The organism is Rhodoglobus sp. G.S.4 (genome assembly GCF_056619605.1).
The window spans coordinates 689,949-747,619 of sequence record NZ_CM152748.1 but is presented as its reverse complement, the minus strand read 5'-3'; the positions used below and the strand labels follow the sequence as shown (position 1 = coordinate 747,619).

Here is a 57,671-nt window from a genome sequence, read left to right as displayed (position 1 = left end):
AGCTTAGGCAAGGGAACACCTACTGGCATGAAGATCGTGGATTTGATCCCCAACTCGCGAGCAGCGAATGCGACACCCTGAGCGTGGTTTCCTGCCGAAGCGGCAACCACTCCCCTAGCTTTCTCATCGTCGGTGAGGCCCGCAAGACGGTTATAGGCTCCGCGGATCTTGAACGAGCCGGTGCGCTGGAGGTTCTCGCACTTCAAGAACACTGGTGAGCCGAGAATCTCCGCGAGAAAACGCGACGTCTGCATTGGCGTGATGTCAGCAACTTCTGCGACCCGTTCACGTGCTGTCTCATAGTCAGCAAGAGTGGGGCCGGGCATCCGATTATTTACCATTACCGAGAACATCATCCAGAGTCGGGTGCGGGTTGGTTCGCCATTCGCCGCCAGCAATATATTTGGTCATTACGTTGACCACGGCCACGAGGGGAACCGCAAACAACGCTCCGGGAATTCCGGCAACGAATGAACCAGCGGCTACAGCGAAGACCACCGCAAGGGGGTGGACCTTCACCGCAGTGCCCATGATGAGCGGCTGAAGAATGTGACCCTCAAGCTGCTGCACGAGCAAAACAATTCCGAGCATGATTACTGCCGGGAGCGGACCGAGGAAGACAAGCGCGATGAAGATCGCCAGCGCGCCGGTGATGAGGGCACCAACCACCGGAATGAACGAGCCCAAGAACACCGCAACTGCGATCGGGATAACGAGCGGGAAGCCGCCGTAGAACAGACCGAGGATCCAGGCTCCAGCACCGATACCAACGGCATCCACCGCAGCAACAAAGATTTGCACCTTCACGAAAGTGGTGAGAGTGATCCAACCCGCGCGGCCCGATCCATCAACTGCGGTGCGCGCACGACGCGGGAAGAGACGCACAGTCCACGCCCAAACGCGCTTGCCATCGATCAAAACAAAAATTGTGGCGAAGACGCTGAGCAGCGCACCGGTCAAGACGTGCCCGGCGGTGGAGCCAACGGAAAGAATTCCCGAGACAAGCGCTTCGCTATCGCGTTGAACGATTTCGGTTAGCTGCCCCAAATAGCCGTCGATATCCTGATCGCTCAGTTGGAGCGGAGAGTCACTCAGAAAGCTTCGGAAGTTGTTGAATGCCTCAATGGATTGTTGCTGCAGCGAAGGCAATCCAGCGCGAACTTGGCCGACAACAACAATGACAAGTCCGGAGACGACGGCAAAAAACCCGAGAAGAGTGACGGTAACGGCAAGCCACTTTGGCCAACGATGACGTTCAAGAAATTGAACGAGAGGAACGAGAAGCGCACCGATCAGAATCGCGATCAAGAACGGGATCACGATGTACTTGAGAGTAATGATCAAATAGATCAGCACAGCGATAACGCCAAGCACAACGAGCAAGCGCCAGGAGAACGCTGCGGCAATGGACAGGGCCTCGGGCACCGCTGCCGACTCCGTGGTGTTGGCGCGTGACTGTACCTGACTGGTTGGTTTCGTACGTCGTCCGAATAGCACGTTGCCCATCTTAGTTGTGCTGGAGTGTGCTCTCGCTGCGTGTGACAGGCAGCAGGTGGAGGACTACTTTTTCTCCTTCGGCGGCAAGGCGCTCACCGGCGCACCCTTGAGGCGCACCGTGACTGTTTCGCCGGGCAGCGGATGCCGCTCCACCTCATGCTGGATAGCGACGACCGTGTCGTCGAAGAGTCGCACGCGCGTGCGGCGCAGGGAGCCCAAGAAGCTCGACGAGATGACCGTGCCGGCGATGCCGTCCGCGGAGAGGGCGATGTCCTCCGGGCGAACGAGCGCGATGACGGGGCCATCGGGCATGGGGTCGCCGAGAAGGTTGAGGCTGCAGCCGTGGAGGGTGACTTGGCCGTCGATGAGTTCGGCGGGCATCCGATTGCTGAGGCCAACGAAGTCGGCAACGAAGGCATTGGATGGCGTTGCGTAGAGCTCTTCTGGTGTGCCGATCTGTTCGATACGACCTTCACGCATGACGGCGACTCGATCGGCAACGGCGAGCGCTTCTTCTTGGTCGTGCGTCACAAACACAGTCGTGATGCCGAGTTCGGTTTGTAAGCGACGGATCTCTTCGCGCAACTGCACGCGCACTTTGGCGTCGAGGGCACTCAACGGTTCATCGAGGAGCAGCACGCGCGGACGCGTGACGAGGGCGCGCGCGAGCGCAACGCGTTGCTGCTGGCCGCCGGAGAGCTGATGAGCAAAGCGTTCGCTGTGCTTGGTGAGGCCGACCATGTCCAAGGTTTCGAGGGCACGTTCACGACGACGAGCGGCAGCGACCTTGCGCATCTTGAGACCAAACTCCACGTTCTCGAGCACCGTCATGTGCGGGAACAGCGAGTACGCCTGAAAGACCATCCCGATGTCGCGTTTATTTGTGGGAGTCTCTGCGACATCCACACCATCGATGAGAATGCGACCGCTATCGATGCTCTCAAGCCCCGAGATGCTGCGCAGTGCGGTGGTCTTGCCGCAGCCTGATGGGCCGAGAAGTGCGACGAGTTCTCCGGGCGCAACCTCAAGGTCGATGCTGTTGAGGGCGGTATGCCCAGCGAAGGCCTTGACGACGGCACTGAGCTGAACCGTTGCTCCCGTGGGCTGGGCTGGGCTGGCAGTTGGGGTGGGGCCCGTCAGGCTGAACGTGGCGGTCATGATTTTCTCCTAGAGGGCGTTGCTGAGCCGAGGCGGCCAATGATCAGCAGCAAGACGAAAGCGAGAGCGAGTGCCGCGAGCGCAAAGATGACGGCGACCCACGGGTCAGATTGTGAAACCTGCAGCAGCGCGGTTTGCAGGTTGCGGCGATTGAGCAGGCTCGCGATCGTGAACTCGCCAAGCACAACTGCAATCGAGATGAAGGATGCCGCGAGCACTCCCCGGCGCAGGTTCGGCAACAGAATCTTCCACAGCACGGTCATCCAGCCGGCACCGAGCGTGCTCGCCGCTTCGCTGAGGGTCGTCACGGGGATCGCATCGAGGTTGCCCTGAATGGCGCGATAGGCATACGGCAGCACGGTGATGCCGTAGGCGAAGGCGAGAGTCCAAGTGGAGCCGCCGAGCACGTGCACGACCACCGAGTAGACGGGCGCGAGGCCGACAACGAGCACGATGGCGGGCACCGTGATGGGGATGATGCAGATGAATTCGAGAGTGCGCTTGAGGCGCGGAAACTGCATGTGCACGAGCACCATCGTTGGCAGCAACAGCACGAGCACGATACCGACGGTCACTGCAGCGAGCACGAGCGAGTTCTCGATCGCTTGGTAAAGCCCGCGGTAGGTGCGGGCACTGTCTTCACTGACGAGGCCCGTCCAGTGGCTTGTCGTGTAGTCGCCTGCAAGACCGTTGCGGAAGGTGAACTCGATCATCGCGATTACGGGGATCAAGAAGATGCCGCCGATTATTCCGAGGATGAGGCGGCGCGCAAGAGTGCTGGGCTCGGCCCCAATGCGCACGGCTTGGTTGGCGGGCTTCGCTCGCGGGCTCAGCGGCGCGGCCACGTCGGCGCTCACTTTTGCCACCGCGAGGTGCGAGCCTGCAGCACCGAGTACGCCCACATGACGACGACCATGACAACGATCATCCCGAGCGCAAGAGCACCCGCCATGTTCTCGCGACCCAGCACGGTTTCGCTGACGAGCGCCGCGCGGATCTGGAGGGGAACGATTTGCGAGCCCTGGCTGATGAGCGCGGCGGCAGTAGCGAACGACGAGAAGGCGTTGGCGAAGAGCAGCAGCAGCGAGCCGAGGAACGCGGGGGCGAGCACCGGGGCGGCGATGTGACGCCAGTACGCGAAGCGAGTACCGCCGAGCGTTGCGCTGGCTTCGGCCCATTGCGGGCGCAGCGCGGTAAGGGCGGGCAGGAACGTGATCACCATGAGAGGAACCTGAAAGTAGACGTAGGGAAGGATGAGCCCGGGCACCTGATAGAGCCAGACGCCATCCGCAAAAATGTCGATGCCGAAGGTGTCACGCAGGATGACCGTGATGAGCCCCTGCACACCGATCGTCGCGATGAACGCGAAGGCGAGCATCACCCCGCCGAACTGGGCGAGCACGCTGGCCGCCGATTCGATGATCGTGCGCAGGAGTCCTCCGACCTTGGTTCCGAGCATCGCATAGCAAATGAGGGCACCAACGATGGCACCAATCACAGCGGTGATTCCCGAGAGCCAAAACGAGCTACCAAAGGTGGTGAGGATGGTCGGGGTAAACAGCCCTGTGATGTTGTCGAAGGTCAGCGAACCGTCGTCGGAGAAGAAGCCCGTGACCACCGCGAGGATAGTGGGCAGGGCGAGAAAGATGAGAACGTAGGCCGCAAACGGCGTTAGCCCCGCATAAGCGAGGCGACGACGCCGGTTTGACGGCTTGACCAGGGCCACCCGAGGATGGTGCCGAGCGGTGAGCTCGACACCATCCTGTTCGGGCGCTGGCGCGGTGGCTAGCGACACGATGTATTTAGCGAAAGGTGCGTGAGGGAATCAGCGTTAGCTGATTGCCGCAGCCCACTTTTCAGCAAGGATCGTTGCGTTTTCTTCAGCCTGCTCGGGGGTCGGGGTGACAAGTTCACCCTCGAGGGCGCCGAGAGCGTCGAGTGCTGCGGTGTCAACGGTTCCGGCATCCTGCAGAGCCTGAATCGTGACGGGGTACGCGCCACCGACGATGAAGAGGTTCTGCGCTTCGGGGCTGTAGAGGAATTCTTGCCAGAGGCGAGCAGCAGCCGGGTGCGGGGCATCCTTGCTGACGGCCTGGTTGTAGAAGCTCGTGTAAACAGCGCCGGGAAGAGTCGTAACCTTCCAGCCGTCAACCGTTGCGGCGGCTGCGAGGTTGTTGTAGCTCCAGTCGAAGGCAACCTTGGTCTCGCCGGCAGCAATGGTTGCTCCTGTGACGTTCACCGGGATGAAGTTACCGGCGTCGTTGAGCTTCTCGAAGAACTCGATACCGGGCGTGAAGTCATCGAGGGTTCCACCGCTGTGAACCGTTGCGAGTCCGACAGCAGCGAAAGCTGCTCCCGCCTGCGTGGGGTCGCCATTCAGCGCAACAGCGCCGCGGTAGTCCGGCTTGAGCAGGTCATCGAGGCTCGTGGGCTCGGGAACCGAGTTGGAGTCATAGCCGATCGACATGCTGCCCGTGTAGTCGTTGACCCAAAGGCCAGTAGCTTCCTTGTTGCCCTCAGGAATTTCATCCCAGTTGGCAACCATGTAGGGAGCGAAGTAGTCGAGGCTGTCGAGCGTGACAGCGGTACCGAGGTCGAAGACGTCCGGTGCGGTGTCCTGTCCCTTGAGGTTGTCAGCGGCGGCGATTTCTTCGGCGCTGGAAACATCGGGGTCAGCCGAGTTGACGATGATGTCGTACTTCTCTTCGAAGAGAGCCTTGATCTCCCCATAGTTTGCCCAGTTGTCAGGCAACGCAATGACATTGAGTTCGCCCTCAGCCTGCGCGGCTGCAATAAGAGCGTCCATTCCACCGAAGTCTTCAACGGTGGTAGCGGTCGATGCGTCAACATCGCCAGCAGCTGCCTCAGTGGTGCTGCAGCCACTGAGTGAGATCGCCGAAGCTGCAACGAGTGCAACAGCGGCGAGGGTGCGCTTAGTGAACAAGACTTCCTCCAACGACCGTCACGGCCGCCCGCGCTGTGAGCGGGCAGAGGGTACCGAAACGATCCGGAGTTGACGGTACGCAGCCGTGACTAGTGCTCCCTGTCATCCCGGTAAACGATCGATGAACGACACAAACACAACGAGTCTCGAGTTTCCCTCAGTGCCGCGCCGGCGGATGTCGCCACCGCTCGGTAGAGTCGAGCCGTGGTCGATTCCCTCTCTGCAGCGCAAGCGCGCCGAGTGCTGCTCGCCGCCCAAGGCTTTGGGCGCGGCAGCGCGAGTGCGACTAACCCTGCGGGGACGCGACAGCTCAACCTGCTCTTTGACCGCATCCGGCTGCTGCAACTCGACTCGGTCAACGTGTTCGAGCGCAGCCACTACCAGCCCGTGTTTGCTCGCCTTGGCCACTACGACAAAGCGGCGCTCGATGCCCTGACGTTCCGCAAACCGACACCGCGCAGCCCCGGTCGCTACGTCGAATACTGGGCCCACGAAGCCGCGCTCATCCCGCTCGAGTCCTGGCCACTGTGGCGCTGGAAAATGGATGCGCTGCGCGAACGCGATTCCGACCGCTACGAATGGGTGCGCAACAACCAAACCATGCTGCAGTGGTTGCGCGAAGAACTCGCCACCACCGGTCCCGTCACCGCGCGCGAGATCGAGCACGACGCGAACCGTCGCACCGGACCCTGGTGGGGCTGGTCCGACGTCAAGCAAGGCCTCGAAATGCTGTTCCGCTGGGGCGAAGTCGTCAGCGCCGGCCGCACCCGCTTCGAGCGCACCTACGCCCTAACCGAGCACATTGTTCCCGCCGAACTGCTCGGTCGTGAAGTGACCCGAGCCGACGCGCACCGAGCCCTGATCGCGGAATCCGCACGGGCGCTCGGAGTCGCCACGGCATCCGACCTTGCCGACTACTTTCGTCTCAAAAACATCGACGTGCGCCCGGCCATCGCTGAGCTAACGGATGCCGGCGAACTTGTTCCCGTGACGGTGCGCGGCTGGGATCAACCCGCCTGGTTGCACCGGGATGCTCGCCTCCCCCGTCGCATCGAACACGTCGCCCTGCTCTCGCCCTTCGACCCGGTCGTGTGGGATCGCAAACGCGCCGAGCGCATGTTTGGCTTTCACTACCGCATCGAGATTTACACCCCCGAACCCCAACGCCAGTTCGGCTACTACTCGCTCCCGGTGCTCGTGGATGACGCGCTCGTCGGCCGCATCGATCTCAAGACCGACCGGCAAGCGCGCGTCCTTCGTGTGCAATCCGCGTGGCACGAAGACGGACTCGATGCCTTGCCCGGAGGCACCGGCGCACTTGCGGAACGCATCGTGCCCACCCTGCGCGAGATCGCACACTGGCAGGGCATGGGCGAGATCGCGGTGACCGGCCGCGGCACCCTCTCCCCTGCCATCGAGGCAGAGTTGCAGCGCTAGCTAGAAGCCGCCGCCGATCTTGCCCAGTCGAGCAACGCGCTCAGCGAGCGGAGGGTGCGTACTGAAGAGACGGTCCATGATGCCCGGCTTCGTCGGATCCGAAATCCACATGTGCGCCATCGTGGAGTTCTGCTTCTTCATTGGTCGGCTGTAATCCGACAGCTTCTGCAAAGCGCTCGCCAGAGCATCCGGATGACGCGTTGTGAGTGCACCGGTCGCATCCGCAAGATATTCACGCTGACGCGAAATCGACGCCTGCACCGCCGCTGCAACGAGCGGCGAAATGACGAGCGCTGCCAAACCAACCACAATCATGATCGGGTTCGAGTTGTTGTTATTACCCCGACCACCGAAGAGGGTGAAGCGCAGTGCAATGTCGGAGATGAAACCGACTGCGACAACAAGGCCGAAGACGATCATCGATACGCGGATGTCGTAGTTCTGCACGTGACCCATCTCATGGGCCATCACACCCTCAAGCTCTGAATCGTCAAGCAAATCGAGGATGCCGGTCGTTGCCGCAACAGCAGCGTGTTCCGGGTCGCGCCCGGTAGCAAACGCGTTCGGCGCCGGGTCGTTGACGATATAAACCTTGGGCATCGGCGTGCCCGTCGTGATCGACAAGTTTTCGACGATCCGGTACAACCGTGGATTGTCGGCTTTCTGAATCTCGATCGCGCCACTCATCGCCAACGCCTGCTTTGACGCCGCGAAGTACTGAATCAGCGTGAACGCGCCGGCACCAATGATGGTGCCAATCGTGACCGTCAATGGATCGCCACCCATCAGGAAGCTCAGCGCAAAGCCGAGGAACCCAATAAGGATGACGAACAGGATGATGATCAGAACGGTGTTGCGCTTGTTTTTCGCTATGGCGCGATACATCTAAACTTCCTGGTCACGCAAGGTAGTAAGAAACGAATTAGAACTGAACGCGGGGAGGCTCAGCGATGGAGGCGGCATCCGCGACCTCGAAGAAGTCGCGCTCGTGGAAACCAAGGTTGCGCGCGAACAACGTGTTCGGGAAGATCTTGATCTTGGTGTTGAGTTCGCGCACACCGCCGTTGTAGAAGCGACGGCTGGCCTGAATCTTGTCCTCGGTGTCAACCAGTTCGCCCTGAAGCTGGAGGAAGTTCTGGCTGGCCTGCAGCTGCGGGTACGCTTCAGCAACCGCGAAGATGCTCTTCAGCGCAGACTGCATGTGGTTCTCGGCGGCAGCAGCATCCACCGGGCCCTGAGCGTTCAGAGTCTCAGCGCGAGCCTTTGTTACGGCTTCAAAGACACCCTTTTCGTGAGCCGCGTAACCCTTGACCGCCTCGATGAGGTTCGGTAGCAAGTCAGCACGACGCTTCAACTGCACCGTGATGTCGCTCCACGCCTCGTCAACGCGAACGTTGAGAGTCACCAGCGAGTTATACGTCGACCACAGGTAGATACCAACGATGACGACGAGCAGAACAATGACGCCAAGTACGATCAGGAATTCCATGACTCAACTATAGGGCGCGCTGCTGTGCCTCCACCGAGAAAAATGGCGACAACTGGCCCCCAATCACGGGCGGAACGACTATTTGCTCGGCTTCGTACCAGTGATCCTCGACGTGACAAACTTGCCGAGAAACGGAGAACGCAACAACGCCAAGGAAGCGCGACGTACCCACAGCTGAACGCGGGTGTGCGGCAGGAAGCCACTCGCAGCACGACGCCCGGCGGCCTGCTTCTCGAGAACGACCGGCATCCATTCGTCTTCATATTCAGCAAAGGCGGCACTGAGTTCGACCCCGCTCGTGACTTTCTCCACGAGCAGCACTCCCCCAGCAATCGCCAACGAAGCCCCCTGGCCGGCAAGCAGCGACACTGCTTGGCAGGCATCGCCCGCGAAGACAACACGGCCGCGACTCCACACCGGCAACTCCACCTGGGCGACCTGGTCGTAGTACAAGTGCTCCGCATCGGGGCACTTCTCAATGGCCTCAGCGATGTCATCGCCCATCCCTTGATAGGCATCGCGAATGGCCTGCTGGGGGTCAGCCGGAAGAACAGTATCGGCAACCCGGTGCGCCGCAAAAAGCGCCACTGTGCCATTGCGCAGACCATAGAGGCCGACCATGCGATCCAGCTCATCGCTAGAGACCAAGGCGTCACCCAATTTTTTGTGAAGCCGCGGAGAGTCAAAGGTATAGGCGCACGTGTGCATCCCCAGCTGCCGATCGAACGCCGTCGAATGGCCGAACACATCGTGGCGCACCGCCGAGTGGATGCCATCAGCTGCCACCACAATGTCGCCAGAGATACGAGACCCATCAGCCAGCACAGCCGTGACATAGTCCGTGCGATCTTCAACAGAGACGACGGCGCTACCAAAGCGCGCATCGACACTCTCCGGAAGCGCGTCGAACAGCACCTGCTCAAGATCTTGACGCATCAAACTCAAGAGTTTGCCGCCCTCATTAGCCGCCACAATTCCGTAATCGATCGCTTGGCTTCGACCATTGGGCCGAACAAAACGCGCCTCGCTGATCGGGTAGTGCAGTTCACGTAACCGGTCGATGATGCCGATCTTCTCTGCCGCGTCATAGCCGGGGCCAAAGAAATCAATCATGTAACCCTGAGTGCGACGTTCAGGCGCAGCCTCGAGGAGAGTCACCTCCCAGCCCTTGGTCGCCAACTGTCCAGCGACCGTAAGCCCAGCAATTCCTGCTCCACACACAATGGCTTTGATAATCGCGCCCTCTCATTACTGCCCTAAAACCTGACGCAAATAATCGTTCGCAAACACGCGACCGGGATCGAGCCGGTCACGAATCGTCAGGAACTCATTGAAACCCGGATACACGTCCCGCAACGACTCGGCATGCCGGTTATGAAGCTTTCCCCAGTGTGGCCGACCATCATGCGCCACCATAATCGCCTCAACCTCACGGAAATATTCGGTGGGATCTTCGCGCCAATACCGGTGCACCGCGACATATCCGGTGGCGCGCCCCGACGCGGTCGACAGCAGCAGAGAGTCCGCAGCCGCCGAACGCACCTCGATCGGGAAGGAAACTTTCCACCGTCTGTCGGTGATCAATTTTTGGATGGCGCGAACGGCATCCGAAACAGCATCGATGGGGAGGGCATATTCCATTTCGCGAAAGCGCACGGTGCGATCGGTGACGAAAACACTGCTCGACACGTCGGTGAATTCGCGATTGCCCGAGAGCTTCACCGCGAGACGATTGATGGGCGGGATGATCGCGGGCGCGCGGCGACCCGCGGCACAGATAGCGCGGAAGACGCCATTGGCCATGAACTCGTCATCGAACCAACTCGAGAACTTGGTGAGCGGATGCCGCGGCGCATCCCCGGCGAGGCGCGTGTTGCTCTTGGTGAGTGCCGTATCCGTGTGGGGCCACACGTAGAACTCAAAGTGATCGGTTTCGGCGCTGCGTTGTAGCCACTCCTGCAGGACGGTGTCAGCGGGTTCTGGCCGCTCAATGGCATGCAAGAGAAAGGTGGGAACGCATTCGATCGTGACATCAACGAGGATGCCGAGGGCACCGAGCCCTAGCGCTACCGCCGGGAGAAGTTCGGCGTTCTCTGTCGCGCTGATGCGCAGCACTTCGCCCGCGGCAGTGACGAGGGTGACGCCGCGCACTTGGGTGGCGATGCCGCCGAATCGCGCGCCGGTGCCGTGGGTCCCCGTCGAGATTGCACCCGCAATCGTCTGGCGGTCGATGTCGCCCATATTGGTGAGCGCGAGACCGAGGGGTTCGAGCAGCCCGGGCAGCTGGTACAGGTTGGTGCCGGCCGCGAGAGTGACGTGGGTTCCCTCTACCGCGATCACACCTTCGAGAGCACTGAGATCGAGGTGCACGCCGTCGGTTGCGGCAATGGACGTGAAACTGTGGCCTGCACCCCATGCTTTGACTGTGAGGCCGTGGTTGCGCGCGAAGTTGACTGTTGCAGCGACCTCCTCGACGCAGGCCGGTTGTGCCAGGAACTCGGGGTGCGCGCTCTCTGAGCGCCCCCAATTGCGCCACTCCGTTCCGGGGCCAAGAGCCGGGGGAAGAGCCGGAGTCTGCGCGGTCGCGCTCACAGAAACGCCTTGCCTTCGCCACGATACGTCGGCACAGTCTCGATAATGCGGCCGTCCTCGACCACAGCAAACTCATTCAGATGCTCCGACAGCTCGCCCGCTTTGGTGTGCCGAAACCAGACACGGTCTCCGATGTTGAGCGCTTCAGCGCCGGGGCCAGTGAGTGGTGACTGCACCTCGCCCGCGCCCTCGCGCGGCAAATACTTGAGGCCAACGGGCCAGGTTGGCTGAGGCATCCGATCGGGGCTGGGGTCACCGGAAGCAATCCAACCGCCACCGTGAACTGTGGCTATGTGGGGCGAAAATTTGCGGTCGACGGAGAGCGCAAACGCGGCAGCCGGGGCCGGAGTGAAGTGGCTGTACTGGTCGAAAAGATGCGGGCCGAACAGCCCGCTGCCTGCCGCCAGTTCCGTGACAGCCGGATCGTCGGCGGTGGATTCGAGCGAGCCTGTTCCCCCGCCGTTCACGAACTCAAGCTCAGCAATCTCGCGCACCGAAGCCACAATTTCGCCACGGCGCTCGCGCAGCTCCGTCGCCGAAGAGCGCTGCACAGCATCGAGCACACGACCATAGACCGGCTTGCCCGGCGGACGATTGCCCACCCCCGCAATCTGCGCCTCATAGGCCATCACGCCAACAAGAGTAAAGCAATCACGATCAACGACCGTGCTTGCCAAAGTGCGCGCCTGAGCCGCTGAATGCACCGGCGAGCGGTGCGCACCAACATGCCCGAGCAGAGGCGAATGCCACGACGCATCCACATCAATGCAGACCCGGATCGTTTCGCGGTGTTGGGGCGAGAGCACCGAATCAACAAAGTCGAGGTGCTCGACCGAATCAATCATGATCGTGACACGTTCGGCGAGCGCCGGGCTGGTTCCGAGCGCGGCAATCGCAGCACGGTCCACCGAGGGATAGCCGACCACCACATCATCAATCGAGTCAGCAAGCCAGAGCGCCTCGGCAAGGGTGTACGCGAGAACACCGCGGTAGTCATCGAGGGCGAGTACCGCATCCATTACTTCGCGAACCCGAATTGACTTGCTCGCAACCCGAATGGGAAGACCGGATGCCCGCCTCACGAGATCGGCGGCATTGTGCGAGAGCGCTGCGAGCGAAAGCACCCCATAGGGAGTATCGAGGGCTGCAGTGGCTTCGCTGAGTTGCTGCCAGTACTGCTCGGGAGTGTGCCAGGGGCTTGCAGGGGTGCTGAGCAGCTTCACAAAGTTCCTTCGGGTGCACGGCGATGAGCATCGAAACGCTGGTGAGCCCGGGTGCGGCTTCAGCGCCTTGGTTGCTCAACTTTCTCAGAACGCGGTGTCAAGCACAACGATGGCGACCCATTGCTGAGCCGCACCACGGCGAACCTCTACGCGCCAAGTTGCCCGACCGCGTGGGCAATCACGAGCGCCAACATGATGAACGCGCCCAACGATTGAACGAGCAATAACAGCTTGACGCGTGGAGACAAGGGCACTGCCGCTCCCGGGCTGAACGCCATCGAGCCGATCGCTGACTCATAGAGGTAGTCAGTGAAAGATGGGGTCCAGCCAATTACTGCAGATGATCGACCCTTCACTTCGTCGATGGCATCGTGGTCTTCATCCTGAGCAAACCGGAAGTCGGCCAGAGGAAGTTCGGACCGATCACTGGTGTGACGTGTTACCGGGCCGCCCCGATCCAGTTCCCAGTACACGAGCGCAAACGCAATCATGTTCGTGAGCCACACCTGCGTCGCGGCCAACAGCATCGATGGGCCATCTTTGCTCCCCGTAGTGATGAGAACGACCACAACGAAGACGAGAGCAGCCACGTTAGCGATTGCCAGCACAAGAGCGAGACCGACCGAAAGTGCACGTGACCACGACGTCTGCTTGACGAGACGCACCGGATTGAGTGCAATCACCGGAATCAGCATCACAAGTCCGAGAGCGACAACGAGGATCCGAACCGACAGCGGCATGATCGCGGTGGGGAGAAGCGCATAGCTTGCTAAGACAACGAGCACTCCCGCTGCGGCCGGCCACCGATGTTCGCCGCGTGCGTGCCGCTTGATGAGCTTGTCTTGCTGAGCATCAACATCAGCTTCGTCGTGGGATTTCTTGGGCACAGCTCATTATTGCTCTCGTCTTGACGAATTGCGTGTGGTGACTTTAGGTAAAGGCATGACTTTTGCAAACGTAGGAACTCTTGGTGTGAAACCTGGCCACCGCGACGAGGTTGTGGCGATTCTCACGCGCCGCAGCACCGACCTCGATGGGGCCGGATGCCTCAGCTATGAGGTTGGCGTGAGCGACGAGCATCCCGACACTGTGTTCGTTTCTGAGCTCTGGGAATCGGCCGAGGCCCACCAGCTCTCGCTTCAGCTAGCGAGCGTGCAGGCCGCGATCAAGGAAGCAATGCCGCTGCTCAACGGCCAGCTGGGCGGCAACCGTTTCGAGGTCGTCGGGTCGCCGCTGCGCGACTAGTGCTTGCGATGGGTTTCACGGGTGAAACCGGGAAGCCCGGCGTTCTTGCGCATGATGCGCCAGATTAGCCACGCGAGAAGACCGATTATCGGAAACAGGATGAGGGCGGCAATCCAGAGTGCGGTCATCCACGGAAAAGCGGTGGGATCTCGCACGGTGACCACGATCGCCCAAATCGTAACGATATAGAACGCGATCAACGCGAGTACTAATACGAGCTGTAGACCGTTGAATTCAGCCATGATGTTCCTCCTTGGCGAAACCCTGATGCTGGCTTTGCCCTGAGAGTACTCCCGCCGTGGCGACTATGCCATGCGACGCTCAGGGAAAAGCCACCGCACGAGCAAATAGCCGAGAGCAGCCCCCACGAGTTGGGCCGCGATAAAGCCGGGAGCGGACGTGGGCGCGATTCCCGCAAAAGTGTCGCTGAACATGCGGCCGATGGTGATGGCGGGGTTGGCGAAACTGGTGGAGCTCGTGAAGAAATAGGCACCGCCGATGTACGTTCCAACAGCGATGGGAGCCAAGCTTGCGCGACCGGTGCGCACGAGGGCGAAGATCACGACGATGAGTCCGGCGGTTGCTACGACCTCGCTGAGAAAGTGTCCCGGAGTGAGGCGCACGGTGGTGCTGAACGTGACGGCGGACTGCCCGAACATGAGGTTGGCGAGAATAGCGCCGCCGATGCATCCGACAATTTGGGTGGGAATGTAGAAGGCGGTGTCGCGCCACGAGCGCAGCCCGCTGAGCGAGTCGACGATCGAGACGACCGGGTTGAAGTGGGCGCCGCTGACGGTCATGAAGACGAGGATGAGCACGCCAAGACCGAATGCGGTGGCGAGAGCATTCTCGAGAAGTTGTAGGCCAGTGTCGCCCGGTGACAGCTGTTGGGCGGCAATACCGGAACCGATGACGACGGCGGCAAGGCCGGCGCTGCCCACAAATTCTGCGGTGAGGCGGCGGGCGAGGGCAAGGCTGCGGGGCGCGGTCATTCCGCGATCATACCTAAACATTGATAACTGTCTATGAATCCGTCTCTGACGTTTAGACTGCTGTCTATGTCAGCGACCGGATCCAGTTCGACCGAGCGTGCAATCGCCGAGCGAATCGCTCACAGCATGCGGGCGATCGCCGACCCGACACGAGTGCAGATCTTGCGCCTGCTGATGGATGCTCCGGATGGCCGTCGTGGGGTCACCGATCTCGCCGCCCGTCTCGGACTCACGCAGCCAACCGTGAGCCACCATGTGCGCATCATGGCCAACGATGGCATCCTGCAGAGCGTCCAAGAGGGGCGCCAGGTCTGGTATTCACTCGTACAGTCTCGCCTGAGTGACGTCTTTGATTTTGTGCAACGCTCCCCCGCCGATGCGTCCGCCGCCACCGTTGATTCCCCCGTGCTCGCCCGAATCTCCGACGATCTCGCCCTCCGCTTTGCTGGTGTCTTCTCGCGCGAAACAATCGCCGAATACGTGGCGAGTAGCTATGAACTTTTGCGCCGGGGTTCCCCGCGCGATCGCCATTTGTCGTCGCACACCTCACGATTCGCCGCCGATCGCTTGGGCTCCCTTGCTGATGCGAATGCCGCTGCGGTAACGAATAACGCAGCGGTGACGGATGCCGCAGCATCCGATTCCCCCACCAGCGTGCTGTTCGTGTGCGTGCAGAATGCGGGTCGCTCACAATTGGCGTCCGCGATTTTGCGCGCTCTTGCCGGAGACCGCGTGCGTGTCTTGACTGCCGGCTCGCAGCCCACCGAAACCATTAACCCCAAGATTGTGGCGGCTCTCGACGAGATTGGCGTTTCGATCGATGGCGAGTATCCGAAACCTCTCACTGATGAGGTTGTGCGGGGTGCGGACGTCGTAGTCACGATGGGCTGTGGCGATGCGTGCCCGATTTACTCTGGCCGCCGCTACCTCGATTGGGAGCTTCCCGACCCTGCCGACATGGCGATGGATGGCGTGCGTGCCGTGCGCGATGACATCGATCGTCGGGTGCGTGAACTCTTGCAGTCGCTGCCCCGGTGAACGCTGAGTGAACTAGTTGCTCGCGCCGGGGCCACCCCTCGCGCAATCCATAGACAATCATCTATGCTTTAGAAATGACCACCGAGACTGCCACCGCCGCTTCCGAGATCCGCAAGCCTGTTGTACTTTTTGTCTGCATACATAACGCTGGGCGTTCGCAAATGGCCGCCGGCTACATGACCGCCCTGTCGAACGGCGCCGTCGAGGTGCGCTCGGGCGGTTCTGAGCCCGGCAACGAGATCAACCCGACCGCAATCTTGGCGATGGCAGAAGAAGGCATCGACATCTCGCAGGCGGTTCCCCAACTCATGACAACAGACCAGGTTCAAGCCTCGGATGTTGTCATCACGATGGGCTGCGGTGACGTCTGCCCGATCTTCCCCGGCAAGCGCTACGAGGACTGGGAGCTCGTCGACCCTCGCGGCAAGGGCCTCGATGAAGTGCGCCCGATTCGCGATGACATCAAGGCGCGCATCCAGAAGCTTCTCGCGGAGATTCTGCCCGCCTAAGTGAATCCAGATCTAACGCATGAAGGCGGCCGCAATGCGACCGCCTTCATGCGTTAAGCGTTCACTTACCTGCCGATTGCACGGCCAGCGAACGCGATTAAACACTGTGCCCCGACAGGGACTCGAACCCTGACTGTGATGATTTTAAGTCATCTGCCTCTGCCAATTGGGCTATCGGGGCACGCCCCACGCAGTGCGTGGGGCTCAGCAAATACTACTTGGGGCGTGAGGCGAATTCTTCGAATGCGCGGCGCGGTTCTACGCGTGCCTCGATCGAAATGGTGTCGCGACCCCAGAAGAAGTTCGTGATCCAGTTGCTGAAGACACGAGCCTTACGCTCGAACATCGGCATCGCCATGCCGTGGTATCCGCGGTGCATGAACCACGCCGGGAAGCCCTTGACCGCGATTTTGCCGGACTGGAAGACACCGTGGTAGAGGCCGAGACCGGCAACTGCACCCTGGTTCTTGTGGAAGTAGTCCTTGGTGCCTTCGCCACGAAGCGAGGCGACGATGTTCTTGGCCATGAGCTTGGCCTGGCGAACAGCGTGCTGAGCGTTCGGAACGCAGAAGCCGCCAACGCCACCACCGGTGAGGTCAGGAACAGCACACACATCGCCAGCACCCCAAGCACCCTCGACAACGCCGTCGTCGTTGATAACACGGAGGTCGGCCTGCACGCGGATGCGTCCACGCTCTTCAATGGGGAGATCAGTGCTGCGCACAACCGGGTTGGCCATCACGCCAGCAGTCCACACGATGGTGTCTGACTCGAAGCTTTCGCCCGTCGACAACTCAACGACGCCGCCGACAGCAGACTTCAGCTGGGTGTCGAGGTGAATCTTGGCTCCACGCTCGTCAAGGTTCTTGATAACCCACTTGCTGGTCTCCAACGAAACCTCGGGCATGATGCGGCCCATGGCTTCGATGAGGTGGAAGTGAGTGTCTTCGAAGTTGAGGCTCGGGTAGAGCGGCAGCAGCGATGACGCCAGGCTCCGCATTTCGCCGAAGGCTTCAATACCGGCGAAGCCGCCACCGACAACAACGAACGTCAGCAGACGGTCGCGCTCAGGACCAGCTGGCAGGTTCGATGCCTTGTCGAAGTTGGTGAGAAGACGGTCACGAACAGCAACAGCCTCTTCAATCGTCTTCATGCCAATTGCTTCGTCAGCAACACCCGGAATCGGGAACGTGCGCGACACAGCACCGGCGGTGACGACGACGAGGTCGTAATCCATCTCCCACGAGTCACCAACCTCTGGCTGAATCGTTGCCGTCTTTGTGGCGTGGTTGATTCCGGAGACCTTCGCCGTGACGACCTTGGTGGTCTTCAGGTGGCGACGGTGAGGAACAACCGCGTGGCGAGGCTCGATGGAGCCTGCAGCAACCTCAGGCAAGAAAGGCTGGTAGGTCATGTAAGGAAGAGGGTCAACCATGGTGACCTCTGCTTCACCGCGACGCAGCCACTTTTCGAGCTTACGAGCAGTGTAAAAACCGGCGTAGCCGCCGCCGACAATCAAGATTTTTGGCACGAGTCAGAGTCTCCTAAAAGGGGCAAGTTCGCCACCAAACCTACTCTGTCTCGCGCGTACTCCTAAACCGACGCCAGAACGCAAGGCCCCAGACAGCGAAAATTGTCAGAAAAATGCCATAAACAGCAAGTGGTACCCCCACATTGCGAAGCATGCTCACTGTTGGGAGCAGTGTTCCGAGCGGGCTAACCGGGCCAGCGGCATCCGGAACACCATCAGTTTCGGGCGCTGGGGCGGGGGTAGAACTCGAGCTCGGAAGCGGCACAGGGATCGACTCTGCACGACGATAAATAGTGATCCACTCGGCCAGGCTGCCCATGGGATTCGCATTGACCAACGGCACGGAAGCCTTCACAGCAGCTTCAGCATCTATCAGCCCGAAACCGTAGATCGCATCGGTGCCAGGCGCACCAGTGTCATGCGCGGTCTTCACAATGCGATTGATGACGTTGGCAGCATCAAGTTCAGGATGCGCGGCTCGCACAAGCGCCACGATGCCCGCCACGATCGGAGTTGCCCCACTGGTTCCGTTCCACAGCACGTGCGAACCGCCAGGAGCAACACCCACGAGATCTTCACTTGGCGCCGCAACACCAATGGTGATGCCCTGAGTGGAAGCGTTGAAGCTCGCCACACCGTTCACGTCGACACCGGCGACCGTCAGAACACCCGGCATCGTGGCCGGGGCGCCAACCGACGTTGTTCCACTGCCACGGTTTCCCGCCGCCGCCACAACGACAACATTGTTATCCATGGCGTAGAGGAATGCGCTGTCCCAGCTCAGAGGCCAATCCAAGGTTTCGCGAGTGAGCGACAGGTTGATGACATCCGCGCCCTGATCAACGGCGTAACGCACGGCTTGAGCAATCTGGTCATCCGAACTGATCGGTCCACCAGTGAAGCCTATCGAGATCGCCAAAATATTGGCTTCGGGTGCAGCGCCAAGCACACCGGAATCGGTGCCTGTGCCACGACCGGCAGCCAGCGACGCCACGAGAGTGCCATGGGCGGGGTTCTCGTCACCGACCGGAGTCTGCCCATTGGGCGATCCCTTGCCAGAAAAATCTGTTCCGCCGGTAACCGCACCGACAAGCTCTTGCACACTGCCATCGACGCCGGTGTCGATCACGGCGATAGTTACCCCGGCACCCTTGGTGACTTGCCACGCAGCCTCGATGCCGTACTCCTGCAGCCAGTACTCCTGATCACGAACCGCATCCGCGTAGGCAGGCGTAGCAACCAGCAGCGAGGCCACACTCGCCATCAGAACTGCGCCAGCCGCCCACCGCTTCATGGGCCGCTCTCCCCCGCCGCGTTCGCTGAAGCAACATTGGCAGAGTCGGCGTCGGCCTCGGCGACTGAATAGTCGGGGCACTGGCATACCGTCGGGGTCCACGACGCACGCTCAAGGGCGATGTCGCCAATGGGGTTCACTCCGGGGCCGGCGGCGAGCGAATGCCCGACCAAGGCGTGCAAGCACTTGACTCGAGTGGGCATGCCGCCAGCAGAAACACCGGCAAGCTCTGCAACGACCTCGATGCCATCGCGATCAGCAATGTAGGCGTCATGCGCTGCTTGATATTGCTCAGCGATTTCGCCCTCAAGCATTGCTGCAAGTTCTGGCATGTGCCCTTCGGCTTCCAGCGTCGACACGGATGCCGTCGCCGCCGGGTGGCACAGGTAATAGATGGTGGGAAACGGCGTTCCATCGCTCAAGCGCGGCTTGGTCGAAACCACGGTTGGCGCGCCACACACGCAGCGGGCGGCAATGCCGATCACGTCACGGGCGGGGCGACCTAGTTGGAGCGACACAATGCGCACATCTTCATCGCTGACGGTGTCAAACGGTGGGGTGGTCATTGCGTTGGTCCTTCAATCACGGGGGCGGTCAGCTTGTCTGGCGCATCTTCAGTGAGACCAGCAGTGTAGATGGATGACACGAGAGTCGTCACCCAATCAATTTTGGTGGTCTGGATGCTCGTGCTCACGGGCACGCCGTCGTTGGTGGTTACATCGGCGGCGTCGCCGGTAACCAGGTAGCTCACTTCGCCGGGATAGACGTAGTACAGCCGGTCACGGGCTTGCGACTCGATGTAGGCGCGATCGTTCCATCTGGCGGCATTCTCGGTGAGGTCGTCAACAGATTCTTGGGCCTCATCCACTTCTGTCTGCAACTGCGCGATGGTTTGCTGTTGTTCGATCAGGATGCGCAGGTTGGGCGCAAGAACGATCACGGCGAGTATGAGCAAACCGAGCATGAGCACGGTGAAGCCCGAGAAGCGGATCGTGCGCAACCAGTGTTCTGGCGCGCTCTCCTCGGGCAGCGTCACCGCTACCTTTTTTGCTCGTACTCGCCTAGCCATGCGTTCGATGCTAGACGACGCTGACGGGCGCTAGCCGACGAACCGCGGGAACGCGGAACGGCCGGCGTAAACTGCGGCATCGCCGAGCTCTTCTTCGATGCGCAGAAGCTGGTTGTACTTAGCTACGCGCTCGGATCGAGCCGGTGCACCAGTCTTGATCTGACCGGTGTTGAGCGCGACAGCGAGGTCAGCAATGGTGGTGTCTTCTGTCTCACCGGAACGGTGCGACATGACGGCCGTGTAGCCGCTGCGCTGTGCGAGAGAAACAGCGTCGAGGGTTTCGGTGAGCGAACCGATCTGGTTCACCTTCACGAGGATCGAATTCGCCGTTGCGAGCTCGATTCCCTTAGCGAGACGCTTGGGGTTGGTGACGAACAGGTCGTCTCCGACGATCTGAGTCTTGGCACCGATCTCGGTGGTGAGCTGAGCCCAGCCCTCCCAGTCATCTTCGTCAAGCGGGTCTTCGATCGATACGAGCGGGTACGCAGCAACGAGTTCCGCGTAGTACGCGCTCATGTCGCCTGCCGACTTCGAGGTTCCTTCAAAGGTGTAAACACCATCTTTGTAGAACTCGGTGGCGGCAACGTCAAGACCAACAGCAATGTCCTTGCCAGGCGTGAAGCCGGCCTTCTCGATGGCTTCCATGAGCAGGTCAAGAGCCGCGCGGTTGCTGGAGAGGTCGGGGGCGAAGCCACCCTCGTCTCCGAGGCCGGTGCTGAGGCCCTTGCTCTTGAGCAAGCCCTTGAGCACGTGGTAGGTCTCTACGCCCCAACGGAGGCCCTCGCTGAAGGTGTCTGCACCGTGCGGGAGGATCATGAACTCTTGAATGTCGACGTTGCTGTCGGCGTGCGATCCACCGTTAATGACGTTCATCATCGGCACGGGAAGCACGTGGGCGTTTGGTCCGCCGAGGTAGCGGAAGAGGGGAAGGTCTGCAGAATCCGCAGCAGCCTTGGCAACAGCAAGCGAGACACCGAGGATCGCGTTGGCGCCCAGGTTCTTCTTGTTCTCGGTGCCATCAACGGCAATGAGCTCAGCATCAACGAGACGCTGGTCGGAGGCGTCGAGGCCTTCAATGGCGGGGCCGAGGTCGTCGATTACGGCGTCAACAGCTTTCTGCACACCCTTGCCGAGGTAACGGTCTTTGTCACCGTCGCGAAGCTCGTAAGCCTCAAACGCACCGGTGGATGCTCCCGAAGGAACTGCGGCGCGAGAAACCACACCGTCGTCGAGCAAAACTTCGACCTCAACGGTCGGGTTGCCCCGAGAGTCAAGAATTTCACGGGCGCCAACTGCTTCGATCAAGGCCACAGGGGATCTCCTTCAAGAAAGATTGTTTGGACTAGTAGTGGTGGATGTCCGGGGGAAAGCCTACTCCGAGCCAGCGATCGATGCCGACTCAGCAGGTAACTCTGAGTCTCGCGGTGCTGGAGCGCGAAACTGTCCTGTCGCCAACAAAACGATGACAAGGACCAGAGGAACGAGCCATCCAGTCCAACCCAAAATTGTTGCCTCGAGCGGGCTAAATACCTCGCCAGCCATGACAAACACCAACGAGAACCCTGCCGCCGCGTTAAAGGCGCCATGCGCGAGAGCTGCTGGCCACACAGACTCTGAGCGGATGCGCAGCCACGAGAACACCGCACCGATCACGATTGTCATGCCAACCATCGCGCTGAGCGCGAGCCACCCAGGCGCGTCGCCGTAGTTGTAGCCGAGCAGGATGAGGGGTGCGTGCCATAAGCCCCAAATAACACCCGAAATCAGAATCGCGGGCACAGCGCCCAATGTCAGCAGTTTGGGCAATAACCAGCCGCGCCATCCCAGCTCCTCGCCGAGCGCCGGAATCACGTTGATTACCGAACCAATGAGCACATTGATGAACTGTGCTGCGACAAGGAGAGCAATCGGCACGGGAAGCGGATCTTGCCCGAGAGCCTCGAGTTGGGCATCCACTGTCTCTTGGAAGCCCGAGAAGTTGACGAAGTCTGCCGGGTAGACGCCGAAGACCACACCGACGAGCAGCGCTGCGAGGATCAGCGCCGGAGGAACAACCAGTGCCACTGCCAAATACTTCAGAAAGCGCCCGACCGGTCGAACCGAGCCCAACCCGAGCGCACGGCGTCGCGAGCGACCGTCGGGGTGTTTTTCGACGAAGAAAACAACGACAAGAGCAGCGATAGCTGGCGTGAACATTATCGCCAACGCAAAGACAATAAAGATTGGACTCTCGAGGCCATCGCCGAACCACAGTGGCAGAGCAATAATCCACGACAGCCCGAAACTCAGCCCTAAGAAAATGGCAATCGGAGCGATCTTGCGCATCACAGCTTCCCCTCGACGTCGAAGTGCCGTTGCCTGCTAGCTACTGCGCGACGAGCGGCTTGAATTCAAGGCTAGCAACCGTTCCAGAATCCGCGCGGACGGCAGCGAAACTGGTGAAGCCGGCTTCGCGCAACTGTTCAAGCAATTGCGGCAGTTTTCGAGGGCGGACCTCGAGTCGCACGCGCTTACCCTCACGAATCAATTCGGCCTGCAAACGAACGAGCGTAGCCGGATCAACATCGGTGTCATAGACGAGAGCAATCTGGTCATCGCTAGCCGCATCATCCAACTCAACAAGATCGACAAGGCGCTCGAAACCGAGCGAGAAACCGACAGCGGGCACGTCGCTGCCCAAGAAACGACCGATCATTCCGTCGTAGCGACCTCCGCCCCCCAGCGAGTATCCGAGTGACGGGTGAGCCACCTCGAAGATCGCTCCCGTGTAATAGCCCATTCCTCGAACCAACCACGGATCGAACTCAATGAGCGCGCCAGAATCACCACGGCCAGCCTCTACCGCGTGGCCGATTGTTGCGAGCTCGGCGATCACTGTTTCATTCACGCCGGCGGGAAGTGCCGCCCGGATGGCGTCCGCCGTGAACTCAGGCTTCGATTCCGACTGCGGGCGCTGCAAGAATTCGGCGAGCGCGGCGACAGGGGCGTCAGGGAACGCACGCTCACGCAACTCGGCGACCACTCCATCCGGCCCTAACTTGTCGAGCTTGTCGACAGTGATGAGCACAGCTTCGTGCTCCTTGGCCGGAAATCCGAGCACGCTGAGCGCACTCGTGAGAAGGCGGCGGTCGTTGACTCGGATCGTGCACCCGGCAATGCCGAGGGCGTCGAGCGTTGCCGCCGTGGCAGTGATCAGCTCGATCTCTGCACTCGCGCCAGGCTCGCCCATGATGTCGATGTCGCACTGCACGAACTGGCGGTAGCGGCCCTTCTGTGGCCGCTCCGCTCGCCAGACCGGCGCGATCTGAATTGCGCGGAACACCTTCGGCAGTTCGGCACGGTGGCTGGCATAAAACCGGGCGAGCGGCACGGTGAGGTCGAAGCGCAACCCCAAATCGGCAAGATCGAGCGCTTCGGATGCCGCCTGCAGCTTGTCTGCTGTGAGCCCCCGCTTCATGACGGCGAAGGCGAGCTTCTCGTTGTCTCCGCCCAAACCGGCGTGGAGCCGTGAACTGTCTTCCATCACGGGAGTTTCGATCTCGTCGAAACCGTGGGCTCGGTAGCTGCCACGAATCACACCGAGTACCCGCTCACGGCGAGCTTTATCTGCGGGAAGGAAGTCGCGCATGCCGCGAGGAGGATTAACAGTTGACGCCATGATTTCTATTCTCTCGCACGCGGCGAGGTTTCGTGGCTAGCGCGCGACTTCGCCGATTAGCGCTTCAACTCTTTGCCGATGGTGGCGCACCGCAGTCTCAAAGACGGCGGCGGATGCATCAATGTCCTCATTGAGCACGAGATCGAATTGCACCCCGTGGAAGGTGTTGATGAGCAACCGCGACTCGATTTCGGCGTGCTGGCGGTCAACGCCGAGCGCCACCAGCGCCCTGGTGCCGAGTTCAACCCACTGCATGAAGTAGTTGCGTGTGATGGAAAAATCGTCGCGATCGACGGCTTCGAACAGCCCTGCTTCGAATTCGAGACGTTGGCGATGCAAATTTTCTGGCAATTGGGTCCACTGCCAAGAAAGATACAGGCTAGAAAAGTACTCTTCTAGCGTGCTTGCGGGCAGAGCAGATGCTTCTTCGGGGGTGACCCCGCGGGCATTAGCGCGAACGATCTCACGAATCAGTTCAGTTCGAGTGCCGAAATGGTAAACGAGCGTGAAAGTGCTCACGTCGAGAGCTTTCGCTAGAGAACGAAAAGTGAGACTAGACAGCGGCTTATCAACAAGAAAATAGAGTGCCTGTTGGATCAACGCTGGCTTGCGAGTCGGGTCGGGTGTGCGAGCCATGGTTATTAACATAACGGTTGTTTGCTTATCAAGTCGGCAACGGTTATGATTTCTCCTTGTGCCACCTGACTGTTAGTGACACCACAACTACTTGAATACCCCTCACCAGGGGCTTCTCCAACGCTGGATCGGTAGGCCGGGTAATCCCACCGATCCGCTAGCGCGCGATGCCTTCAATTAGATGATCGACGTGCGATCACATGTCTCATCTATTGGCATTGCGCCGGTGCCCTCTCTATTCGGGTTAGGGAGGGCACCACCCTTTTAATCTTCGTTTGACTCCAGCTCGTGCGCCTGAATCTCGTTACTCAAACCACGCACTGCCGTGCGCAACGCTCGCTCTGAATCGAGACCGTTGGCTTTGGCGGACGCAACAATCGCCAGCAATAGCGGACCAAGTTCGTCTTCTTCTGTGACGTTGATCGCGCCAGGAACCGTGGCATCCAGTAGTCCAACTTTGTGCGCGCGACCCAGCATCTTGTCTGCGAGAGCCAGCGCTGGCATTGCCATCGGGATGCCATCGACCGCGCTCGTGCGGTGCGGTTTTTCAGTCTTCTTGAGGTCATCCCACACAGCAATGACGTCGTCGGCAGTTTCTGCGGTTGTGTCGCCGAAAACGTGCGGATGACGACCAACCATTTTGGCGGTCATGTTCGCGGCAACATCTTCGAGCGTGAAACGCCCTTCTTCGGCAGCAATATCCGAATGGAAGAGAACCTGATAGAGCACATCCCCGAGCTCTTCCACCATGTCAGTCGGCTCGCCAGCCTCAATGGCTTCAACAAGTTCGTAGGTCTCTTCAACCAGATATTGAACGAGCGACTCGTGGGTTTGCTCGCGATCCCAGGCACAACCGCCCGGCGCCCGAAGCCTTTCCATGGTGCCGATCAGTTTTTCGAGTTCAGGGTGCGTGGTCGCAGGCTCGGTCATGCACCCATCTTCGCACTCTAGAAAATAAGCGAAGATCACGTACTGCTTGTGGGCATGTCCTGTCTTCGGCGACCTGCATGCGGCCGCACTATGGATTCCGTGGTTAAAGCGAACAAGCGATCTCTCCCCGCTACCGCTGCCACCCCTCAGCGATCAGCGGCTGGCCGATTGACCGGCGCAGTCATTCGCCTTTTCCGACCTCTGCTCAAAGTGAATCTGCTGGGCTACCGGATAGAAATCGCCAACGCCCTCTTTCCCGATGGCCCGGCTGCTGGCGAGGTCGCTGGTCCTGATCCGGTTCGGTTGCTCTTTATCGGCGATATCGCTGTTTCTAGTTACAACCTGCGGAATCATGGTCTCGGGCTTGCCTCACAAACGGCTCGCTATGTTGCACGAGACCACGGCATCGGATGCTCGTGGACGACGATCTCGGACACCGAGCTAACGATGACTCGCGCAGCCCGAGCGCTCGAGTCTGAGGCTCTGGACGTCGATGCCGTGATCGTCGTTGTTGGTCCACCCGATGTTTTGTTGGGAACTACCAGCGCCGAGTGGTCTCGCAGTCTGAAACAGATCACTGAGGCTGTACGTAACAGCACGAACCCTGACTGCCCGGTGATCGTCGCCGCAATCCCCCCTATGCACCGTTTTCGCGCTATGCCCATCTTCGTTCAGCGCATCCTCTCGCTGCAGGTCCAGCGACTCAACCGCGCCTCGGTCGCTGTGGCATCTTCACAGACCACATTGATCTACTCTCCTTTTCCCAGTCTCTCGGCACCCGGAGTGTTCATCGAAGATGCGTTCAATTGGCGCACCGTTCACAACCATTGGGGAAAGCAACTCGGTGCAGTGACGTCACGGGCGTTGAAGCCGGGCACGGCGCGCTCCTAGGTCTCATGCGAGAATCGTCGAGTGTTAGTCACGCGCAAACTTCTCAACAAGCTCGGCTTCACGACCGCAGCGGCCTTCACCGTCATCCTGGCAATCTCGGGGTGCACTGTTTCCTCAACGACCGTTACGCCCGCACCGGTCTCTACAAGTTCTGCCCCAGCGATTCCTTCCAACGCTTTCGCGGCGACCGTCAACTATGTGCACGATGGTGACACGCTTTACCTCGATGATGGAAGCACCGAACTCAAGGTGCGACTGATCGGAATTGACACCCCAGAGCTTGACAGCAAGCAAAACCCTGACGCGGGAGAATGCTACGGCGAAGAGGCCAGGGAGCTGCTCAGAGACTTTCTTCCCGAAGGCACTCCCGTGTGGGCGTCAGAAGATCGCGAACCGGAAGATCGTTACGGGCGCTCGCTGCTCTACGTCTATCTCGACGATGGAACCTTCGTGAATCTTGCCATGATCGAATTGGGGGCCGCCCAAGCACTCAAGGTGGGGCTCAATGACCGCTATTGGCCCGAGCTTCGCGCTGCCGAAGACGATGCGCGCTCGGCGGGACTCGGCATGTGGGGTCGTTGCTAGCGGTCGATTTCCCACTAGATTGGTCTGACCACTCACCACTGGGAGACTACTTGTGATTTGCATCGAAGCAATCAACTTGCACGTTACGGCCATCAAAACGCGGATTCCCTTTCGCTATGGAATCGCCGAGATGACCGCAGCCCCGCACGTGGTTGTCGAGGTGATCATCCGCTCCGATTCGCAGACCGCTCGCGGCCTCGCCTCAGAACACCTCCCTCCGAAGTGGTTCACCAAAGACCCCGACTCGCTCTTCGTTGATGACGTTGACGACCTCGTCGTCGCCATCGAGAGCGCTGCGGCACTCGCTCGAGGCACCGAAGCCGAAACACTGTTCGAGCTGTGGTGGTCGCTCCACCAACGCCACACGACCTGGGCCGCCGAGCACGACGTGCCGGGGCTCGTCGCCGGTCTCGGCACAAGCCTGATTGAGCGGGCCCTTATCGATGCAACCTGCCGCCTGCTTGATTTGCCGTTTTCCCGCGCGATCCACACCGAGACGTTCGGAATCGAGATCGGCCGCATTCACCCCGAGCTAGCCGGGCGCACTCTGGCAGAGTTCGTGCCCGCTGAACCCGCAGCAACGATGGCAATTCGTCACACCGTTGGGCTCTCGGATCCTCTCAGCGATGATGAAGTTCAGGATGATCCTGCCGACGGGTTGCCCGTCAGCCTGGTCGCCGTGCTCAAACATCACGGGGCAAAGTACCTGAAGATCAAGACGGCCGGCAACGCCAGCAACGATATTCCTCGCCTCAAGCGAATCGCCGCGCTCTGCGCCGAACTCGATATTGACGCGCAATGGACAATTGATGGCAACGAATCAATGCGCACGGCATCCGAGTTGCGGGCCTGGCTCGACGCCCTCACCGCTGATGCCGAAGTGGATAGCCTGCTGAGCGCAAAGCTCATTGCCATCGAGCAACCAATCCACCGTTCGCATGCTCTCGACGAGTCGAGCCGAGCTGACCTTCAGCATGTCGGCACGCGCTTTCTTGTCATCATTGACGAGTCGGACGACGCGCTCGACACCGTTCGACGCGCGATGGACCTTGGTTACGCTGGCGGCACCTACAAGGGCTGCAAAGGCGTCATCCGTGGTCTTGCCAACGCTGCGTTAGTGAACTCTCGCGCCCGACTGGATGCCTCAGGCCGGCCGTCAACGATCCTTACCGCCGAGGACCTCTCGACAGTGGCTCCACTCACCCTCAATCAAGATCTTGCCGTCGCTGCCACGATCGGGCTCACCCATATCGAGCGCAACGGTCATCACTACTGGGGAAAGGCAGCGCCCCTGACTGCGAGCATCGACCGCGAACTCACCTCTGCCCACCCCGACTCCTTCGCGCGCACTGGCGACGGGCCGGCCAGGCTCACCATCACTAACGGCGAAGTGCAGCTCGACACCATTCTGGCCGCGCCCTTTGGCTTGGCGCTCAACCTAGATGTGAGCACCCTTGAGCCGCTCACCGTTGAGACCGCGCGAAGGATTGCTGGTGCCTAAAACTCCGGGCGATCGTGCCAGCTTTACTGTTCTGCCCATTGCGAATGGGCAGGTCTATAACAGCGTTCTGCAACGACTCGTCACCCACCTAGAGACGCTGGAATCCGGCGACCGGTTGCCGTCGGAGCGTGCTCTTTCTGAGGAGTTTTCGGTGAGCCGCGTCTCGCTCCGCGAGGCACTGCGCTCGCTTGAGAGCATGGGGCGAATCGAGATCCGGCGAAACTCTGGCAGCTTCGTGCGCGAGCCCCTGTCCAATCCGATGACGGATTACCTTCGCCGCGTCACTCCGTCAGGAGAAGCATCGCTCAATCAACTCGTCGATGTGCGTGCCGCTCTTGAGGATCGCGTCGTACTGTTGGCCGGCAGCGAACCGCGAGATTACAGCGCGGTTCGCAGCCATCTCGCCGAGGTCGAATCTGAGATCACTGACGCCGCGCCTTCAGGCAGCCTCGATGTGCGTTTTGAGGCTCTGCTTGCGCGTTTGACCCAGAATCGGCTGCTTATTGAGTTTCAGCGCACGACGCATGAGTTGTGGATCGAAACGTGGGCGAGTTGTGGGCGAGCCCCCGGCGACCGCTCTGCGCTTCTGGTCGAACACCGAGAAATCTTGGATGCTCTTGAGGCTGGCGACACTGCGCTGGCTCGCGTGCGCATGGCTGCTCACGTAGACCGCAACGCGCTCTAGCGCTGAGGCAGTAAGCGCTTCGAGCGCGAGTTGAGTCCCGGTGGACCAATTCTGCATTCGTTTCTGGAAACGATTGTGGAACCGCTACTAGTGTGGTTGGATCGTGATCGACAAAGGGAAGGTGACGATGGCGTCCTCGTCTGGAATCGATTCTGAAAACCCCGCCTATGCGGTGCTCCACGCGGGGACAGTGATCCCCGCCCACCTGCTTGCCCTCACCGCACAACGCACCCTCGACGAAACGCGACAGCGCGCTCTCACCCGCTACTACCTCGATTCCGGAGTCGGCGGCCTCGCCGTCGGCGTGCACACCACCCAATTCGGCATCCGCGAGCGCGGCCTATATTCCCGCGTGCTCGAGCTCGCCGCAGAAGAATCCCGAACGTGGACTTCTCGCCCCATCGCGCTCGTCGCCGGACTCATCGGAGACACCGAGCAGGCCCGAGATGAAGCCCGAACGGCCGTTGAGCTCGGCTACCACGCGGGGCTCCTCAACTTGGCGGCCCTCAAATCGTGGGGCGAAGACCAACTCCTCGAACACTGTCGCACGATAGCCACCGAGATCCCGCTCATCGGGTTCGCTCTCCTGCCAGAAGTCGGCGGATTTCATCTCTCGTTTAACTTCTGGCGGCAGTTTGCCGAAATCGAGAACGTCATCGCGATCAAGATGGCGCCGTTCAATCGCTATCGCACCCTCGACATCGTGCGCGCCGTCGTTGCTGCGCACGCAGAAAACCGAGTTGCCCTCTACACCGGCAACGACGATCACATCGTGCTCGATCTGCTTCAACCATTTGCGATTCCGCGGGGCAATGACACCATCACAGTAAGAATTCGCGGAGGGTTGTTGGGCCACTGGAGCGTGTGGACCCGCGCCGCCGTGGAGCAGTTCACCGAGATCACCGCCCCAAGCACGGGCGCCACCAACGAACTTCTTGCGCTCGACTCTGTCGTCACCGACTGCAACAGCGCAATCTACGACGCCGCTAACGACTTCGCTGGCTGCATCCCCGGCTGTCACGAAGTACTTCGCCGCCAAGGACTATTTGAGGGCGTCTGGTGCCTCGACGAGAACGAAACTCTGTCACCCGGTCAGCTCGAGGAAATCGACCGAGTGTATTCAGAGCATCCGCAAATGAACGACGACGACTTTGTGCGCTCCAACCTCAGCCGCTGGCTGAACGAGCACTCCGCTACCCACTCCGCACCCATCAACCGAGGACCCCACTATGTCTGAACGCACCGCCGCGTCCACTCTTGATCACACTCCCTTGCCCGACCACTTTGAAGATGCCGCCCACCTCGAGGAGTTCATGTCGCTGCCGACCCAGGCCACGATCGACGAACTTGCCACTCTCGACGGCGACATCATCATCCTCGGAGTCGCCGGAAAAATGGGAGTAACTCTCGCCCGCCTCATCAAACGAGCAGCACCCCAGAAACGCGTGATCGGCGTTGCCCGCTTCAGCGATGAAGGATCGCAAGCACACCTCAATAGTTTCGATGTCGAAACCATCGTGTGCGATCTGCTCGATCCGGATGCTGTCGCTGCCCTTCCGCAGGCCGCGAACGTTATTTACATGGCCGGCCTCAAGTTCGATTTCCGGGGTCGGGAAGGATTCCTGTGGGCGATGAACACCTACGTTCCCTCGCTAGTGGCGCAGCATTACCGCGACTCGCGAATCGTGGCACTCTCGACCATCCACGTGTATCCCTGGAGCGATTCGCGCCGAGGCGGTGTGACCGAAGAGAGCCTGCCGCTAGCCCGTCCCGGTGAATACGCCAACTCAGTAGTTGGCCGCGAACGGATGTTCCAATACTTCTCCGAGATCAATGAAACACCGGGGCGGTTGGTGCGCTTTGTCTACGCCATCGACATGCGATACGGAGTTTTTCAAGAAATAGCGGATTGGGTTTTCAACGAAGTTCCCATCCCGCTCGACACCGGCAACGTGAATGTTATGTGGCAGGGAGATGCGATCAACCACTTCGCGCGTCTCCTCACTCGCTGCGAGACACCGGCGACACCGATCAACATCGGAGGGCCCGAGACAGTGAGCGTTCGCTATCTCGCTGAGGCCTTCGGTCGCGAATTCGGTATAGAGCCAATCCTTGTGGGCGCCGAGAGTGAATCCAGCCTCACGGTGAACTGCGACCGCGCCGCTCAAGAACTCGGCAACCCCATCATTCCCGTCAACGTCATGGTGCGGTGGGTTGCCCATTGGGTGCGCAACGGTGGCGAAACCTATGGCAAGCCGAGCAAGTTCCAAGTGCGCAACGGCATCTTCTAAACCTCGACCGTCAACACGATTGGCTACACCATGCTTTCCGGCATTCGCGTTCTCAGCTTCACCCACTTCTTGCAAGGCCCCTCGGCGAGCCAAATTTTGGCAGACCTCGGTGCCGACGTGATCAAAGTCGAGCCGCCATCGGGCGCTTTCGAGCGCTCGTGGACGGGCCCGGGTCGAATGATCAACGGCGTCAGCCCGTTCTTCACACTCGCGAATCGCAATGTGCGAAGCCTTGCCGTCGATCTGAAGAACCCGGATGCGCTAGAGCCGCTTCTCGAACTAGTTCGATCCAGCGACGTGCTCATAGAAAGCTTTCGTCCTGGTGCCCTCGATCGACTCGGCCTTGGCTATGACACGCTGAAAAAGATCAACCCGCGACTCATCTACTGTTCGCTGTCGGGCTATGGATCTGACGGCCCCTACGTGGATCGGCCAGGCCAAGACGTGCTGGTTCAAGCGATGTCGGGGCTTGCTGCCGCAACCGGTCGCGCAGACCACGACCCAACACCCGTCGGCGCGTGCATAGTCGATCAGCACGCCGCTGTTCTCGGAGCCATGGGAATCCTCGCAGCGCTCCACGGGCGCGAACGCTCGGGCGAAGGCACGCGGGTGGAAAGCAACCTTCTCAATGCAGCGCTTGACCTGCAAATTGAGCCCCTCAACTACGCACTCAATGGATGGGACGACACGCGATCGGCAGCGGGAGTCTCTTCGTCGTACTACAAAGCTCCCTATGGGGTGTTTGCGGCATCCGATGGACATCTGTGCATCTCATTGACGAGCTTGGCTGCGCTTACCGCACTCTTCGACGACGAATGGTTTGCCTCCATCGGCGAAGAGAATTCCTTCGACCATCGCGATGAGATCAACAACCGCATCGCCGGCTACATCCTGACCCGCACCACCGCTGAGTGGTTCGAGATCTTTGACGAACACCGCATCTGGTCAGCACCCGTGCAGAACTACCAACAGGTGATCGCCGACCCCCAGGTGAATCACAACAACAGCTTTGACTCCTTTGAGCATGAGACTGCTGGTGAGATTCGCGTGCTTCGCCATCCCGTGAGCTATGGCGGCAACCGCCCAGGAATTCGCACGGCCCCACCCGAGCTCGGGGGGCACACTGCAGAGGTGCTCGCTGAAGTCGGCTACTCCGCTGAGGCGATCCACAAACTCACTGAGAGCAAGGCATTTCTGTGAGCGGCCCAGCGGCATCGACCTCGGGCCTCGAGTCTGCGGGCAACGACGAGCTCATCTCGCTTGAACGCCGCGACCGAGTCCTGCTCGTTCGACTCAACCGGCCGACAAAAAGAAACAGCCTGAATCGCCCCATGATTGAGGCGCTCATTGACATCTTCGCCGCCCTGGCCAGCGGCGCGGACGGAACCGACAGCGTCAGCGCCGTCATACTCGCCGGAAGCCCTGGAGCATTCTGTGCCGGAGCCGACATCGGCGGATACCACCACGCCTCAGCGGAAGCCCTCAACGAGTTCACGAACCGAGCACTCACGCTCGTCAACCTCGTTCGCTCGACCCCGGTTCCGGTAATCGCGAGCATCGACGGAATGGCCCTCGGTGGCGGACTAGAACTGGCACTCGCCGCCGACTTCATCCTGGCGAGCGACCGCGCATCGCTTGGCCTGCCAGAAACGCGCATCGGACTCATACCCGGATGGGGCGGCACGGCCAGCCTCACCGACGCCATTGGCGTTCGCCGAGCGAAAGAGCTCATCTTCAGCGGCGCCCCCCTCAGCGCCGAAATGGCGTATGCGTGGGGTCTCATCAATCACATCGCCGCCGCTGGCGAAGTGGATGCTGCAGCGCTCGAACTGGCGCAGCAGATTACTGAATGCGCTCCCCTCGGCGTTCGCGCGGCCAAGCGATCGATCCATGCAGCGACGTCCTCGACCATCGGCACCCCGACCGAAACCCAGGAGCTCCTGACGCTCTTCGCGACAGCAGATGGCGTTGAGGGAGTCGCAGCATTTGTCGAAAAACGGGCACCACACTTTTCTGGCCGCTAGGACACCCACGATAGAGAGGTCACCCCATGGCAAGCATTCCCGTCGAGACCGAGTTTTCCCACTGGCGCATTTCGAACGCGCACAGCCCTGATCATGACTTTCCGGTGTTAGCCGAAGTTGACGTGGTCGTCGTCGGTGCCGGTCCCGCCGGGGTGGCAGCCGCAACAGTCGCAGCAGAGTCCGGACTCTCCGTGCTCATCGTCGAAGGCTACGGGTTCGCCGGCGGGTCTGCAGTAGCCGGGCTATCCGCGACGATCTGTGGACTCTACTTGGCGTCAGAGACCGAGCGCGAGCCTGAGCAGGTAGTCCACGGATTCACCGAACGGTTTCGCGCGGCACTAGCCGCGCGCGGAGGCGTCACACCCCCACAACGCTACGGACTCACGTATACCGTTGCCCATGATCCGCTGGTCTGGCGTGAAGTCGCAGACGCGCTGCTTTTCAACGCTGGCGTGCGCGTGATGTACCACACCCAACTCACGGGCGTCATTATGGATGCCGACAAGTACACCGGAATCGTCGTGCATTCCAAAGCGGGAATGAGTGCCATTCACGCCCGCCGGGTTATCGATGCATCGGGTGATGCTGCGGCAGTTGCCCGCGGCGGAGGCAAGTACTTCTTTGGCGACGAGGGTCGCATCCAGAACCCGACCATGTTCTTTCGTCTTGGCGGAATTGACACCGACGCTTTTTGGGCGCAGTGGGGCGCCGACACTATCTCCCCACCTGCCATTACCGAAGCGATTGTGAGTCGTCGAGAGAAGGGCGCTGACCTTCCGCGAGAGAAAATCTGGGTGTTCCGGTCAACACGTCCTGGCGAGTTGTTGGTGAATGCCACCCGGCTCAGTGACAGCGATGGGCGGATGCTCAACGTCATCGATCCCGAGGATTTCACGATCGCTGAAATGCTCGGGCGCAAGCAAGTGCGGGCCTACGCAGAGTTCTTCGCTTCTGCCGTCGACGGATGCCGCGACGCGTATGTAGTTGACACGGGTGTTGAAGCGGGAATCCGGCAGACCCGCAGCATCGTTGGTGTCGAGACGCTCAGCAACGATCACGTGCTGGAATGCCGCAAGAGTGAGCACGGAATTGTGCGATCGCCGTGGCCTATTGAACTCCACAGCGGCAACCGCCCGAAGCTGCACTGGTTGCTCGATGACTACTACGAGATTCCGTACAACACGCTTGTTCCCGCCGTCGGCGAGAACATCATCGTCGCTGGCCGGTGCCTCAGCGCTGAACATGAAGCCCTTGCCTCTGCCCGGGTCACGGCACAGTGCTTTGAGCTGGGTCACGCTGCCGCTGTGGCGACGATACTGTCGCTCGAATCAGAACGCGGCTACCGCGACATCGCTGGCTCGCAAGTGCGCGAGATCATGGCCACCAACGGCAGCTCGCTCTAGAGCGGCTGCCGCTGCCTAGTGCCGCTGCCGGCTACTTCAGGAGGTCGTCGCGCACCGCAGCCGCATCAATCGTGCCGTCATAGATCGCGAGGCGGTGACTCAACTCGAGTGATCCTCCCGGTGGCACGGTGAAGGCGTTCTCGTAGGCCCCGGCCCAGCCGATCGCCGGAAAGTCTTCGAAACGGTAGAGCCACGCTTGGTCCCCCGTCGGCGACATGTCGGTGAACGCGAGCCCCAGAGTGACGGTGTCTCCCGCTCCGGTAGTTCCGGACACAACGAGAGTGCGTGAGCGCGCGCCGGACACCGAGATCTCCCCGGAGTCACCCCAGAGGGCGCTCGGGGTAAACCCTTCAGCAAGCCTCAAGAAGAGACCGCCATAGCCACCATCGGGGCGGCCGCGCTGTGCCGGAGTGGCGAGGGTTAGTTCAGCGTCGGTGACGTTACTCAGCCGAGAGTTGTGGTCGAGCATCCAGCCGACCGCTGACTCTGTGGTGTGCGACAAGCCGATGGTCCGCTGCTCGGTCAGCAACGGTTGTTCTTCGTGCCCCACCCAGTTGAGTTGTTCGACCCAGCCAACGTGGTCGCCAACGTTGTCGCGGTGTTGCCACCGTTCGTGGCTGATGCGCCCCTGGTCGGCAACAATCTTGTAGCCCTCATCGGGCCCGAAGTACGTGCCTCCGCCCCACAGGTTGTGGTCTCCCACGCGCGGAAACGCAAACTGCAACCCTTGATGCCAAGGATGATCCTCGGGAGCAAAGTCAGTGATTTGTGCCCCGCTGAGAGTGCGAAGCGGATGAAAATGTGGCTTGGGCGTATTGACGGCATCAATGTTCGCCCCGAGACGGTATTCGGCGATGGTGGCGTTGTCTGCGACGACATCAAGTCCGTCGCTGTGATCGGAAATACGCATGCTATTTCTTGGCCTCCGCTCGCGCCGGACCGCCAGCATCGATTGCTTCATAGAACGGATCCCCCGCCACAATCTCGCCGCGCTTGACGAGAGTTCCAGTGGCAGCTGACTTGTAGAGAGCGGTGAGAAACTCGATCGTTGCGCGGGCTTCTGCTACGAGCAATTCGGGGCGCTCCCCTGCGCGCCAGTGTCCCAGAATGTTGGCCAACTGTTCGCGGTGCGCCTGCTTTTCGCCCTCGGGCTCAGCCCAGTCGCTCACGACCTGGGACTGACCTTCGTCATCGATTTGGCGAACGGTCCACTCATCCATCAACGGCATATAGAGCGTCTCCAAATCGATGGTCGCCTGTTGTGCCGTGACTTGGATGCGGGTCTCCTGTTGGTGACTGAGCACTTGCGAAAGCAGCGTTGCCATCCCACCACCAGCGAAGCGCACTACGGCGGTGCTGGCATCCTCGACCTCGATGGGCCGATCGAGGGTGTCGGCGAATCCGGCAACGCTCGACCAGTCACCCATTAACCACAACAGCAGGTCAATCGCATGGTGCGCTTGGGTTGTGGTGGCGCCGGCGAACTCCGTCGCGAACTTGCCGCGCCAGCTCGTCTCCCAATATTCGGGACCCCGATACCAGGATGTGTTGGCGTACCCAGTGAGTACGGTGCCCCAGTCGCCGCTGCGAAGTTTGTCGCGCACCTGACGTGCACCACCCGAGTAGCGAAACTGCGAGACCGTGATGCAGGCTTGACCTGTCTCTGCTTCAACCGCGGCGATGCGGTCGACGGATGCCAGCGACCCGGTCATCGGCTTTTCGCAGAATACCCATGCTCCCGCGCGCATCACTTGGATGGCAAGAGGCTCGTGGGTGTGCGGTGGCGTCGCCAGCACGACGATGTCAGGATGCTGTTCTTCCATCATCACCGCGAGATCGCTGTAGAGCTTGTCTGTTCCGAATCGCTCGCCGGCTTCTGCGCGTCGTGCGTCATCAAGGTCGACGATGCCGACAAGTTCCGCTTGCTCGGCAAGTGCCGTAATAGCGGGGAGATGGGCTGCGGCACCAATGCCGCCTGCACCAATAACGGCTATGCGTGCTTTCTTCATAAAACTGGGCTATCCCTTCAAACCTGTTGTGGCAATACCACTCGTCAGGTACTTCTGACCTGCGAGGAAGAATCCGAATAGTGGGCCGAGCGAGAGAACAGCCATGGCGAACATGGGCCCCCACGAAGATTCACCGGTGGAGTCGAGGAACGAGTTCAGTCCAAGCGGCACCGTATAGAGACGCGGGTCACTCAAATAGATCATCGGAGTAAAGAAGTCATTCCAGGTCCAGATGAACGTGAAGATCGCGGTTGTCGCTAGCGCGGGAATGGTCAGCGGAAGGATGATTCTCCAGTAGATCTGGAATGGTCCAGCACCATCCACGCGTGCCGCTTGGTCTAGCTCAATCGGCAACCCGCGCATGAACTGCACCATCAGGAAGATGAAGAACGAGTCAACCGCTAAGAACTTTGGCGCGATGAGGGGCAGGAAGGTATTCACCCAGTCGAGCTGCGCAAACAGAATGTATTGCGGAACAATCACCACGTGGTACGGCAACATGATCGTGGCGAGCATCGCGCCGAACAGTACTCGGCGCAGCCGGAAGTCCAATCGCGCGAACGCGTAGGCGGCCAGCGAGCACGCAATGAGGTTTCCGATTACGGCGAGCGCCGCCACGATCGTGGAGTTCAAGAAGTAAGTCGAGAACCCAATGCCAGCGCCTTCCCAGCCGCGCTCGTAGTTGTCGGTGACTACCGGGTTGGGGATCAGTGAAACTTCGCTGAAGATCTGAGCCGTGTCCTTGAAGGAGCTCCCGATCATCCACAGCACTGGGTACAGCATGAGCATGCCGAACCCGATAATGAGAAAGTGTGCGAGTGCCTTGCGCGTCTTGCTTTTCTTCGCGCCGACAATTCCCGTCATGTTAGTCGTCATAGTGCACCCAATACTTTGAAAGCCAGAAGTTGATTCCGGTGATCGCGGCGATGACAAGCAGAAGTGCCCATGCCATCGCGCTGGCGTAACCCATTTCTAGGCCGGTGAACCCTCGTTGGTACAAATACAGGGTGTAGAACAGCGTCGAGTTTGCGGGGCCACCCGTTCCGCCCGAAACCACATAGGCCGGAGTGAACGCCTGCATGGCACCGATGAGTTGCAAGATCATGTTGAAGAGCACGATCGGGGTGAGCATGGGAAACGTGATGTGGCGGAAGCGCCCCCAAGCAGTGACGCCGTCGACGGCCGCAGCCTCGTAGAGGTAAACCGGAATCTGGCGAAGTGCAGCTAAGAAGATCACCATGGGCGATCCGAAAGTCCACACGTTCAAGACAATTAGCGTTCCCAGTGCGGTGTCCGGATGCCCGATCCACGATTGTCCGTCGATTCCGATGAGCGCGAGCACCTGGTTGATGAGCCCGGACTGACCAAACATTTGGCGCCACAGGATCGCGATAGCAACACTGCCGCCGATCAGCGACGGAATGTAATAGATCGAGCGGTAGATCGGCAAACCTTTAATACCGCGGTTGAGCGCCATGGCAACGAGGAGTGCGAACGCTAGCTGCAGAGGCACAGACACGAACACATAAATTGCCGTGACGCGCACGGACTCGAGATACTTCGGGTCTGCTGTAAACATGCGTTCGTAGTTTTCGAGTCCGACCCACTCGGGCGGGCTCAGCAGGCTGTAGTCGGTAAACGACAGGTACAGCGACACGAGCATGGGCCCGAAGGTGATGACGACGAAGCCGATCAGCCAGGGGGCGAGGAAAAGGTACGGAGCTGCGCGGTCGAGCATCATTCTGCGACGCAACGAGCGCGTGCCCCGAGACCGGGGAGCTTGTGCAGCTCCCCGGCCCGGACGCGACTCGGACCGTCCGCGCGTGTCAGCCGGAGCTGACACGTCGTTAGAGGTCTGAGGCAGTGTCATGGTGTGTTAGCTCAGTTCCTGTTCGGCACTTTCGATGAAGCTGGCAACAGCGTCCTTGATGCTCATGCGGTCGAACTGAACTTCTTGAGCGAGCTCTGCGAAGAGCGCATTCACGTTACCGGCGCCGGGCTTCGGCGGTACGGGAGGTGCTGCACCATCTTCACGAACACCATCGATGACAGTGAGTCCCTTGGCGGTGATGTCGTCAACATTGGCTGTTGCCGCGTCGCCCACTGCGGGGTTGGCGGGAACTCCGCGGTCGATGCCCAGGATGGCGTATGCCTCTGGGTCATTGAGCAGGAAGTCAACGAGCATTGCGGCTTCCTTCGGGTGCTCGGTCTTGGCACCGATCGCGATGTTCATTGCGGTGCGCAGGTAGGAGCCGGCCTCAGGGGATTCTCCGGGCATCCGGTCGATAGCAATTTCTGCCTCGATGCTCGACTGCACTGCTGCCATCTGGTTGGCGAAGATGAAGCCGGATGCTGCCTTGCTCGCGATGATCGCGTCGAAGGGCGTTGGGTACTCGGAGGTCAACGAACCAGGAGTCGCAGCGCCTGATGCGCGCAGGTCAGCCCAGTACTGCCAGAAGTCTTCGAGGGTGTCAGCCGAGAAGCCGAGGCCGTCATCTGTTAGGTAGGACTCGCCGTTTTGGTTGGCCCACACTTCGAAGACCTGGTACCCGGTCGACAAGTCGGTCACGCCGAAGGTACCGGCATCGGTTCCGTCGCTAACCTTCTTCGCTGCCGTAGCGAGGTCGTCCCAGCTCCACCCCTCTGTGGGGATCGAGACGCCTGCCTGATCGAACAGTTCGGTGTTGAAGATGAACGCCTGGGTGGTTAGTCCGAACTGCAGTGCAGAGAGTGACCCATCGATCGTGCTCGTGTCGAGCAGTCCCTGATCCCACCCGTCGAGGCTGAGGCCCTGGCTTGTTGCTTCGTTGAGGTCATAGAGCTGGCCGCGCGAAGCGAACTCGCGAAGCACTTCTTCATAGAGCTGGAAGACGTCGGGTGAGTTGTTGCCGGCAGCTTGAGTGAGCAGCTTGTCGATGTAGCCATCGAAGCCGCCGAAGTCACGCACTACTGTAATCCCGGGATTTTTTTCTTCGAACAGGTCGAGGGCTTCGTTGGTGAGTTCGTGACGTGAGTCCGTTCCCCACCAGGAGAATCGAAGTTCAACTTCGCTCTGCTCGGATTCGGCTGCTGGTGCACAGCCGACCATCGCAATACTGACCGCAACAGCTGCAGCCGCGGCGAGTGCTGCTCGCCGGATTCGGTTCTTAACCACTGTGTGTTCCCATCTCTTCGTTGAGAATTGCTGAGCCGATTGCTTGATCTGTGGACTGACCAATTCTTCTACCGGCGACGGGCCGTCGGTGACCCGGCCCTGCACGAAGCGACCAGGTCGGCCGCGTTGCACTGTGGCGATCCTAACCACCTAGAACCGATTCCGTCAACGATTCTGGAAAGGATTCCGGAAACTATGATTATTGGTCTCCCCCTTGTCAAGCCCGTCGGCCTTCGGCACCCAAAGAGCAGACAAACCAGTCTGCCTAGCTCTGTTCACCCAACGGAACAGGGCCAATACAGCCCCCGGAGCGATATTCAGTAGCGAGCACTACCTCCCGCGGATCTGCCCCCTGCAAGCTCTCCAAGATGAGCGTCGCAGCCACTGCTCCCAATTCCTGACGATCGCGCCAAATAGTGTCAAGCGCCGGGGTCATAAACTCCGCAAGCGGAACCGGGTCACACGTGACCAAGCTGAGGTCGGTGGGCGCGCTCAGCCCCGCCTCGCGCATGGCGGTAAAAACACCAACGAGAATCTGATTGCTTCCCGCAACTATCGCGGTCGGGCGCTGAGCTCGTGCCACAAGCTCCCGAGTAGCCTCTTCACCGTGCTGTGCGGAAAAGGACCCAGAGAGCACCTCAATCGACACTCCGGGATACGCTGCAGCCGCTTCCTGCGCAGCCGCAGCGCGTTCCATGGCGGGCAAAACGTTAGCGAGACCATTGATGAGGGCAATGCGCGTGTGACCGAGTCCAATGAGCTTTTCTACCACCTCGCTCATCCCCGCTCGGTGATCACTCAACACTCGCGAGGCGCCTGCCGTCCCCAAATTCCGATCGATCAGCACGGTAGGCAATCCCGAGTTAGCGATCGCGTCAACAATTGGTCCGCCGTCTTCCTCGCCGACCGAAACCAACAATCCATCGACACGACGTTTGATGAGCATCCGAAGCTGCTTCACCGCGATCTCAGGATCGTTGAGCGAGTTTGCGACAAAAGTTGAGTAACCCTGCGCCCGAAGCACCGTCTCGGCCCCGTGCGAGATCTCAGCAAAGAGTTGGTTCGAGATATCCGCAACGACAACGCCGATCGTGCGGGTCGCCCCCGTGCGCAAGCTCTGCGCCAGGACATCAGGCTCGTAGCCCAATTCTTCCACTGCCGCGAGCACTTTCTCGCGCATCCGATCACTAACATCGGGGTGGTCAGAGAGTACTCGAGAGACCGATGACATGGCGACGCCCGCCCGGTCGGCAACATCTTTCATTCCCGAAAGTTTCGTCTCGCTGCCTGATTGCCTCGTCACGACTCCTGCTTTCTTGCGCGTTCACACAATCGCGACTTCGTAGTGCTGCTGAAAAGAGTTGACTCACAGCATTGTCACCACCGGGCAGACTATTGCGGAAATCCTCTCTGGTCAACGATTCCGGTATGGGTTCCAGACCTTTACAGCAAACGCGTGACACCATTGGTGGATGCTCGACCCCACCAATCCCGTCATGCTTGCGCTCTTGTGGCTCACCCTCGTCGGGGTGCTGACCGCACTTGCCCTGCGCACATTTCGCCGGGATCAGCGCGAGTATCGCCGCTTCAAGAGATTTCGCACCACTAAGCGCCGCCAGCTCATGTTGCGCCGCTGGCTCCTCGTCTCGATGAGCCTGTTTGGCGGGATGGCCGTTGTCACGCTGCTCGCCAGCGGACAGTTCGCCGCTCCCCTGCTCTCTGAAGTGCAAGCGTGGCCCTGGGTCTCGTGGCTTCTCATGGTATTCGCGGCCCGCCCGGCAGTAACGACCGGGGTAATCATCGGTGCGATTATCGGCATCGTTGGACTCACTATTGTCGGGGTCGTTGCTGTTCGCAAAGAGGGTGACGAGATCATCAGCGTCGGCGATATTCAGTCGATTTTGCCCCGCAACCGTCAAGAGCTCGTTCTCGGCGGACTGCTCTCAATCAATGCGGGAATCGTCGAAGAACTGTTGTTCAGACTCGCATTGCCCGCCCTGCTCTTCGCTACCACGGGCAATGCCATCGTGGCGATTGTCGGCAGCGTGCTGCTGTTCGGGATCATGCACTCGTATCAGGGCGTCGCCGGAATCGTCATCACCACGGTGATCGGCGCGCTGTTCATGATGCTTTACGTGCTGACGGGCAGCATTGTCGTTGCGATAATCGCGCACGCCATTCTCGACCTGCGATCGCTCGTCGTGATCCCCATGGCGGTCAGCCGCGTTCACCTCATCGACGGTCGCCTCAACCCGCTCGCTTTCCCGCCGAAGCATGCGCCGGCAGATCCGCCGAGTGCCGTGCCAGATTCCCTAACGCCACCTGTTCCAGCGCCAGACTCCCCGGCACCAGACTCCCCAGCACCAGACTCCCCGGCGCAGATTTCTCCCACGCCGGTTTCCCCAACGCCGGTTTCCTCAATGCCGGATGCTCCGCGCGAGGTTGCCTCCACCGAAAGTTAGGGCTTCGCGGCCGTGCCGCCCTCTGCTGCTGCTACTTTCGCTGCCGCCGCGGTGTCTGCAGCGACCTTCTCTGCAGCTTCGGCGGCGAGAGCCAACTCTGCGAGCTCAGCCGCGGTGTCTTTAGCGCCAAAGACCGAAACGAGGAGGTCTTTCGTCCACTCGATCAGTTGACCGTCGCTCGCGCCCGTCGGTAGCGGGACAATCGCCGCTGCCGCAGCAGCGTGATACTTCGATCCCGGATACATGCGCTGTAGCCGTATCTGCTTTGAGTCGAGCAAATCTGCCGGCGCCACTCGCAGTTTGTCGCCCATCACGACGACCTCGCTGAAACCGGCCTTCTGTGCCATCCGTCGCAGTCGAGAGACGGCGATGAGGTGCTGCACTTGCTCTGGCGGTTCGCCATAGCGGTCGCTCAGCTCGTCAAACACGCGATCGATACTGTCGGCGGATGCCGCTGGCGCGCTTGCCGTCGACAACTTCTGATAGGCCTCGAGTCGTAGTCGCTCGCTTTCCACATAGTCTTCGGGAATGTTGGCATCGACCGGCAGCTCAAGGCGCAGCTCGGTTTGGCCTTCGGCGACATCACCGCGGAATGTCGATACGGCTTCGCCGATCATCCGCAAATAGAGGTCAAAGCCAACGCCGGCAATGTGGCCAGACTGTTCGCCTCCGAGCAGGTTTCCGGCTCCACGAATTTCGAGGTCTTTGAGGGCGATCTGCATTCCAGCACCAAGCTCGTTGTTGGCGGCAATGGTGTCGAGGCGCTCGTGCGCGGTTTCGCTGAGCGGCTTCTCTTCGTCGTAGAGGAAGTACGCGTAGGCACGTTCGCGGCCTCGCCCGACGCGTCCACGCAGTTGGTGGAGCTGACTGAGCCCGTACTTGTCTGCGCGGTCGATGATCAACGTGTTGGCGTTGGCAATGTCGAGGCCGGTTTCGATGATGGTCGTCGAGACGAGCACATCGAATTTGCGTTCCCAGAAGTCGACCATCACTTGTTCGAGCACGGCTTCTGGTAGTTGTCCGTGGGCAACAGCGATGCGAGCATCCGGAACCAACTCGGCAAGCTTTGCTGCTACCCGGTTGATTGAGCTCACTCGGTTGTGAACATAGAAAACTTGACCTTCGCGCAGCAGTTCGCGACGAATTGCCGCCGAAACCTGACGCTCGGAGTATGGTCCGACAAAACTCAGGATGGGGTGACGATCTTCTGGCGGTGTTGCCAAAGTCGACATTTCGCGGATGCCCGTGACGGCCATCTCGAGGGTACGAGGAATCGGGGTTGCTGTCATCGCCAAAATGTCGACGTTGGTTTTGAGCTTCTTGAGCGCATCTTTGTGCTCGACACCGAAGCGCTGCTCTTCGTCAATGATCACTAGTCCGAGATCTTTGAAGGCAATGTTTTTCGAAAGGAGGCGGTGGGTACCGATGACGACATCCACGGTTCCATCGGTGAGGCCGGCCAGAGTTTCGCGAGCCTCTTTGTCGCTTTGGAAGCGGCTAAGCGCTCGCAAGTGCACGGGGAAGCCGGCGAACCGGTCGGCGAAGGTCTCCATGTGCTGACGAACGAGCAGCGTCGTTGGCACGATCATCGCCACCTGTTTGCCGTCTTGAACGGCCTTGAACGCGGCACGAACGGCCACCTCGGTCTTGCCATAGCCCACGTCACCACTCAGCAGCCGGTCCATCGGAACGGGGCTCTGCATGTCAGCTTTGACCTCGTCGATCGTGGTCAGCTGATCGGGGGTCTCGGCAAAAGCAAAAGCCTCTTCGAGTTCGCGCTGCCACGGAGTATCGGCGCTGAAGGCATAGCCTTTGCTGGCCATTCGGGCGCTGTAGAGCTTGACCAGTTCGACGGCGATGTCACGAACGGCCTTGCGAGCCTTTGTCTTGGCTGCCGACCAATCGCTGCCGCCCATCTTGTTGAGCGTTGGGGCTTCGCCGCCGACGTAGCGCGAGAGCAGGTCAAGCTGATCGGTGGGAACATAGAGTTTGTCGCCGGGGTAGCCGCGCTTGTTTGGCGCGTACTCGAGCACGAGGAACTCTCGCTGTGTTTTTACGGCATTGCGTCCCCCCGTGCTCACTTGGCGAGTCACGAGTTCGAGGAACTTGCCGATGCCGTGGGTGTGGTGCACCACGAAGTCGCCACTCTTGAGCTGGATCGGGTCGACAACGTTCTTGCGCCGAGTCGCTAGCTTGCGCGTTGGGCGCGAGGCGTAGCCGACCGAACGACCAAAGAACTCACCCTCACTGAGTACCGCCAGCTTGATGCCATCAACCGCAAAACCGTGGTCGACGGATGCTCGCAGCAAATACGCAACGCCCGGTTCTGTCTCGGCCGGGAACGTCTCGACAGCACGACCTGAGAGTTCTCGCTCGGCCAGAAGATCGGCGGTGCGCTCAACCAGTCCGCTGCCCTCTGCAATGATCCCGACAGTCCACCCGTCAGCAAGCAGTTGAGCGACGTGGTCGAGAGCGCCATCTACCGTTCCCGCAAATGACGGAATTGCTGCGGCATCAATGCGCACATATTCGGATGCTTCTTCTGCCGTATCGAGCAGGCTGGCGGCATCCGCCTCGCCAGAGTCAAAAGTGCTGAGGGTCCACCACGGGCGCGAACCAGCCGACTCTCGAAGCGAATTGAGAGTAACAAAGTCACCAGCATCCAGATCGATGGGAGCTTCAGCTCCTGCAGTGGCAGCATTCCACGCTGCGCTCAAGAATTCGCGGTTCGTTTCTGCCAGGTTCACCGCGCGCGAAGAGACTTTCTCGGGCGACAGCACGGCGATAGCGGAATCCGCCGGGAGGTAATGGGTCAGTGGCACAAGTCGGTCGACCAGAGCGGGAGCGAGCGACTCCATGCCATCGACGGGGATACCCTCAGCGATCTTGGCGAGCATCGTCGACAGGCTCGGGAACTCGTGCTGCATTTCGCGGGCACGCTGGCGAACCGACTCGCTCAAGAGCACTTCGCGGCTCGGTACCAGCTCGGCCGACACAATATCGCCATCGATCGAACGCTGGTCAGCAACTGAGAATTCACGCAGCTGTTCGAGCTCATCACCGAAGAATTCCAGGCGAAGCGGATGTTCGTGGTTGGGGGCAAAGACGTCGAGAATTCCGCCGCGCACCGCAAACTCTCCGCGACGAGTGACCATGTCGACGCGGGAATATGCCAGCGCGATTAGTCGCTCAGACAGTGCAGAAAGATCGTAGTTGCGGGCGCCAGCGGTCAGCGCGATGGGCTCGATCTCCGTGAGGTTGTCGGCGATCGGCTGCAGTGCGGCCCGAACGGATGCCACCAAAACGAACTGGCCGACTGGATTCTCTTTCCAGCGGGCAAGGTCGCGCAGGGCCTGCATTCGCTTGCCGACAGTTTCGGCACTCGGGCTCAAACGTTCGTGGGGAAGCGTCTCCCAAGCCGGAAACTCTACAATCTGAGCGTCGGGAAGGTAGCTGGTGAGCGAGCGGCGCAGTGACTCAGATTCGCGGCCCGTCGCCGTGATCGCCAGCAGCGACCGTGGTTCGGCAGATTTGGTGAGTAACCCACCCAGTAGTGGTGCCCTCAACCCCTCGACGAGGGAGAAGTCTGCGCTTTGCTGCGAAAAACGAAGTGCGTTCTCCACAGTCTGGGCGCGCGAAAGCGCTGAGATAAGTCCGTCAAGAGTCACCGGAGGAGTCTACTCGCGGCTACCGACAGCACGGTGCGAGTTCACCCAGAGCGCAGCGAACCGCGAGTGCTACTTGCGTGGGCTGTGAAAGCGCAGCTGCGCGGCTTCGAGGCCGTCGCTCGCGACGAGAGCCACAGCATCCGCTGCATCTCCCAGCAGGTTGGGCAGCACGCTGCGTTCGTCGCTCGAGAAGTCCCGAAGCACGAAGTCTGCGGCGGGCTGACGACCGGGAGGTCGACCAATGCCGACGCGAACGCGAGTGAAGTCTGGCGAACCGACCGCTGCAGCAATGTCACGGATGCCGTTGTGACCACCATGGCCGCCACCGGTCTTGAGCTTGACGGTATCGAAATCGATGTCGAGCTCATCGTGAACGACAATGAGTCGTTCAACGGGGATCTTGTAGAACCGCATGAGTGCGGCCACCGGGCCACCCGAAAGATTCATAAATGAATTGGGCTTGGCCAGAATGAGCTTGGGGCCGTCACCAAAACTGCGCCCTTCAGCGACAGCAGCGTTGGCTTTGTGGTTCTTGAAGGTGGCAGAAAGTTCATCTGCCAGGTGGGCCAACACCATGTGGCCCACGTTGTGGCGATTACCGGCGTAGCCGGGCCCGGGGTTACCGAGCCCGACTACTAACCATTGGTCATCCACGATTTCTCGCTTGCGAAAGAATCGGATTATTCAGCAGCCTCTGCGTTTGCGGCAGCGTCTGCAGCAACAGCTGCGGCTTCTTCTTCAGCAGCTTCAGCCTCAACCGACGAACGCGGAGTGCTGACACCGATGACGAGAAGCTCGGGGTCGGAAAGAAGAACCGAACCGGTGATGAGCGTGACGTCCTTGGCGTAGATGTGCTCGCCCTCTTCGAGGCCCTCGATGGAGACGGTGAAGTACTCAGGAATGTGAGTAGCTTCTGCCTCAACCGAAACGGTCGGTGCGTCAAGGTTGGCGATGGTGCCGGGAGCCGACTCACCGGTGATGTGGATCGGGACATCAACGATGACCTTCTCACCCTTGCGGATGACAACGAGGTCGATGTGCTCGATGATCTGGCGTACGGGGTCCTTCTGCACGTCCTTGACGAGAGCGAGCTGGCTCTTGCCATTGATGTCGAGGTCCAGAATCTGGTTCGACTTGCGCAGGATGAGGCTGATCTCGTGTGCCGGAAGGGCAACGTGGATGGGGTCGGTGCCGTGACCGTAGATTACGGCGGGAATCTTGCCGAGTGCGCGGAGCTTGCGCGCCGCACCCTTGCCGAAGGACTCACGTGCATCCGTAACGACGTGGTTTACGCCTGGCTTAGCCATTGTTATCTCCTAAAGGACCAGTGGTCCGTGGTGGGCAGTCTTCTGCAAAGCAGTAGTGCCCAGATCATTGTCTGTAGTTCAACTCGAACGCCGGCAGATCAGATGTCTGCCACGTGAGGAAAAGCCCTGTGACTTGCCCGCCGCGTCGATAACGGAACTCGAAAGTTCCCTCGCCGAAGTTCAACTAGTCAGTGTACACGGATGATTGCGCCACAAATAGCCGGATGGGCTCGCCCGCGGCGGCGGCTAGCGCACGAGCGCCAACCACTACTCTTGAAGCATGTCCGGAGGCCTTCACGCACGCGTGCTCAATGAGCTAGGACTGCATATCGTCTCTGGTGAGATCTCGCCAGAATCCACGATTCTCGCCGAACAGCTTGAGGAACGCTACGGTGTCTCACGTTCCGTCGTGCGCGAAGCCGTGCGCGTGCTCCAGTCCCTAGGCATGGTCGCCTCGGTGAAGCGGGTAGGGATGCGCGTGCAGCCCATGTCGCAGTGGAGTCTCTACGATCCGCTCGTAATCCGTTGGCGCCTCGAACAAGCCGAAAATGGCCAGCAGCTACGCTCCCTCACTGAGCTGCGTAACGCCATCGAACCACAAGCAGCACAGCTTGCCGCTACCCACGCCTCCGATGAGACCAGCGGTGAGCTCCTCGCGCTGGCCGCGCGGATGCGATCGGTGGGGAGATCAGGCGACCTTGAACTTTTTCTTGAACTCGACATCCGTTTTCACTCGCTCGTACTGGCCGCAAGTGGCAACGAAATGTTTGCCCGCCTCGACCGTGTGATCGCCGAAGTGTTGACCGGCCGCACCAATCGCGGCCTCATGCCGTCGAAACCGCACGAAGAGGCCCTCCAACTGCACGTGGATGTCGCGGACGCCATTCAGGGCAAGCGACCAGACGACGCCTACGCCTCGATGGAGCGCATTATGAGCCGCACCATTGAAGAAGTTGAGCCGATCTGGGCTGGCGAACCGCGCATCTTCCTCGACTAGCTGTCGAGAGCTACCCAGCCTCTCACTAGAAACGCAGCAGCACCTTGCCACTGTTTTCCGAGTCCTTCGCGACGGCGAAAGCATCATGAGCATCCGCTGCAGCAAATTCGTGCGTGACGATGGGACCGACAACGAGTGAACCATCAGCTAGCGCCGCGATCACCTCATCGATCTCATCGTTGAAGCGGAACGAACCAACGAGCTCAAGTTCACGAGTAATCGCCAGCGAAATCAGTGCAGGCTGCTGACCAGAAGGTAACAACCCAACCATCACCACGCGACCGCCACGCGTGGTGCCGCGAACGGCAGACTCGAGACCGCGATAGCTGCCCGATGATTCGAAAACGATGTCTGCGTCGACGGCGGCGATCGCATCCGTCTCCGTTGCGTGCAGGATTGAGGTCGCACCGACCTGCGTTGCGATGGCGAGCGGACCGGCGAACATGTCAACGGCCACAATCTCGCTCGCACCGGCGCGCTTGAGAACCGCAACGATAAGAGCTCCAATCGGGCCGGCGCCAATAACGAGAGCACGTTTTCCGCGAACCTCTCCGGCGCGCGAGACCGCATGCCAGGCCACGCTGGCTGGCTCGACGAGTGCGGCATCGCGCAAGCTCAAAGAGGCGGGCAGTGCTCGCAGCATCCGGGTCGGCAAGGTAACGAACTCAGCGAAGGCGCCTTCGGTGTGCGGGAAGCGTGCCGCGCTGCCGAGGTAAGTGCAGGCTGGAGAAAGATTGGGGCGGTCTTCTGGCCAGCGCGGCTCAGCGCCGCCGGGGGTTGCGGGATGCACGGCCACAGCCGTTCCCGCCGCGGGGCCGCTACCGTCAGCGGCCTGCTGAATGACGGTGCCGACGACCTCGTGACCGAGAATCATAGGGGCCCTAAGGATCGACTCCCCCGCTGCGCCATGCGACCAGTAGTGCAGGTCTGACCCGCAGACCCCGCCGAACGCAATGTGAATCACGGCTTCATCGGCGGCCGGAGCGGCCAACGGAATGCTCTCCACGCGCAAGTCATCTTGAGCGTGAATCGTGACCGCGAGAGTGTTGGCGGGGGCTGCATGTGTCATGAAAATCTTTTCTGTAGAACTTAGCCGGGTTCGTGCCTGCGGCGATTCGGCAGGAAATTAAACGACGACCGTCATGCCGCCATCGATGAAAATGACCTGACCATTGACATAGTCGGAACCACTCGAGGCAAGCCACACTGCCGGGCCACCCAGGTCGGCGGGGGTTCCCCAGCGACCGGCAGGCGTGCGCCCGAGAATCCAGTTATTGAAAGTGTCATCGTCGACCAGCCCCTGCGTCATCTCCGTGTGGATGTAGCCGGGGGCGATCGCATTGATCTGCAGCCCGCCGCTCGCCCACTCCGCCGTCATGGCACGAGTGAGATTGCGGATGCCGCCCTTCGAGACCGTGTACGGGCCGATGGTCGGGCGCGCCAGATCGGTCTGCACCGACGCAATGTTGATGATCTTGCCCTCACCACGCGTTAACATGTGGCGCGCAACTTCGCGACCGACGAGGAACGCGCTCGTGAGGTTGGTGGAGATGACTCGGTTCCAGTCCTCCACGTCGAGGTCGAGCATCGGCTCGCGATGCTGGATGCCCGCGTTGTTCACGAGCACCCCGATCGCACCGATGGATGCCTCGATCTCGGCAATGGCGGTGGCGACAGCCGTGGCATCCGCTACGTCAAACGCGCGAGCGTAGACGCGTTCAGCCCCAAACTCTGCGCTGAAATCAGAATGAGTGGCAGCGAGCCGCTCCTCATCTCGACCGTTCAGCACAATCGTTGCCCCGGCCTCGGCGAGAGCTTGCGCGATAACTCGCCCAATTCCTCGGCTCGATCCGGTGACGAGGGCAATACGCCCACTGAGGTCAAACAGGGTGGATGCCACGGCTAGCTCCTAGAACATTCCGGCGACGAGGAAGATGACGAACGCGATCGCGAAGCCCATGACACCGATAAGTGCCTGGCCTACGGTCCACGTGCGCAGGGTCGTCTGAGTGTCCATGCCGAAGAAGCGGCTGACCAACCAGAAGCCCGAGTCGTTCACGTGACCAGCAAACACTGAACCGGCGGCGAGCGCGAGCACGATGGCAGCGAGTTCGACCGGGTTGAGGGTGGCATCGGCCAGCACGACGGGCTGAATGAGCGCGGCCGCAGTCGTGAGGGCAACGGTTGCTGAACCCTGAGCGACGCGGATGATCGCAGCAATCACGAAGCCGGCAACGATGAGCGGCATGCCGATCGATTCGAGTGACGTTGCAATGCTGGCGCCGATTCCGCTGGCACGAAGAACTCCACCGAACATTCCACCGGCACCGGTGATGAGGATGATCGAGCTAACCGGGCCGAGCGCACTGTCGACGATTGTCTCGATGAGGGTGCGCTTCTTGTTGCGCTTCCACCCGAGCAACCACATGCCGAACACAACGGTGATGAGCAGAGCGATCGGGGTTTCACCGAGAAGACGAAGAACCTGAACAAGGGGGTTCTCAAGGTCAACAGCACCGGCGGTAGCGAGCGCGTTGAGTCCCGTGTTCATGAAGATGAGCACGAGGGGAAGGAGAAGCAGGAACAGGATCGTGCCGAGCTTGGGGTCGGACTTGAACTCTGCTGCTTTCTCGTCGTCTTGGCTTCCGAACAGGATGTTGGGAATAGCAATGTCGAAACGCTTGCCGGTCCAGGTACCGAACTTGTAGCCAACGACGTACCACGTGGGGAGCGCAACGATGAGTCCGAAGATCAGAACGAGCCCGACGTCAGCGCCGAGAAGGCCGGTTGCGGCAACGGGGCCGGGGTGCGGCGGAACGAAGATGTGCATGACCGAGAACGCGACAGCGGCGGGGAACGCATAGAAGAGGAGCGATCCGCCGAGGCGACGAGCAACCGTGAAGATGATCGGCAGCATGACGACGAGTCCGGCGTCGAAGAAGATGGGGAATCCCATCATGAGCGACGCAACAGCCAGGGCTAGAGGTGCACGCTTTTCTCCGAAGCGTCGAATGAGGGAATCGGCGAGCACTTGTGCTCCGCCGCTCATTTCGAGCATCCGGCCCAGCATTGCGCCTAAACCGACCAGCAGGGCAACGCTGGCTAGCGTGCCACCGAAGCCTGATGTCAGCGTCGGAATTATCTGGTTGGTAGGGATACCTGCGGCGATTGCTGTAACGAGGCTCACGATGATTAGCGAGAGGAACGCGTGAACGCGGCCAACGATAATCAGCAGCAGCAGGAGCGCAATGGCTCCCGCAGCGAGAAGGAGCAGGCCCCAGGTGGGCAACTCCCAGAGCAATTGGAGATCGGTCATCATTGTCCTTATTTCTCTAGTGCAGCTCAGCCGACGTAGCGGTCGGTGAGGTCTTTTTTGATTGACCGGACAATCTCGTCCGGAGTCTTGGTGAGATCGACGAGCACTCCGCGCTCGTCGTCTTGGAGCGGCTCAAGCGTGCTGAATTGAGAGTCAAGCAGGCTATTGGGCATGTACTCGTGATTGCGGTGCGACTGACGTTCGGCGATCACTTCGCGGTCTCCGCTGAGGTGAACAAAAACCGTCGATGGAGCGTAGGCGGTAAGCAGAGTGCGGTATGAGCGCTTGAGCGACGAACAGGCGACGATGATGGGGTTACCTTCGGCGAGTTCGGCGCCAATGCGGTCGGCGATGATCTCTAGCCAGGGGGCTCGGTCTTCGTCGTTGAGAGCGTGACCGGCAGCCATTTTTTCTTTGTTGGCTCGCGGGTGGAGGTCGTCACCGTCGATGAATTGCATGCCTAGCGCTTGGCCGAGGGCAGCGCCGACAGTCGACTTACCTGATCCTGAGACACCCATCACGATGAGGGGTGGAAATTGTGAAGCCACAGTGTTCCTAACATTCGACGCAACGTTACGTCTGATATCAATCTCACTAGTGTGCCTTAAAGCAGACTTAATCAAAAGTCGACGAAGACATTTTCTCCTCTGAGGGGACGGATGCCGCACAGAACAGCCCTTGACGGGCACTTTTTATCCGATGAACTCTGGCCTATCAACCGCCACGGTGGGACGATTGGGCTACGGGAGGATTTGCCATGAGCGAGAATCTGAATGATCCAGTAGAAGAACTGAGCCTCGAAACCTGTTGGGAACTGCTTCGCACCGCCAGCTTCGGCAGAATCGCAGTCAGCTTTCAGGGTGAGCCTGAGATTTATCCGGTCAACTTCATCGCCGTCGACAACCGGATTCTGCTGCGCACAGCGGAGGGCACCAAGCTGCTCAAGCTGACCATCAACGACAAAGTCGCTCTGGAGACTGACTCCGTTGGCCCCCACGTTGCGTGGAGTGTTGTCATCAAGGGAACAGCCCGGGCGATCGAGTCTCAGACAGAGATCGATGTCGCCAACGAATTGCCGCTGCACCCACTGATCCCCACCCTCAAATACGTGTGGGTCGAGATCAGGCCAACCGACATCTCTGGTCGGCGATTCCAGCTAGCGCCGGAACCCGAGCGATACTAGCCGCGCTGCTGGAGAAACAGCACCAACGGATACTAGAGGGCCCCTTGATGTGGGGTTCCCATCGGGATAGCCGTCATGCGCGTCACTGCCACAGGCGCGGTGAAGTGACTTCCCGCCTCAGCAATAAGAGTTGCCACTGCGGGGCTTGAGCCGTGAGCATCGAGAAGCTCCTCAGACTCCCACTTCTCGATCATCACGAGCGAACCATCGGTAGCCTCATGGATCGCGTAAAGCTCGCAGCCCGGCTCTTCGTGCACTTCACGAATCGCCAGCCTCAAGGCCTCGAGCACGATGTCTCGGCTCTCAGGACGAATGTGGAACACGGCGGTAACAATCACAGGCAGGCTCATACGGTTCACGCTACTCCCTCCCCGCAGTCACCCTCACCCGTGCGTTCGGCTCCGAGTTCACCGTGCCAGCAAGCTGGATGGATGCCGCGAACCGCGTCCGCGTCGTGCCCTAGGCTTGATCATTGGGCCAACCACTCGTGAAGATTGGGCCCGCCACTTTGTCCCAGAGTCAAGGAGTGAACGATATGAGCGCTGAACAGGCAACCGCAAACATTGGCGTAGTAGGGCTCGCCGTTATGGGCTCCAACCTCGCCCGCAACCTCGCAAGCCGTGAGGGCAACACCGTTGCGATCTACAACCGCTCCTACTCGAAGACCGAGACGCTGCTCGCCGAGCACCCCGAAGCTAACTTCGTTCCGGCATCCACGTACGAAGAATTTGCGGCATCGCTGTCGAAGCCACGCACCGCCATCATCATGGTGCAGGCTGGCAAGGGCACGGATGCCGTAGTCGACGCTCTGACCGAAGCTTTCGAGCCAGGCGACATCATTGTCGACGGCGGCAACGCACTCTTCACCGACACCATCCGCCGCGAGAAGGCAGTGCGCGAGACCGGCATCAACTTCGTCGGCGCTGGCATCTCTGGTGGTGAAGAGGGCGCGCTTCTCGGCCCATCGATCATGCCCGGTGGTTCCGCTGAAGCATGGGAGACCCTCGGCCCGATCCTCAAGTCGATCGCTGCAATTGCCGAAGGTGAGCCCTGCGTCACGCACGTCGGCACCGATGGTGCTGGCCACTTCGTCAAGATGATCCACAACGGCATCGAATACGCCGACATGCAGCTCATCGCTGAGGCCTACGACCTCATCCGTCAAGGCACCGGCGCAACCCCCGCCGAAATCGCCGACATCTTCGCCGAGTGGAACAAGGGCGAGCTCGAAAGCTACCTCATCGAGATCACCGCGGAAGTTTTGCGTCAGGTTGACGCCAAGACCGACAAGCCCCTCGTCGACATCATTCTCGACCAGGCTGGTTCCAAGGGAACTGGCGTGTGGACCGTGCAGACCGCCCTCAACCTCGGAGTACCCGTTTCGGGCATCGCCGAAGCCGTATTCGCTCGCGCCGTTTCCTCGAAGCCTGCTCAGCGCGCGGCATCCGTAGCGTTGCCCGGCCCCAGCTCGGTACCCGCCGTCGAAGACAAGGCCGCGTTCATCGAAGATGTTCGCCAGGCTCTCTACGCCTCGAAGATCATTGCGTACAGCCAGGGCTTCGACGCCATTGTTGCCGGCGCTGAAGAGTACAACTGGGACATCAAGAAGGGCGAGATCGCCAAGATCTGGCGCGGCGGTTGCATCATCCGTGCGAGCTTCTTGAACCGCATCACCGAGGCCTACGCCGAAAACCCCGGCCTCGTGGCCCTCGTCACGGCGCCGTACTTCACCGACGCGATGGCAGGAACGCAGGATTCCTGGCGCCGTGTTGTGGGTGGCGCTGCCGCCGCCGGCATCCCGACCCCCGCGTTCTCGTCGTCACTCGCATACTACGACAGCCTGCGCGCACCGCGCCTGCCTGCCGCATTGGTTCAGGGACAGCGCGACTTCTTCGGCGCTCACACCTACAAGCGCGTCGACATGGATGGCACATTCCACACCCTGTGGTCGGGTGACCGCAGCGAAGTCGAAGCGACCGACTCGCACTAACACTCCTGGCGGCGGGCCCTGTGCTCGCCGCCACATTTTTACCGTCAACAACCTCGCAGTACTCCGGCTGGGCAAACGAAGCAGCGTTCAGCCCGCGGTGACAGAATGGGGGCACGATGAGTGAATACGAAGACGAACCAGAGTTATCTGGCTACGTGCCCCACGGTGAGCGACCACTGCGATCACGGGTGTACATGAACGTCATCCGTGTCGTCGTCGTGCTCGGCCTGATCGGTCTCGTCGTTCCCGGAATAGTTTCGGCAGTCGGCACAGCCAACAACACCGCAACGCGAACCTGTGCCACCTACACCGAATACTTGGCACCGAACGCAGTCTCGTTCGACATCCGCTTTGACCTTTTCGGCGACGGTGAACCGGGCTGGAAATGCTACTCGATCGCATTCAACGGCCAGGAAACGTTGCTGCGTTCGCTCGGCCTCATCCCCGGACCCGCCGTACTTCCGACCAGCCCCGCAAACAACACCTAGCGTCCACAGCCGTTGCGGCCTAGCTCTCGGCGGTCAACTGATCCCGGACCTGCTTACGCAGGACCTTGCCGATGAGCGAGCGGGGCAGCTCATCTACAGCAACAATGCTCTTGGGCACCTTGTAAGCAGCTAAATTTGCGCGGACAAAGTCACGCACGGCTTTTTCATCAAGGGTCGCACCCGCCGTGAGTACGACGGCGGCGACAACATCCTCGCCACTGCGCTCGCTCGGTAACCCAACCACGGCGGCATCGGCGATCGACCGATGCTGCCGCAACGCTTCTTCAACCTCACTGGGTGCGACATTGAATCCACCCGTGATGATGAGTTCCTTGATGCGGTCGACGATAGTCACAAACCCATCTTCATCTACCGTGACAATGTCGCCGGTGCGGAACCAATCCTTGCCATCGTCGGCAGCCGCTACAAACACTTCCGCGGTTTCATCGGGCTTGCCCCAATATCCAGAGAAAACCTGTGGGCCGCGAACAACGAGCTCACCCTCCTCCCCCAGTTGTCGATCAACCGTGGGGTTCTCTGGATCAACAACACGGATCTCGGTGTTCGGCAACGGCAATCCGACCGTTCCAGCACGCCGAGTGGGGCCGACAGGGTTCGCAATGAGGATGGGGCTCGTCTCCGACAATCCATACCCTTCAACGAGGGTTCCCCCGGTGCGCTCTTCCCAGGGCTCGACGACCGAAGCCGATAGGGGCATCGCTCCAGAGATCGCTATCTCGATGCCTTTCAATGACACCCCAGCCTCATCGGCAGCCGCGGTGAGTCGCTCGTAGATGGGCGGGACAGCAGGCAGGAACGTCGCTGGACGCTTCTTGATGACAGCGAGCACAAGCTCGGGATCAAACTTGGGGAACAGAACGAGGCGCGCTCCCATGCTCATGGCAAACGTCAAGCACAGCGTGAGGCCGTAGGCGTGAAACATCGGGAGAACGGCATAGACAACGGCCGTGCCGCGGGGCACTGCCGGAACCCAGGCGCGGGCCTGTGCCGCGTTGACGGCAAGGTTCACGTGGGTGAGCATAGCGCCCTTCGGCGACCCCGTCGTGCCACTCGTGTACTGAATAAGGGCCAGATCATCGGCGTCTGGCTTCACGATGTGCGCATCGATGAGAGCTGATTTCAGCAGCTCTTCCCACACGATGGTGCCGCGCACTTTAGAGGTTAGTGCGGTACGAGATTCCCGCGCTTTAGCGACAGGAAGGCGCAGTAGAGCTCTGGTGAGCAATGGCATGGAGCGAGTGACATCCACAGAAATGATGGTCTCGACGGCGACGTCGGCAGGAAAATCTTGAATCGTCGCTACGACGTTGTTCCAGGCGATGACAACGCGGGCGGAATGGTCTTCAAACTGGTGCCGAAGCTCACGCGGCGTATACAGCGGATTGTGTTCGACGACGATTGCGCCCAACCGCAGCACCGCGTAGAAGGCGACAATGTGCTGGGGACAGTTAGGCAGCACGAGGGCGACCCTGTCGCCCTTTTGCACGCCAAGAAGTCGAAGGCCTTCCGCTGCGCGATCGATCTGCTCGCCAAGTTCGGCATAGGTGGTCTCGCGGCCGAAGAATTCGAGCGCAACACCCTTCGGGTATTCAGCAATGGATGCCGCTACAAGATCGTAGAGCGAACCTTCGGGCAGCGGAATATCGCGAGAAACCCCGTCAGCGTAGCTGGCGAGCCAAGGACGATCGGACAACACAGTCATGACTTAACTGTATGCCTCAATAGCGCACTCAATTACTCAGCGCGCGCTGCTCACCCTGTGGGAGCTTAGGCCGCGCCGTCGAACATTGAGGTGACCGATCCGTCGTCGAAGACTTCGTGGATTGCACGAGCCAGTAGCGGTGCGATCGGCAGAATCGTGAGGGTCGGGAAGCGCTTGTGTTCCGGGATCGGCAGCGTATCGGTGACAACGACAGAGTCGATGAAGTCGCTCTGCAAGATTGTGGGTGCCGGGTCAGAGAAGATGGCGTGAGTGGCGGCCACAACGACTTTGAGCGCTCCGGCACGCTTGAGTGCTTCGGCTGCCTTCACGATGGTTCCGCCGGTGTCGATCATGTCGTCGACAAGGAGGCAGACACGACCGCTCACGTCACCCACGATGTCGTGAACGGTGACCTGATTCGGCACAAGGGGGTCACGACGCTTGTGGATGATTGCCAGTGGCGAATCTAACTTCTGGCTCCAAATATCGGCAACGCGCACGCGGCCCATATCAGGGCTAACGACAGTGAGAGTCGAGGGGTCGAGCTGTTTGCGGAAGTGCTCAAGCAGCACCGGCATGGCGAAGAGGTGGTCGACGGGGCCGTCGAAGAAACCCTGAATCTGGGCGGCGTGCAGGTCGACGCTCATGATTCGGTCGGCGCCAGCGGCCTTGTAGAGGTCCGCGATAAGGCGGGCGCTAATCGGCTCGCGACCGCGACCCTTCTTGTCTTGGCGGGCGTAGGGGTAGAAGGG

At 60.3% G+C, this 57,671-nt stretch carries 57 protein-coding genes and 1 tRNA gene (2 of these 58 cut by a window edge); 18 read left to right on the top strand and 40 right to left on the bottom strand.

The features are described 5' to 3' along the window. From ilvA to AC061P_RS03645, 6 genes are all read right to left on the bottom strand, one after another. A protein-coding gene (gene ilvA / locus AC061P_RS03670) for a threonine ammonia-lyase (protein WP_480391864.1) crosses the window boundary here: on the bottom strand, positions 1–326 show its 5' portion. Its footprint begins 898 nt before the window's first position; the window shows 326 of its 1,224 coding nt (coding positions 1–326); it begins with the start codon at positions 324–326; its stop codon lies off the left edge, out of view. Positions 327–330: 4 nt separating this feature from the next. Next, positions 331–1,425 (bottom strand): AI-2E family transporter, encoded by a 1,095-nt coding sequence (locus tag AC061P_RS03665; RefSeq protein WP_449648693.1) that lies wholly within the window; start codon positions 1,423–1,425, stop codon positions 331–333. 135 nt (positions 1,426–1,560) lie between these two features. Then, positions 1,561–2,655, bottom strand: coding sequence for an ABC transporter ATP-binding protein (locus AC061P_RS03660; RefSeq protein WP_480391863.1), 1,095 nt, complete (start codon positions 2,653–2,655; stop codon positions 1,561–1,563). Next, positions 2,652–3,512 carry an ABC transporter permease gene (locus AC061P_RS03655; protein ID WP_449648695.1) on the bottom strand — a complete coding sequence of 287 codons (861 nt, stop codon included), beginning with the start codon at positions 3,510–3,512 and terminating at the stop codon, positions 2,652–2,654. The genes AC061P_RS03660 and AC061P_RS03655 overlap by 4 nt, the downstream gene beginning before the upstream one ends. Next, a complete protein-coding gene (locus AC061P_RS03650) occupies positions 3,509–4,450 on the bottom strand; it encodes an ABC transporter permease (protein WP_480391862.1) in 942 nt (313 codons plus the stop codon). Before AC061P_RS03650 ends, AC061P_RS03655 begins: the two co-directional genes overlap by 4 nt. A gap of 36 nt (positions 4,451–4,486) precedes the next feature. Next, positions 4,487–5,599 (bottom strand): ABC transporter substrate-binding protein, encoded by a 1,113-nt coding sequence (locus AC061P_RS03645; RefSeq protein ID WP_480391861.1) that lies wholly within the window; start codon positions 5,597–5,599, stop codon positions 4,487–4,489. A 204-nt stretch (positions 5,600–5,803) separates the two neighbouring features. Here AC061P_RS03645 and AC061P_RS03640 point away from each other — a divergent pair, with 204 nt between their 5' ends. Further along, entirely contained in the window at positions 5,804–7,036 is a 1,233-nt protein-coding gene (locus tag AC061P_RS03640; RefSeq protein ID WP_480391860.1) for a winged helix-turn-helix domain-containing protein, read from the top strand. Here the strand turns inward: AC061P_RS03640 and AC061P_RS03635 are convergent, their stop codons facing one another. The 6 genes from AC061P_RS03635 to AC061P_RS03610 all read right to left on the bottom strand — a co-directional run bounded on the left by AC061P_RS03635 (position 7,037) and on the right by AC061P_RS03610 (position 13,227). After that, entirely contained in the window at positions 7,037–7,921 is an 885-nt protein-coding gene (locus tag AC061P_RS03635; RefSeq protein WP_449648699.1) for a M48 family metallopeptidase, read from the bottom strand. Between the two features lie 37 nt (positions 7,922–7,958). Beyond that, positions 7,959–8,525, bottom strand: coding sequence for a LemA family protein (locus AC061P_RS03630; RefSeq protein ID WP_449648700.1), 567 nt, complete (start codon positions 8,523–8,525; stop codon positions 7,959–7,961). A gap of 78 nt (positions 8,526–8,603) precedes the next feature. After that, positions 8,604–9,746 (bottom strand): FAD-dependent monooxygenase, encoded by a 1,143-nt coding sequence (locus AC061P_RS03625; protein WP_480391859.1) that lies wholly within the window; start codon positions 9,744–9,746, stop codon positions 8,604–8,606. A gap of 27 nt (positions 9,747–9,773) precedes the next feature. Next, the gene (locus AC061P_RS03620; protein WP_480391858.1) at positions 9,774–11,117 is read right to left on the bottom strand and encodes a D-arabinono-1,4-lactone oxidase; all 1,344 of its coding nucleotides are present in this window, start codon (positions 11,115–11,117) and stop codon (positions 9,774–9,776) included. Then, the gene (locus tag AC061P_RS03615; protein ID WP_480391857.1) at positions 11,114–12,340 is read right to left on the bottom strand and encodes an amino acid deaminase/aldolase; all 1,227 of its coding nucleotides are present in this window, start codon (positions 12,338–12,340) and stop codon (positions 11,114–11,116) included. Before AC061P_RS03615 ends, AC061P_RS03620 begins: the two co-directional genes overlap by 4 nt. Positions 12,341–12,486: 146 nt before the next feature. Then, positions 12,487–13,227: a hypothetical protein gene (locus tag AC061P_RS03610; RefSeq protein WP_480391856.1), complete on the bottom strand. Its 741-nt coding sequence runs from the start codon at positions 13,225–13,227 to the stop codon at positions 12,487–12,489. Between the two features lie 55 nt (positions 13,228–13,282). On the opposite strand from AC061P_RS03610, the gene AC061P_RS03605 reads away from it, so the two are divergent. Then, positions 13,283–13,585, top strand: a complete 303-nt coding sequence (locus tag AC061P_RS03605) for a putative quinol monooxygenase (protein WP_480391855.1) — start codon at positions 13,283–13,285, stop codon at positions 13,583–13,585. On the opposite strand, the gene AC061P_RS03600 is transcribed toward AC061P_RS03605, so the two are convergent. After that, positions 13,582–13,827: a PLDc N-terminal domain-containing protein gene (locus AC061P_RS03600; RefSeq protein WP_480391854.1), complete on the bottom strand. Its 246-nt coding sequence runs from the start codon at positions 13,825–13,827 to the stop codon at positions 13,582–13,584. The two genes, AC061P_RS03605 and AC061P_RS03600, sit on opposite strands and share 4 nt — an antisense overlap. A gap of 63 nt (positions 13,828–13,890) precedes the next feature. Next, positions 13,891–14,577: an aquaporin gene (locus tag AC061P_RS03595; protein WP_480391853.1), complete on the bottom strand. Its 687-nt coding sequence runs from the start codon at positions 14,575–14,577 to the stop codon at positions 13,891–13,893. A gap of 66 nt (positions 14,578–14,643) precedes the next feature. Between AC061P_RS03595 and AC061P_RS03590 the strand changes: the two genes are divergently transcribed. Both AC061P_RS03590 and AC061P_RS03585 read left to right on the top strand, forming a co-directional pair. Further along, positions 14,644–15,615 (top strand): metalloregulator ArsR/SmtB family transcription factor, encoded by a 972-nt coding sequence (locus AC061P_RS03590; protein ID WP_480391852.1) that lies wholly within the window; start codon positions 14,644–14,646, stop codon positions 15,613–15,615. A 74-nt stretch (positions 15,616–15,689) separates the two neighbouring features. Further along, positions 15,690–16,124 carry an arsenate reductase ArsC gene (locus AC061P_RS03585; protein WP_449648708.1) on the top strand — a complete coding sequence of 145 codons (435 nt, stop codon included), beginning with the start codon at positions 15,690–15,692 and terminating at the stop codon, positions 16,122–16,124. A gap of 107 nt (positions 16,125–16,231) precedes the next feature. On the opposite strand, the gene AC061P_RS03580 is transcribed toward AC061P_RS03585, so the two are convergent. From AC061P_RS03580 to mazG, 10 genes are all read right to left on the bottom strand, one after another. Beyond that, positions 16,232–16,305, bottom strand: a tRNA-Leu gene (locus AC061P_RS03580). A gap of 33 nt (positions 16,306–16,338) precedes the next feature. Continuing rightward, complete coding sequence (locus AC061P_RS03575) at positions 16,339–17,655, bottom strand: NAD(P)/FAD-dependent oxidoreductase (RefSeq protein ID WP_449648709.1); 1,317 nt, start codon at positions 17,653–17,655, stop codon at positions 16,339–16,341. A gap of 40 nt (positions 17,656–17,695) precedes the next feature. Next, positions 17,696–18,949, bottom strand: coding sequence for a S8 family serine peptidase (locus AC061P_RS03570; protein WP_449648710.1), 1,254 nt, complete (start codon positions 18,947–18,949; stop codon positions 17,696–17,698). Further along, positions 18,946–19,515, bottom strand: a complete 570-nt coding sequence (locus tag AC061P_RS03565) for a DUF501 domain-containing protein (RefSeq protein ID WP_480391851.1) — start codon at positions 19,513–19,515, stop codon at positions 18,946–18,948. Before AC061P_RS03565 ends, AC061P_RS03570 begins: the two co-directional genes overlap by 4 nt. After that, positions 19,512–20,018, bottom strand: a complete 507-nt coding sequence (locus tag AC061P_RS03560; protein ID WP_449648712.1) for an FtsB family cell division protein — start codon at positions 20,016–20,018, stop codon at positions 19,512–19,514. The genes AC061P_RS03565 and AC061P_RS03560 overlap by 4 nt, the downstream gene beginning before the upstream one ends. Positions 20,019–20,048: 30 nt before the next feature. Beyond that, positions 20,049–21,329 carry a phosphopyruvate hydratase gene (gene eno / locus AC061P_RS03555; RefSeq protein ID WP_449648713.1) on the bottom strand — a complete coding sequence of 427 codons (1,281 nt, stop codon included), beginning with the start codon at positions 21,327–21,329 and terminating at the stop codon, positions 20,049–20,051. A 60-nt stretch (positions 21,330–21,389) separates the two neighbouring features. Further along, the gene (locus AC061P_RS03550; RefSeq protein ID WP_480392155.1) at positions 21,390–22,343 is read right to left on the bottom strand and encodes a CPBP family intramembrane glutamic endopeptidase; all 954 of its coding nucleotides are present in this window, start codon (positions 22,341–22,343) and stop codon (positions 21,390–21,392) included. A 40-nt stretch (positions 22,344–22,383) separates the two neighbouring features. After that, positions 22,384–23,676, bottom strand: coding sequence for a histidine--tRNA ligase (gene hisS, locus AC061P_RS03545; RefSeq protein WP_480391850.1), 1,293 nt, complete (start codon positions 23,674–23,676; stop codon positions 22,384–22,386). A 36-nt stretch (positions 23,677–23,712) separates the two neighbouring features. Continuing rightward, the gene (locus AC061P_RS03540) at positions 23,713–24,312 is read right to left on the bottom strand and encodes a TetR/AcrR family transcriptional regulator (protein ID WP_480391849.1); all 600 of its coding nucleotides are present in this window, start codon (positions 24,310–24,312) and stop codon (positions 23,713–23,715) included. Positions 24,313–24,576: 264 nt separating this feature from the next. Next, positions 24,577–25,242: a nucleoside triphosphate pyrophosphohydrolase gene (gene mazG / locus AC061P_RS03535; RefSeq protein ID WP_449648716.1), complete on the bottom strand. Its 666-nt coding sequence runs from the start codon at positions 25,240–25,242 to the stop codon at positions 24,577–24,579. A 168-nt stretch (positions 25,243–25,410) separates the two neighbouring features. Here mazG and AC061P_RS03530 point away from each other — a divergent pair, with 168 nt between their 5' ends. The 9 genes from AC061P_RS03530 (at position 25,411) to AC061P_RS03490 (ending at position 34,622) form a co-directional block, all read left to right on the top strand. Next, a complete protein-coding gene (locus AC061P_RS03530; RefSeq protein WP_480391848.1) occupies positions 25,411–26,133 on the top strand; it encodes an SGNH/GDSL hydrolase family protein in 723 nt (240 codons plus the stop codon). Positions 26,134–26,154: 21 nt separating this feature from the next. After that, the gene (locus AC061P_RS03525; RefSeq protein WP_449648718.1) at positions 26,155–26,718 is read left to right on the top strand and encodes a thermonuclease family protein; all 564 of its coding nucleotides are present in this window, start codon (positions 26,155–26,157) and stop codon (positions 26,716–26,718) included. A gap of 52 nt (positions 26,719–26,770) precedes the next feature. Continuing rightward, a complete protein-coding gene (locus AC061P_RS03520; protein ID WP_480391847.1) occupies positions 26,771–28,219 on the top strand; it encodes an enolase-like domain-containing protein in 1,449 nt (482 codons plus the stop codon). After that, positions 28,212–28,904: a FadR/GntR family transcriptional regulator gene (locus AC061P_RS03515; RefSeq protein ID WP_480391846.1), complete on the top strand. Its 693-nt coding sequence runs from the start codon at positions 28,212–28,214 to the stop codon at positions 28,902–28,904. The genes AC061P_RS03520 and AC061P_RS03515 overlap by 8 nt, the downstream gene beginning before the upstream one ends. 127 nt (positions 28,905–29,031) lie before the next feature. Then, positions 29,032–30,141, top strand: a complete 1,110-nt coding sequence (locus AC061P_RS03510; protein WP_480391845.1) for a dihydrodipicolinate synthase family protein — start codon at positions 29,032–29,034, stop codon at positions 30,139–30,141. Further along, the gene (locus AC061P_RS03505; RefSeq protein WP_480391844.1) at positions 30,134–31,195 is read left to right on the top strand and encodes an NAD-dependent epimerase/dehydratase family protein; all 1,062 of its coding nucleotides are present in this window, start codon (positions 30,134–30,136) and stop codon (positions 31,193–31,195) included. The genes AC061P_RS03510 and AC061P_RS03505 overlap by 8 nt, the downstream gene beginning before the upstream one ends. A 30-nt stretch (positions 31,196–31,225) precedes the next feature. Beyond that, on the top strand, positions 31,226–32,395 hold the full coding sequence (locus AC061P_RS03500) for a CaiB/BaiF CoA transferase family protein (RefSeq protein ID WP_449648723.1): 1,170 nt from the start codon (positions 31,226–31,228) through the stop codon (positions 32,393–32,395). Next, entirely contained in the window at positions 32,392–33,219 is an 828-nt protein-coding gene (locus tag AC061P_RS03495; RefSeq protein WP_480391843.1) for an enoyl-CoA hydratase/isomerase family protein, read from the top strand. The genes AC061P_RS03500 and AC061P_RS03495 overlap by 4 nt, the downstream gene beginning before the upstream one ends. Before the next feature lie 26 nt (positions 33,220–33,245). Next, positions 33,246–34,622, top strand: a complete 1,377-nt coding sequence (locus AC061P_RS03490) for an FAD-dependent oxidoreductase (protein WP_480391842.1) — start codon at positions 33,246–33,248, stop codon at positions 34,620–34,622. Positions 34,623–34,653: 31 nt separating this feature from the next. Here the strand turns inward: AC061P_RS03490 and AC061P_RS03485 are convergent, their stop codons facing one another. The 6 genes from AC061P_RS03485 to AC061P_RS03460 all read right to left on the bottom strand — a co-directional run bounded on the left by AC061P_RS03485 (position 34,654) and on the right by AC061P_RS03460 (position 41,088). Then, positions 34,654–35,532, bottom strand: coding sequence for a DUF6807 family protein (locus AC061P_RS03485; RefSeq protein ID WP_480391841.1), 879 nt, complete (start codon positions 35,530–35,532; stop codon positions 34,654–34,656). A 1-nt stretch (position 35,533) separates the two neighbouring features. Then, on the bottom strand, positions 35,534–36,631 hold the full coding sequence (locus tag AC061P_RS03480) for a Gfo/Idh/MocA family protein (protein WP_480391840.1): 1,098 nt from the start codon (positions 36,629–36,631) through the stop codon (positions 35,534–35,536). 9 nt (positions 36,632–36,640) lie between these two features. Further along, positions 36,641–37,507, bottom strand: coding sequence for a carbohydrate ABC transporter permease (locus AC061P_RS03475; protein ID WP_480391839.1), 867 nt, complete (start codon positions 37,505–37,507; stop codon positions 36,641–36,643). Further along, a complete protein-coding gene (locus tag AC061P_RS03470) occupies positions 37,497–38,372 on the bottom strand; it encodes a carbohydrate ABC transporter permease (RefSeq protein ID WP_480391838.1) in 876 nt (291 codons plus the stop codon). The genes AC061P_RS03475 and AC061P_RS03470 overlap by 11 nt, the downstream gene beginning before the upstream one ends. A 135-nt stretch (positions 38,373–38,507) precedes the next feature. After that, a complete protein-coding gene (locus tag AC061P_RS03465; protein WP_480391837.1) occupies positions 38,508–39,785 on the bottom strand; it encodes an ABC transporter substrate-binding protein in 1,278 nt (425 codons plus the stop codon). A gap of 265 nt (positions 39,786–40,050) precedes the next feature. Next, positions 40,051–41,088, bottom strand: a complete 1,038-nt coding sequence (locus AC061P_RS03460; RefSeq protein ID WP_480391836.1) for a LacI family DNA-binding transcriptional regulator — start codon at positions 41,086–41,088, stop codon at positions 40,051–40,053. A gap of 169 nt (positions 41,089–41,257) precedes the next feature. On the opposite strand from AC061P_RS03460, the gene AC061P_RS03455 reads away from it, so the two are divergent. Next, positions 41,258–42,247 carry a CPBP family intramembrane glutamic endopeptidase gene (locus tag AC061P_RS03455; RefSeq protein ID WP_480391835.1) on the top strand — a complete coding sequence of 330 codons (990 nt, stop codon included), beginning with the start codon at positions 41,258–41,260 and terminating at the stop codon, positions 42,245–42,247. Here the strand turns inward: AC061P_RS03455 and mfd are convergent. From mfd to AC061P_RS03440, 3 genes are all read right to left on the bottom strand, one after another. After that, positions 42,244–45,915, bottom strand: coding sequence for a transcription-repair coupling factor (mfd, locus tag AC061P_RS03450; protein WP_480391834.1), 3,672 nt, complete (start codon positions 45,913–45,915; stop codon positions 42,244–42,246). The genes AC061P_RS03455 and mfd overlap by 4 nt on opposite strands. Positions 45,916–45,984: 69 nt before the next feature. Next, a complete protein-coding gene (gene pth, locus AC061P_RS03445; protein WP_449648734.1) occupies positions 45,985–46,569 on the bottom strand; it encodes an aminoacyl-tRNA hydrolase in 585 nt (194 codons plus the stop codon). A 26-nt stretch (positions 46,570–46,595) separates the two neighbouring features. Beyond that, positions 46,596–47,222, bottom strand: coding sequence for a 50S ribosomal protein L25/general stress protein Ctc (locus tag AC061P_RS03440; protein WP_480391833.1), 627 nt, complete (start codon positions 47,220–47,222; stop codon positions 46,596–46,598). Positions 47,223–47,502: 280 nt separating this feature from the next. On the opposite strand from AC061P_RS03440, the gene AC061P_RS03435 reads away from it, so the two are divergent. Beyond that, a complete protein-coding gene (locus AC061P_RS03435) occupies positions 47,503–48,219 on the top strand; it encodes a FadR/GntR family transcriptional regulator (protein ID WP_449648736.1) in 717 nt (238 codons plus the stop codon). Between the two features lie 25 nt (positions 48,220–48,244). On the opposite strand, the gene AC061P_RS03430 is transcribed toward AC061P_RS03435, so the two are convergent. The 4 genes from AC061P_RS03430 to AC061P_RS03415 are packed head-to-tail and all read right to left on the bottom strand — an operon-like array spanning position 48,245 to position 52,083. After that, positions 48,245–49,288 (bottom strand): L-idonate 5-dehydrogenase, encoded by a 1,044-nt coding sequence (locus AC061P_RS03430; protein ID WP_480391832.1) that lies wholly within the window; start codon positions 49,286–49,288, stop codon positions 48,245–48,247. Between the two features lie 57 nt (positions 49,289–49,345). Beyond that, positions 49,346–50,119, bottom strand: coding sequence for an SDR family oxidoreductase (locus AC061P_RS03425; protein WP_449648738.1), 774 nt, complete (start codon positions 50,117–50,119; stop codon positions 49,346–49,348). A gap of 9 nt (positions 50,120–50,128) precedes the next feature. Then, positions 50,129–51,538, bottom strand: a complete 1,410-nt coding sequence (locus tag AC061P_RS03420; protein WP_480391831.1) for a GntP family permease — start codon at positions 51,536–51,538, stop codon at positions 50,129–50,131. Positions 51,539–51,561: 23 nt separating this feature from the next. Further along, entirely contained in the window at positions 51,562–52,083 is a 522-nt protein-coding gene (locus AC061P_RS03415; RefSeq protein ID WP_449648740.1) for a gluconokinase, read from the bottom strand. 209 nt (positions 52,084–52,292) lie between these two features. Here AC061P_RS03415 and AC061P_RS03410 point away from each other — a divergent pair, with 209 nt between their 5' ends. Then, positions 52,293–52,718, top strand: a complete 426-nt coding sequence (locus tag AC061P_RS03410) for a pyridoxamine 5'-phosphate oxidase family protein (RefSeq protein WP_480391830.1) — start codon at positions 52,293–52,295, stop codon at positions 52,716–52,718. A gap of 32 nt (positions 52,719–52,750) precedes the next feature. Here the strand turns inward: AC061P_RS03410 and AC061P_RS03405 are convergent, their stop codons facing one another. Then, on the bottom strand, positions 52,751–53,068 hold the full coding sequence (locus AC061P_RS03405) for a putative quinol monooxygenase (RefSeq protein WP_449648742.1): 318 nt from the start codon (positions 53,066–53,068) through the stop codon (positions 52,751–52,753). A 185-nt stretch (positions 53,069–53,253) separates the two neighbouring features. Between AC061P_RS03405 and gndA the strand changes: the two genes are divergently transcribed. Beyond that, complete coding sequence (gndA, locus tag AC061P_RS03400; protein WP_449648743.1) at positions 53,254–54,708, top strand: NADP-dependent phosphogluconate dehydrogenase; 1,455 nt, start codon at positions 53,254–53,256, stop codon at positions 54,706–54,708. Positions 54,709–54,824: 116 nt separating this feature from the next. Continuing rightward, positions 54,825–55,196 carry a hypothetical protein gene (locus AC061P_RS03395; protein WP_449648744.1) on the top strand — a complete coding sequence of 124 codons (372 nt, stop codon included), beginning with the start codon at positions 54,825–54,827 and terminating at the stop codon, positions 55,194–55,196. A gap of 19 nt (positions 55,197–55,215) precedes the next feature. Here AC061P_RS03395 and AC061P_RS03390 read toward each other — a convergent pair whose 3' ends face one another. Together AC061P_RS03390 and AC061P_RS03385 are read right to left on the bottom strand one after the other, a co-directional pair. Next, positions 55,216–56,919, bottom strand: coding sequence for a long-chain-fatty-acid--CoA ligase (locus AC061P_RS03390; RefSeq protein WP_449648745.1), 1,704 nt, complete (start codon positions 56,917–56,919; stop codon positions 55,216–55,218). A gap of 65 nt (positions 56,920–56,984) precedes the next feature. Continuing rightward, positions 56,985–57,671 carry the 3' portion of a ribose-phosphate diphosphokinase gene (locus AC061P_RS03385; protein ID WP_449648746.1) on the bottom strand. The gene runs 291 nt beyond the window's last position, so 687 of the gene's 978 nt are visible here — the last part of the coding sequence; its start codon lies off the right edge, out of view; its stop codon occupies positions 56,985–56,987.

Bases quoted from the DNA above. Each gene is read 5' to 3' on its own strand.
- AC061P_RS03660 (WP_480391863.1), bottom strand. From the start codon at position 2,655: ATGACCGCCACGTTCAGCCTGACGGGCCCCACCCCAACTGCCAGCCCA.
- AC061P_RS03635 (WP_449648699.1), bottom strand. From the start codon at position 7,921: ATGTATCGCGCCATAGCGAAAAACAAGCGCAACACCGTTCTGATCATC.
- AC061P_RS03630 (WP_449648700.1), bottom strand. From the start codon at position 8,525: ATGGAATTCCTGATCGTACTTGGCGTCATTGTTCTGCTCGTCGTCATC.
- AC061P_RS03605 (WP_480391855.1), top strand. From the start codon at position 13,283: ATGACTTTTGCAAACGTAGGAACTCTTGGTGTGAAACCTGGCCACCGC.
- AC061P_RS03600 (WP_480391854.1), bottom strand. From the start codon at position 13,827: ATGGCTGAATTCAACGGTCTACAGCTCGTATTAGTACTCGCGTTGATC.
- AC061P_RS03595 (WP_480391853.1), bottom strand. From the start codon at position 14,577: ATGACCGCGCCCCGCAGCCTTGCCCTCGCCCGCCGCCTCACCGCAGAA.
- AC061P_RS03590 (WP_480391852.1), top strand. From the start codon at position 14,644: ATGTCAGCGACCGGATCCAGTTCGACCGAGCGTGCAATCGCCGAGCGA.
- AC061P_RS03585 (WP_449648708.1), top strand. From the start codon at position 15,690: ATGACCACCGAGACTGCCACCGCCGCTTCCGAGATCCGCAAGCCTGTT.
- AC061P_RS03570 (WP_449648710.1), bottom strand. From the start codon at position 18,949: ATGAAGCGGTGGGCGGCTGGCGCAGTTCTGATGGCGAGTGTGGCCTCG.
- AC061P_RS03565 (WP_480391851.1), bottom strand. From the start codon at position 19,515: ATGACCACCCCACCGTTTGACACCGTCAGCGATGAAGATGTGCGCATT.
- AC061P_RS03560 (WP_449648712.1), bottom strand. From the start codon at position 20,018: ATGGCTAGGCGAGTACGAGCAAAAAAGGTAGCGGTGACGCTGCCCGAG.
- AC061P_RS03550 (WP_480392155.1), bottom strand. From the start codon at position 22,343: ATGCGCAAGATCGCTCCGATTGCCATTTTCTTAGGGCTGAGTTTCGGG.
- hisS (WP_480391850.1), bottom strand. From the start codon at position 23,676: ATGGCGTCAACTGTTAATCCTCCTCGCGGCATGCGCGACTTCCTTCCC.
- AC061P_RS03540 (WP_480391849.1), bottom strand. From the start codon at position 24,312: ATGGCTCGCACACCCGACCCGACTCGCAAGCCAGCGTTGATCCAACAG.
- mazG (WP_449648716.1), bottom strand. From the start codon at position 25,242: ATGACCGAGCCTGCGACCACGCACCCTGAACTCGAAAAACTGATCGGC.
- AC061P_RS03510 (WP_480391845.1), top strand. From the start codon at position 29,032: ATGGCGTCCTCGTCTGGAATCGATTCTGAAAACCCCGCCTATGCGGTG.
- AC061P_RS03505 (WP_480391844.1), top strand. From the start codon at position 30,134: ATGTCTGAACGCACCGCCGCGTCCACTCTTGATCACACTCCCTTGCCC.
- AC061P_RS03500 (WP_449648723.1), top strand. From the start codon at position 31,226: ATGCTTTCCGGCATTCGCGTTCTCAGCTTCACCCACTTCTTGCAAGGC.
- AC061P_RS03490 (WP_480391842.1), top strand. From the start codon at position 33,246: ATGGCAAGCATTCCCGTCGAGACCGAGTTTTCCCACTGGCGCATTTCG.
- AC061P_RS03485 (WP_480391841.1), bottom strand. From the start codon at position 35,532: ATGCGTATTTCCGATCACAGCGACGGACTTGATGTCGTCGCAGACAAC.
- AC061P_RS03480 (WP_480391840.1), bottom strand. From the start codon at position 36,631: ATGAAGAAAGCACGCATAGCCGTTATTGGTGCAGGCGGCATTGGTGCC.
- AC061P_RS03475 (WP_480391839.1), bottom strand. From the start codon at position 37,507: ATGACGACTAACATGACGGGAATTGTCGGCGCGAAGAAAAGCAAGACG.
- AC061P_RS03470 (WP_480391838.1), bottom strand. From the start codon at position 38,372: ATGATGCTCGACCGCGCAGCTCCGTACCTTTTCCTCGCCCCCTGGCTG.
- AC061P_RS03455 (WP_480391835.1), top strand. From the start codon at position 41,258: ATGCTCGACCCCACCAATCCCGTCATGCTTGCGCTCTTGTGGCTCACC.
- AC061P_RS03440 (WP_480391833.1), bottom strand. From the start codon at position 47,222: ATGGCTAAGCCAGGCGTAAACCACGTCGTTACGGATGCACGTGAGTCC.
- AC061P_RS03435 (WP_449648736.1), top strand. From the start codon at position 47,503: ATGTCCGGAGGCCTTCACGCACGCGTGCTCAATGAGCTAGGACTGCAT.
- AC061P_RS03430 (WP_480391832.1), bottom strand. From the start codon at position 49,288: ATGACACATGCAGCCCCCGCCAACACTCTCGCGGTCACGATTCACGCT.
- AC061P_RS03420 (WP_480391831.1), bottom strand. From the start codon at position 51,538: ATGATGACCGATCTCCAATTGCTCTGGGAGTTGCCCACCTGGGGCCTG.
- AC061P_RS03410 (WP_480391830.1), top strand. From the start codon at position 52,293: ATGAGCGAGAATCTGAATGATCCAGTAGAAGAACTGAGCCTCGAAACC.
- AC061P_RS03405 (WP_449648742.1), bottom strand. From the start codon at position 53,068: ATGAGCCTGCCTGTGATTGTTACCGCCGTGTTCCACATTCGTCCTGAG.
- gndA (WP_449648743.1), top strand. From the start codon at position 53,254: ATGAGCGCTGAACAGGCAACCGCAAACATTGGCGTAGTAGGGCTCGCC.
- AC061P_RS03395 (WP_449648744.1), top strand. From the start codon at position 54,825: ATGAGTGAATACGAAGACGAACCAGAGTTATCTGGCTACGTGCCCCAC.
- AC061P_RS03390 (WP_449648745.1), bottom strand. From the start codon at position 56,919: ATGACTGTGTTGTCCGATCGTCCTTGGCTCGCCAGCTACGCTGACGGG.